The following is a 43,270-nucleotide window of genomic DNA, read 5'->3' as shown; positions in this document are numbered from 1 at the left end:
TCTCCCAGGCGTTCAGCCCTGAGCGTGGAGGCTCAGTTGCCGGTCAGCTTCTCGCGAAGCGCGGCGAGCGCCTCGTCGGAAGCCAGGGTGCCCTCGGCGGGCGCCGGGGCGTTGCGCGGAGCACGCTCGCCACGGTCGGACTCACCGGAGTCGGCCACGTCACCCGTGGCGGACGAGTAGGACGTCGCGGAGCCGGCGTTGGCGGCAGCCTCGGCGTCGGCCTTCGTCGCCGCCTCGACCTGGGCCTTGTGGGCCTCCCAGCGGGCGTGGGCCTCGGCGTACTGACGCTCCCACTTCTCGCGCTGGGCCTCGAAGCCCTCGAGCCACTCGTTCGTCTCCGGGTCGAAGCCCTCGGGGTACTTGTAGTTGCCCTGCTCGTCGTACTCGGCGGCCATGCCGTAGAGGGTCGGGTCGAACTCCGACGCCGCGACGGCCTGGTCGTTGGCCTGCTTGAGCGACAGCGAGATGCGGCGGCGCTCGAGGTCGATGTCGATGACCTTGACGAAGATCTCGTCACCGACGTTGACGACCTGCTCCGGCAGCTCCACGTGGCGCTCGGCCAGCTCGGAGATGTGCACGAGGCCCTCGATGCCGTCCTCGACGCGCACGAACGCACCGAACGGGACGAGCTTGGTGACCTTGCCCGGGACGACCTGGCCGATGGCGTGGGTGCGGGCGAAGTGCTGCCACGGGTCCTCCTGCGTCGCCTTCAGCGACAGGGAGACACGCTCGCGGTCCATGTCGACGTCGAGCACCTCGACGGTGACCTCGTTGCCGACCTCGACGACCTCGGACGGGTGGTCGATGTGCTTCCACGACAGCTCCGAGACGTGCACGAGACCGTCGACGCCGCCGAGGTCCACGAACGCACCGAAGTTGACGATGGAGGACACGACGCCCGAACGGACCTGGCCCTTCTGGAGCTCCTTGAGGAACGTCGTGCGCACCTCGGACTGCGTCTGCTCGAGCCAGGCACGGCGCGACAGGACCACGTTGTTGCGGTTCTTGTCGAGCTCGATGATCTTGGCCTCGATCTCCTTGCCGACGTACGGCTGGAGGTCGCGGACGCGACGCATCTCGACGAGCGAGGCGGGCAGGAAGCCGCGGAGGCCGATGTCGAGGATGAGACCACCCTTGACGACCTCGATGACGGTGCCGGTGACGACGCCGTCCTCCTCCTTGACCTTCTCGATCGTGCCCCAGGCGCGCTCGTACTGCGCACGCTTCTTGGACAGGATCAGACGGCCTTCCTTGTCCTCCTTCTGGAGGACGAGGGCCTCGACCTCGTCACCGACCTTGACGATCTCGCCCGGGTCGACGTCGTGCTTGATGGACAGCTCACGCGAGGGGATGACGCCCTCGGTCTTGTAGCCGATGTCGAGCAGGACCTCGTCCCGGTCGACCTTGACGATGCGACCCTCGACGATGTCGCCGTCGTTGAAGTCCTTGATGGTGGCGTCGATCGCCGCAAGGATGTCTTCCTGAGAGCCGATGTCGTTGATGGCGATCTCAGGCGCGGTCTTCTCGACCGTGTTGGCAGTCATGTAGTAGGAACTCCGATTGTGGACAGTTAGTTTGGGGACCTCGCGGCTGCGGACCTGTCGGCTCGAGCCCCGATGCCTTGTGGACGGGTTCAACGGTGTTCGTGCACACGGATGTGCCCGGCAATCCTATCCGCGCCCTTCGCACCCGGTCAAAAGAGATGACGTATGCCGTGAGCACGCCCAGCGAAGCCACCCGCCGCCCCGCTCCCCCCGCCGAGACGGCCACCGCGAACCGCACCTGGTGGGACGCCGAGGCGAGCTCCTACTACGTCGAGCACGGCCGCTTCCTCGGGGACACCGACTTCCTCTGGGGTCCCGAGCGGCTGCGCGAGGCGGACGCGCAGCTGCTCGGCGACCCGCGTGGCCAGGTCGTCCTCGAGATCGGCGCCGGCTCGGGGCAGTGCTCGCGCTGGCTGGCAGCCCATGGCGCGACCGTGGTCGCCACCGACCTGTCCGCGGGCATGGTCGCCACGGGCGTCGCCGTCAACGGAGCCCTTGACGCGGCGGTGCGGGTCCCGTTCGTCCAGTGCGACGGACGGTCGCTCCCCTTCGCCGACGCGTCCTTCGACACGGTCTTCACGGCATACGGCGTCGTGCCGTTCGTCGCGGACTCCGACGTCGTGCTCACCGAGTCGGCGCGTGTGCTCCGGCCCGGCGGGCGGTTCGTCTTCTCGACGACCCATCCGATGCGCTGGGCCTTCCCCGACGACCCGGGACCGGGCGGCCTCGAGGTCCGCCACTCGTACTTCGACCGCACCCCCTACGTCGAGCAGGACGAGCACGGCCGCGCGACCTACGTGGAGCACCACCGCACGCTGGGCGACCGGGTGCGCGAGATCGCAGCGGCCGGGCTCGTGCTCGTGGACCTCGTGGAGCCGGAGTGGCCCGAGGGCCACGAGGAGCCCTGGGGTGGGTGGTCGCCCCTGCGCGGACGCGTCATCCCCGGCACCGCGATCTTCGTCTGCCACAAGCCCGGCTGATCCACTCGGAGCGAGGCCCGGCCCGGCCCCTGCGCGAGCTCTGGCCCCGGACCCTCCACCAGGACCGACGACGACGGCCACGGACGCTCCGGTCCGTGGCCGTCGTGCTGGCCGTCGTGCTGGCCGTCGGCGACCTCTCAGAGGAAGCGACGCCGCAGCAGGACCGAGCCTCCGGCGAGTCCGAACACGCCGGCGGCGGCTGCGGCACGCCCGAGGTTCGCGGAGCCCTGGCCGTCGACGCCCGCGAGCTCGAAGGAGTATGCCGTCGCGCCCTCCGCTCCCTTGGGCGCCCCGTATGCCATGCCCTCCGCCTTCGCCCGCTGGGCGCCGACCTCGATGAGCGCGTACTTCTCGCCGTAGTCGGCGGCCGTGGCCTTGCCGGCGGCGACGAGCTTCTTCGTGCCGTCGTCGGACAGCTGCTGTGCGCCGTCGCGCAGCTGGGGTGCTCCTGCCGCTGCGTCGGCGAGGCCCGCCGAGATCTGGCTCGCCCCCGAGGCCGCGTCGCCCAGCCCGCCGGCGAGCTGACCCGCGCCGTCCTTCAGCTTGCCGGCGCCGCCGTCGAGCTGGCCCGCCCCGGTCGCCAGCTGGCCGACACCGTCGTCGAGCTTCCCCGCGCCGGTGGCGAGGTCACCCGAGCCCTCGGCGAGCTTCGTGGCGCCCGTGCCGAGCTCCTTGGCGCCCGATGCGACCTGTGAGGTGCCGCTGTGGACCTGGTCCGCGCCGGTCGTGAGCTGGTCGACGGCATCCAGGAGGTCGAGGCCACCGAGCCCGATGAGACCCACACCCGACTGGAGGTCGTTGACCCCGCCGCGAAGGGTCTCGTCCTCGGCGTGGTCGGTCGGCGTGCCGACGCCGTTCTGGACCGTGGTGACGACGCCGTCGACGAGCTGCGTGACGCCACCGTCGACGAGGTCGACGCCCTCGAGCAGGCCGGGGACCTTCGGGTCGCAGATGCCGACGAGGGTGGTGTTGCTCAGCCCGCACTCGACCTTCGCGAGGCCCATGGCGGCACCGCCCAGCTTGCCCTTGAGCAGCCCGAGTCCGCCGGAGACCGTGTCGAGCCCGCCGGACACCTTCGACAGGCCCGAATCGGCATCGGCCAGCCCGCCGAGGACGAGACCGAGGCCGTCCGACGCCGCACCGGTCTTGGTGCGAAGGTCGCCCAGACCGGACTGGACCTGCGCGAGGACCGCCTGGCACACGGGTCCGCAGTCGGCACCCTTCGCCATCGCGACGCCTCCGTCGAGCTGGTCGATCCCACCCTTCGGGGCAAGCGCCGCATCCAGTCCCGATCGGACCGCACTGACGCCGCCCACGAGAGTCTTGGCGTCGGTGGCGCTGCCGATACCCTGGCGAACACTCGCCACGCCGCCCCTGACCTGCGCGACGCCGCCCACGAGCTGGTCGAGACTCGAGTCCTTGTCCGTGGCCGCCTGAAGGGCAGCTCGGACCTGGTCGACACCGTCGATGAGCGTGCCGTCCTGGCCCTTGGCGCCGAGACCCGCGCGCAGCCTCGCGATGCCTGCGTGGAGCGGCTTGGCCTGCTGGGGCAGCCCGCCCACCCCGTCGTAGAGCTCCGTGAGGCCGGCATCGACCTTGTCGAGCCCGTCGGCGACCAGCGCGAGGTTGTCCACGAGCGCAGGAGCCCCGTCATCGAGCTGGTGCAGGCCGCCGGCCACCTGGGCAGCGCCGTCGTCGACCTGCGTGGCTCCGGCACTGAGCTTGCGAGCCCCAGCGTCGAGCTGGCCGGCGCCATCGGCGAGCTGGTCGGCGCCGCCGGCCACCTGGGACGACCCGTCCTTGGCCGCCTCAGCCCCGGACCGGAGCTTCGTCGTGCCGTCCTTGAGCTGACCGGCCCCGCTCGCGAGGTCGCGAGAGCCGGGGAGCGCCTGGGCGCCGAGGCCGGCGTCGAGCTTCTTCGCACCGTCGCGCAGCTGGATCAGGCCGGCGAGCAGGGTGCCCGCCCCGTCGCGGAGCTTGAGCAGGTTGGCGTCGATCTCCGTCGCGCCGACCGTGAGGGTCCCGCCGGTCGTCGCACCGCTCTTGTAGCTGGCGGCGCCGCCCTTGAACGACGGGCTGTCGAGCGGGCTGACCGGCAGTGCCGAGACGGTCGCCTTCGGGACCCTGCCCGCGACGATGTCAGCGGTGTAGCCGAAGGTCGCCGTCGGCGTCCCGATGGGACCGAAGAGCGTCATCGTGAAGGTCAGCTTCGTGCCGCCGTGGCCGTCTCCGGCGACGGCGGCCTCCTTGGAGGCGACGTTCGTGAAGGTGTCGGGCAGCGTGGTCGCCAACGAGCCGACCATGGGGATGACGACGCTCTGGGTGACCGAGGTGCTGTGGCCGGTGCCGTCGTCGAAGGTCACGACCTTCGGGAGCCCCGTGACGTTCTTGACCGTGTAGCGCACCTCGAGGTGGCCGCTGCGGCCGAGCACGTCGTCGGGCGTGATCGGCTTCCCGTCGAGCGTGTAGGTGGCCTCGACCTCGAGGGGCAGCTTCCTGGTGAAGTCGCTGACGCTGCGCAGGCGCTGCTCGCCGTCGACGTCGAAGCGGCCCACCATGGCGCCGTCCTTGACGTCGAAACCGCTGAAGCCGTCGAGGTTGCGCAGGTTCTGCGTCTCCACCGGATTGGCCAGCTCGACGGTCCCCCGCCCCTTCATGGCGACCTGCTCGTAGACCCTGGCGACGTCCACCTTTCCGGTGGCGTCCAGGTAGGCCTGGACGGTCTCGGTGTTCGAGACCTGCACGGACCCGTCGGTGGCCGCGGCTGCTGGCGCGGCCGCGAGCATCAGGAGGGTGGGCATGGCCGCCAGTCCGGCGACGACGGTGGCGAGGGTTCGCTTGCTCACGAGGCTGCTCCGGTCACGAGGTCTTCGATGGTGGTGGAAGGGCGTCCGGTCGCGGCGGACTCGTCAGGCGCCTCGGAAGGCCGGCGCCGACGTGACCCCGATCGTGCCGGAGCACCTTGCGGCGCAAGGAGGTTCACGGCCAGGTAGCCGAGGCCGACGGCCAGGAGCACCGTCGTGGCGGCTGCCGGTGACTCGCTGAGGAACTGCGACGGCGCGTTGGTGTAGACGGACTCGTAGGACCCCACGATCGAGGCAGCACCGACCAGACCGCTCCACAGCGGGAGGCGCCCACCGGTGACCGCCGCGACGACAGCCATGAGGGCGACGACGAGGAAGGCCGCGACGGCGCGTCCGCCGGACGAGTCCGGCAGCCAGGCGGCGCGCATCGCGAAGCCCAGCCAGGCGAGCAGGAACCCCGCGAGGAAGCCGGCCGGCTTCCCCCAGGCCGGACGGTGCGGCACGAGAGCCAGCACCCCACCGAGAGCTGCGCCCAGCAGGGCGACGTGCTCGAGGTCGAGACCGAGAACGTTGCTCAGTCCGATGATGACCGCCGCGAAGACGGCGAGACACAGACCTGTGACCAGGCTTCTGACCATGTCCACCTCACAGTAAAAGCACCCGTCTCCGTCGACGCGTGCAAGTTACCGGTCAGTATGCAGACGAACCGCGGCCATGTCCGACAAACGGCACGAACGCCGCAGCTGTGTCCGAAACGTGACCTGGTGGACACGACGACGGGATAGCGCTGACGCAGGGATGAGGGTCGAGCCCAGATTGTTGCGTGGGATCGTCGAGCCCATCGTCAGTGGGCGGCGTCGTGCCAGGACCGGCCGACGCCGACGTTGATGTCGAGCGGCACGTCCAGCTCGGCGGCGTGGCCCATCTCGTGGCGGACGAGCTTGTCGACGTCGTCGCGCTCCCCGGTCGCCACCTCGAGGACGAGCTCGTCGTGGACCTGGAGCAGGATGCGTGACTTCGCCCCCGCGGCGAGGAGGGCCCGGTCGACCCCGATCATCGCCACCTTCATGATGTCGGCAGCCGACCCCTGGATCGGCGCGTTGAGCGCCATCCGCTCGGCCATCTCGCGGCGCTGGCGGTTGTCGGACGTCAGGTCGGGCAGGTAGCGCCGGCGGCCGAACATCGTCGCGGTGTAGCCGGTGCCGCGCGCCTCGGCGACGACCTCCCGGAGGTAGTCGCTGACACCGCCGAACCGCTCGAAGTAGCCCTCCATCAGGCCCCGTGCCTCCTCGGTGCTGATGGTCAGCTGCTTGGAGAGCCCGAAGGCGGACAGGCCGTAGGCGAGGCCGTAGGACATCGCCTTGACCTTCGAACGCATCGCGGGCGTCACCTGCTCCGGCTCGACGCCGAAGACCTTCGAGCCGACGAAGCTGTGGAGGTCCTCGCCCGTGCGGAACGCCTCGATGAGGCCCTCGTCGCCGGACAGGTGCGCCATGACCCGCATCTCGATCTGGGAGTAGTCGGCCGACATGAGCGCGTCGTAGCCGTCACCGACGACGAAGAGCTCGCGGATGCGGCGCCCCTCCTCCGTGCGGATCGGGACGTTCTGGAGGTTGGGCTCGGTGGAGCTGAGGCGGCCCGTCGCCGCGATGGTCTGCAGGTAGGTCGTGTGGATCCGGCCGTCGTCGGCCACCGACTTCTGCAGCCCCTCGACCGTGACCCGCAGCCGCGCGGCGTCACGGTGACGTAGCAGCGCCTCGAGGAAGGGGTGCTGGGTCTTGGCGAAGAGGTCGCCCAGCGCGTCGGCGTCGGTGGTCCAGCCGGTCTTGGTCTTCTTCGTCTTCGGCATGGCGAGGGTGCCGAAGAGCACCTCCTGGAGCTGCTTGGGGGAGCCGAGGTTGATCTGCTCGCCGCCGATGGCGTCCCAGGCGTCCTGCTGCGCCTCGGCCACCTTGGCCGCGAAGTCACCCTCGAGCGCGTCGAGGCCCTCGACGTCGACGGCGATGCCGGTGCGCTCCATCCGCGCCAGCACGTCGACGAGGGGGATCTCGACCTCGGCGAGCAGCTGGGCGCCGCCGGTGGCCGCCACCTGCTCGTCGAGCACGTCGGCGAGGTCGCGCACCGCGGTGGCCCGCACCATCTCCTTGTGGGCCGCCTGCTCGTCGGCGTCGCCGCCGAAGTCGAGCATCCCCTGGCCGTCGGTCGGGGCGGCGCCGCTCAGCTCGCGCCGCAGGTTGCGCAGCACGAGGTCGTCGAGGTGGTAGGTGCGCTGGTCGGGTTTGACGAGGTAGGCCGCGAGTTGGGTGTCGCTCGTGAGCCCCTGCACCCACCAGCCCCGCGCGCCGAGGGCCTCGACCGGGCCCTTGGCGTCGTGCATCGCCTTCGGACGGGAGGGGTCCTCGAGCCAGCCGCCGACCACGGCCTCACCCTCGGGCGTCAGCGTCTGCAGGTCGATCCACGCGGCGCTGCCGTCGCCCGCTGCGACGGCCAGGGCCGTGGCGTCGCCGGTGCCCCGCGCCCACGTGCCCATGACCGACAGGCCCGCGCGCTGGTCGGACGCGAGGCGCTCGGCCACCCACGAAGGGACCTGCTCGGGCGTCAGGACCGCACCGTCGACGTCGAAGCCCTCCTCGGCCTCGGGCGCGGCCGCCTCGACGGTGGCGAACAGTCGGTCGCGCAGCACCCGGAACTCGAGGCCGTCGAAGACGGTGTGGACCTCCTCGCGGCTCCACTGGCTGCGGCGCAGGTCCTCGATCTCGAACCCGACCGGGCTGTCCTTGACGAGCTGGTTGAGCCGGCGGTTGCGCAGCACCTGGTCGAGGTGGTCGCGCAGGGCCTGGCCGGCCTTGCCGGTGATCTTGTCGATGCTCGCCACGATGCCGTCGAGGTCGCCGTACTGGGTGATCCACTTGGCGGCGGTCTTGGGGCCGACGCCCGGCACGCCGGGTAGGTTGTCGGACGTCTCGCCCACCATGGCGGCGAGGTCGCTGTAGCGGCCCGGGGGGACGCCGTACTTCTCCTGCACCTGCGCCGGACCCATCCGCCAGACCTCGGACACGCCGCGGACCGGGTAGAGGATCATGACCCTGTCGGACACGAGCTGGAACGTGTCCCGGTCGCCCGAGCAGATGAGCGTGTCCACGCCGGCGGCCTCGGCCTGCGTGGCGATCGTCGCGATGATGTCGTCGGCCTCGTAGCCGTCGAGCTCGAGGTGCTTGATGCGCAAGGCGTCGAGGACCTCCTTGACGAGCGGGATCTGCCCCGCGAACTCGTCAGGGGTGCGGGCCCGGCCCGCCTTGTACTCGGAGTACTCCTCGGTGCGGAAGGACTGCCGCGCCTTGTCGAAGGCCACCGCCACGTGCGTGGGCTCCTCGTCGCGCAGCATGTTGATCAGCATCGAGGTGAAGCCGTAGACGGCGTTGGTGTGCTGGCCGGTGCTGGTCGAGAAGTTCTCGGCAGGCAGCGCGAAGAACGCGCGGTAGGCCAGCGAGTGTCCGTCGAGGAGGAGAAGTCGGCTCACACCGGAAGCCTAGTGGCGGGCGCGGACACCGCTTGGCCACACCTCTCGATGGCACCCGAGGTCGCGCGCTGCCGCACGCGGGCACCCGGCCCCGCGGCATACGATCGCGCCCATGACTTCATCGACTGACTCCTCGACCGACTCAGCGACGCAGCCGACCGGGCAGACCCTCGAAAGCATGCGCTCGATGGCGGCCGGCACCCTGCTCGAGCGGATGCACATCGAGCTGACGGAGGTCTCCCCCGAGCGCCTCGTGGCCACGATGCCGGTGGCGGGCAACACCCAGCCCTACGGCCTGCTCCACGGAGGGGCCAGCGTCGTGCTCGCCGAGACGCTCGGCTCCATCGGTGCCCAGCTCCATGCGGGAGTCGGCCGTGTCGCCGTCGGGCTCGACATCAACGCCACGCACCACCGCGCCGCCCGTACGGGCACGGTCACGGGCACGGCGACCCTGCTGAGCGCCGGCCGGACGCTCGTGAGCTACGACGTGGTCATCACCGATGCGGACGGCAGGCGCATCTGCACCTCCCGGATCACCTGCCTGCTGCGCGACGCCGCCCCGGGGGCCTGAGCCGAGCCCACGGCACGGGCCCGGGCGGAGCACTCCTCGGCCCGGGCCTCGGACGAGCCCGTCAGCCGGCGATCTTGGGGTCGTGCCGCGGCGCCCGCGCACGCAGGTCGCGGCGTCGCTGGAGCAGGTCGAGCGACACGCGCTGTGAGCGCGGCTCACCCGCCAGCTTGCGCTGGAGCGTGGCGGCCGACGCGACCCGGCGCACGGTCTCGGGAGCGAAGCCCAGTCGGGCGAAGAAGCGGTTGGCGTCGCGGTCACCTGCGGGAACCGCACTGGCCAGGTGGTCGCAGCCCTGACGGTCGGCGTAGCGGCTGGCGGCCGTCAGCAGGGCGCGCCCGACGCCCTGACGGCGCAGCTCCGAGTGGACGAAGAGCATGTCGATGGAGACGCACGGCGAGTCGACCAGCAGGCTGCGGGTGGAGTCGGCGAGCACGACGTAGCCGGCCGGCCGATCGTCGACGAACGCGATGAACGCGCAGATGTCGTTGCGGGTCAAGGCGTTTCGCAATGTCCCGTCCAGTGCCAGACGCTGTGCCGCCTCAGGTGTGGTGCCACCCTCGACCCGGTGCGCGATCCACAGCTCGATGAACTGCGGGTGCAGGCCCTCGTCGACCCGTTGCACCGAAACCACTGCTCGACCCATCATCCCTCCTGTTCCAGCCCCGAGGTCACCCGGCGAACACTACGACCATAGAGCCTCCGGCGGAAGAGGAAGCAGCAGGTATCCCCAAGCGAGGATGGGGCATCCCGACGTCGTCGGGACACCCCACCTTCGGATTCCGTATCGCCTGTGCGCCGTGCGCGCAGCGCGGCTCCTACACGTCGCCGCCGAGGTAGGCGGCCTTGACGGCCGGGTCGTCGGCGAGCTCCTTGCCGGACCCCTCGCGGACGATCTCGCCCGTCTCGAGGATGTAGGCACGGTGCGAGCGCTTGAGCGCCTGCGCCGCGTTCTGCTCGACGAGCAGCACCGTCGTGCCTTGGCTGTTGATCTCCGTGACGATGTCGAAGATCTGCTGGATGAGCTTGGGCGCGAGCCCCATCGACGGCTCGTCGAGCAGCAGCAGCCTCGGCTTGGCCATGAGCGCGCGACCCATCGCCAGCATCTGCTGCTCGCCACCCGACATGGAGCCCGCCGCCTGGTTGCTGCGCTCCTTGAGCCGCGGGAAGAGCTCGAAGACCCGCTCGAGGTCGTCCTTGACGGCCTTGGTCTTGCGGTCCGGGCGGGCGTAGGTGCCCATCTCGAGGTTCTCCATCACCGTCATGCCGACGAAGCAGCCCCGGCCCTCCGGCGACTGCGAGATGCCGAGGACCGGCCGCTCGTGCGACGGCGTCTGCGTGATGTCCTTGCCGTCGAACTTCACGGTGCCCGCCCGCACCGGACGGAGCCCGGAGACGGTCTTCATCGTGGTGGTCTTGCCTGCCCCGTTGGCGCCGATGAGGGTGACGATCTCGCCCTCCTCGACGGTGAAGGTGATGTCGCGGATGGCCTCGATGCGCCCGTAGTTGACGCAGAGCCCGTTGACCTCAAGAAGCATCTTCGTCAACTCCTAGGTAGGCGGCGACGACCGCCGGGTTGTCGCGGATCTCGGCGGGTGAGCCCTCGGCGATCTTGCGGCCGAACTCGAGCACGACGATCCGGTCGGTCACGCCCATGACGAGCTTCATGTCGTGCTCGATGAGCAGGACCGTGTAGCCCTGGTCGCGGATGGTGCGGATGAGCTCCATCAGCTTGGCCTTCTCCGCCGGGTTGAAGCCGGCGGCCGGCTCGTCGAGGCAGAGCAGCTGGGGGCTGGTGGCCAGGGCCCGCGCGATCTCCAGCCGGCGCTGGTCACCGTAGGGCAGGTTGCGCGCCAGCTCGTCGGCCTTGCGCTCGAGCCCCATGAAGGTCAGCAGCTCCATGGCGCGCTCGTAGCCCTCCGCCTCCTCGCGGCGGTGCTTGGGCAGGCGGAACATCGCCGAGCCGACGCCCGTCGTGTGGTGCGCATCGACACCGACGAGGACGTTCTCCAGCGCCGTCATGTTGGCGAACAACCGGATGTTCTGGAACGTGCGCGCGATGCCGAGCTTGGTGATCTCGAACTTCTTGCGCTTGCCCAGCGGCTCGCCGAGGTAGCGCACCGCGCCGGAGGTGGGCTGGTAGACGCCGGTCATGACGTTGAAGCACGTCGTCTTGCCGGCGCCGTTGGGCCCGATGAGGCCGAGGATCTCGCCCTTGTTGATGTGGAAGCTGACCTCGTTGAGGGCGACCACACCGCCGAAGCGGAGCGTCACCGTGTCGACCTCGAGCAGCCGCTCCCCCTCCGGGACGACCGGCACGCCGATGTCGGCCGGTGCGATGTCGACGTCGGGGTTGATGTCGGTGGCCTCCTCGGCGTGCAGGGGCTCCTGCGCCTGAACCGGCTCAGACATTGGCGTCTCCTTCCTCGAGGACGGCTTCCCTGGCGTCCGCGTGCTTGGCGCGGACCGTGCGCCGCGGCGGCAGCAGGCCCTGCGGCCGGAAGATCGCGAGCAGCATCAGTGCGAGGCCGAAGACCAGCACCCGGAAGTCCGCGAAGTCACGGAAACGCTCCGGGAAGTACCCGACGACGATCGCGCCGACGATGACGCCCCAGCGGTTGCCGGCGCCACCGACGACGACGGCCGCGAGAAAGAGGATCGACAGCAGCAGGATGAAGTTGTCGGGCGAGATGAAGCCCGCCTTCGTGGCGAAGAGCGCCCCGGAGAGACCACCGATCGCGGCACCGAGCGCGAACGCGAGCAGCTTGAACCGGAACGTGGGCACGCCCATCAGCTCCGCGGCGTCCTCGTCCTCACGCGTCGCCTCCCACGCCCGGCCCACTCGGCTGTTCTTGACGAGGATGTCGAAGAGCAGGACGAGGCCGATGACGATGAGGCCGAGCCAGTAGTACGGCACGAAGTCGGTGATCCCGAACTTGAGGAAGGTCGACGTCGTGCCGAGGTCGACCACCGGGGCACCGCTGCTCCAGTCGAGGCTGGGCACCTCGAAGAGCCCGGCGCTCGGCGGCTTCGGGATGTCCGAGATGCCTTGGGCGCCGCCGAGCCACTGCGAGTTGACCAGGCACAGGCGCACGATCTCGCCGAACCCGAGGGTGACGATGGCGAGGTAGTCGCCGCGCACCCGTAGGGTCGGGGCGCCCAGGATGATGCCGGAGACCATGGCCGCCGCGATCGCGATGGGCACGACGACGATCCACGACAGGTTGGCGTGCTGGGAGCTGAGCACGCCGACGGTGTAGGCGCCGATCGCGTAGAAGCCGACGTAGCCGAGGTCGAGCAGGCCGGCATACCCGACGACGATGTTGAGGCCGAGAGCCACGAGGACGTACGTCGAGACGGTGAAGAGCACGCCACCGAAGTCGGACCCCTCCGTGGTGACGAACGGGATGTTCAGCACCGGCAGCAGGAACAGGAAGATCGCGAACAGCACCCAGAGGGCGATCTTGACGCCCTTGGGAAGCGAGTTGACCCGGTTGCGGAAGCTGGGACGTCGGGTGGTGGCGGCCGAGCCGGCCGCAGGAGTGGCGGTACTCATGCGCGCGCCTTTCCGAGGGACTCACCGAGCAGTCCAGTGGGTCGGAAGAGGAGGATGAGCACGAGCAGGACGAACGCGACGACGTCCTTCCACTGCGTGCCCACGAGGGCGGAGCCGTAGTTCTCGGCGAGGCCGAGCACGAAGCCACCGAGCAACGCTCCGCGCAGGTTGCCGATCCCGCCGAGGACCGCGGCAGTGAACGCCTTGACGCCGAGGATGAAGCCGACGTCATAGCGGGTGATGCCGATCTTCAGCATGTAGAAGACGGCCGCGGCGCCGGCCATGACACCGCCCGTGAGGAAGGTGACCTGGATGACCCGGTCACGGTTGACGCCCATCAGGGCGGCCGCCTCCGGGTCCATGGCGACGGCCCGGATGCCGCGGCCCAGGCGCGAGCGCCGCACGAACTGGTCGAGGACCACCATGATCGCGATGGCGCCGACGATGACGAAGATGTCGACGTTGGTGACGGCGTAGTCACCCAGGGTGAACACGGGCTGCGGGTGCATGATCTCCGGCATACCGACGTTGTTGCGCGAGTTGGCGACGTACGGACGCAGAGTGGTGCCGAGCCCGAACCAGCTGACGATCCGCTCACGCAGACCCATCAGCTCGGACAGGACGAAGGACGCGCCGATCGCCGAGATGAGCGCGATCAGCGGCGGGGCGTTGCGCTTGCGCAGCGGGCGGTAGGCAACGCGTTCGAGGAGCACCGCGATGATGCCCGACATCGCCATGGCCGCCACGAACATCATGGCGATCCAGAAGATCACCTGGCCGACGCTGCCGCCCGCGTGGGCGCCGAGGAGCGTGACGATCCACAGCGAGGCGAAGGTGCCGTACATGAACACCTCGGAGTGCGCGAAGTTGATGAGGCGCAGCACGCCGTAGACGAGCGTGTAGCCGAGGGCGACGAGGGCGTAGACCGCGCCGAGGGTGAGCCCGGTGATCGTCAGCGAGAAGAAGTTGTCAAACAGGTACTGCATCCAAGACCTCCTGGGCCGGGTGCGGTGAGCGGGGTCGCATCGTGGTCCGGTCGGACGAGGGGCGGTCGGAGCGCATCGCTCCGACCGCCCCCGACGAGAACGACTGGCCTACTTGATCTCTCCGGCGGACACGAACTTCCCGCCCTGCACCGTGTAGGCGAAGACCTTGATGTCCGACGACTCGCCCTTGGCGTCGAACTTCAGCTGCTTCGTCACACCCTTCTTGTCGTAGGACTTGACGAAGTCGATCATGCTGCTGCGGTCCTTGCCGGCGGCGATGCCGTCGAGCAGGATCGTCGCGGCGTCGTAGCCCTCACCCGAGTAGGTGTTGGGGTCCTGGTTGTACTTCGCCTTGTACGCCTTCGCGAAGTCCGGCGCGATGTCGGCCGGCACGCACGGGCAGGTCACGATCGCACCGTCGGCCGCGGGGCCGGCGTTGTCGATGAAGGACTGGTCCTTGACACCGTCGGCGGCCACGAACGTGCCCTTCCAGCCGGCGTCGCGCAGCTGCTTGACCAGCGGGGCCGCCTCCGGGGCGTAACCACCGTAGAAGAGGGCGTCGGCGCCGGAGGACTTCACCTTCGTGACCGAGGCGCTGAAGTCGGTCTGCTTCTGCTGGACGGTGTCGTTGCCGACGACGGCCGAACCGAGGTCCTGGCGGACGATGTCGGCCAGTCCCTTGCCGTACTCGGAGGCGTCGTCGATGACGAACGGCTTGTTGGCCTTCAGCGTGTCCTTGATGTACTTCGCGGCAGCCGGGCCCTGCGTGGCGTCGTTGCCGAGGACGCGGAAGAAGGTCTTCCACCCGTTGTCGGCGAGCTTGGGGTTGGTGGCCGACGGGGTGATCGTGACCAGACCGGCCTCGTTGAACGCCGGGTCGGCCGCCTTGGACTCGCCCGAGAAGGCGGGACCGACGATGCCGACGACCTTCTTGTCGTCGATGGCCTTCTTGGCGAGGGCCGGCGCCTGGGTCGGGTCGCCCTGGGAGTCGTAGTTCTCGAGGGTGACCTTGCAGTCGGCGTGCTTCTTGTTGTAGTCGTCGAGAGCCAGGTTGACGCCGTTCTGGATGTAGATGCCCAGGTTGGCGTTCGGCCCGGTGAGGGCACCGAACATGCCGATCTTCTGGTCGCAGGCCGCCTTCGCCGAGCCGCCGGCTCCGCCGGCCGAGGTCTCGCCGCCCTTGGTGCCACACGCGCCGAGGGCAAGCGCTGCGACCGCGATCGGCACAGCGAGCTTGAGGGTAGAACGCACGGATGTCCTCCTGAAATCACACGCCCCTCGGTCGAGGGATGTGACGGAGACTAGGCCGTAACCTGCGCCGGGGTCATCAATAAGCCACGATCAGTGACCGTGTCGTGACCTGTGGGCGTCCGTGCTGGCCAACGGGCCTCGGCCTGTCAGTGGTCAGGACGCCGGGAAGCCGTTGATGACGGCCTCGGCGACCTCCTTCATCCCCAGGCGGCGATCCATCGCGGTCTTCTGGATCCACCGGAACGCATCGGACTCGCTGAGCTTGAGCTGGCTCATCAGCACGCCCTTGGCGCGGTCGACCAGCTTGCGGGTCTCGAGGCGCTCACCGAGGTCGGCGATCTCGGCCTCGAGGGCCTTGAGCTCCTGCCAGCGCGAGGTGGCGATGTCGATCGCGGGGCGCAGGTCGTCGGCGGTGAACGGCTTGACGATGTAGGCCATGACGCCGGCGTCGCGGGCCCGCTCGACGAGCTCGGTCTGCGAGAAGGCCGTCAGCATTATGACGGGGCACAGCTTGGCCTCGTGGAGCTGCTCCGCCGCCGAGAGCCCGTCGAGCACCGGCATCTTGACGTCCATGATCACCAGGTCGGGCTTGACCTCCTTGGCGAGCTCGACGGCCTGCTCGCCGTTGCTGGCCTGGCCGACCACGTCGTAACCCTGCTCACCGAGCATCTCGACGAGGTCGAGACGGATCAGCGCCTCGTCCTCGGCGACGAGGATGCGGGTGGCGCCGGGGGCCGGGCCTGTCGCGCCGGCCTGCGGCGTTGTGGCGGCCTGGGGCGCGGCGGCGGCCGCGGTCGCGGGGGTCGGCTTCGGCGTGGTGCTCTCGTCGGTGCTCTCGGTGCTCACGGGCAAAGCCTATCCGGGGGCTCGTTTCCGGCGCGTTTCGGGACGGGAATGCCATGGGCTCCCGCTCCCATCCCATGTCGGCAGGGCTCTTCTGGTGCCGAGGGCGGGACTCGAACCCGCACGACCTTTCGGCCAGAGCATTTTGAGTGCCCCGTGTCTGCCATTCCACCACCCCGGCCGGAGTGCGCGCGCCAGCATACCGGCGCACGCTGGCACGAGAGCGCAGGTATGCCGTCGAGCCACGCGACGGCATACCGGTCCATCGCCCGCGGCGCGTCCTCAGTCGTTCCCGACGCCCCTGCCGGACCCCGCGTGACGAGCCGTCAGCTCGTGACCTCCTCCGGCCGGTAGGCCGGGGCGGCACGGTTCACCGCGTCGCCGACGCGGTGCACGCGCAGCGCGTTCGTCGACCCGGGGATGCCGGGAGGCGAACCGGCGACGATGACGACGCGCTCCCCCTCGACCACCCGCCCCTCGGGGATGAGCTTGAGGTCGACCTGCATGGCGAACTGGTCGGTGTGGTGCATGCGAGGGACCAGGTAGGTCTCGATGCCCCAGACCAGGGCGAGCTGCGAGCGGACCCGGGGCTCGGACGTGAAGGCCAGCATGGGCAGCCGCGGGCGGATGCGCGCCATCCGGGTGGCCGAGCCGCCCGTCTCGGTGAAGGTGATGAGGAACCTGGCCCCGACGACGTCGCCGATCTCCACGGCGGCCTTGGTGACGGCTCCACCGACGGTCTTGGGGTTCGTCGGCATCGGCGCGATCTTGTCGTAGCCGTGCACCTCGGTGGACTCGATGATGCGGGCCATGGTGCGCACGGCGTCGATGGGCCACGCGCCGACGGAGGTCTCGCCGGACAGCATCAGCGCGTCGGCGCCGTCGAGCACCGCGTTGGCGGCGTCGGACGCCTCTGCCCGGGTCGGCCGCGGGTTCTCGATCATCGACTCGAGCACCTGGGTGGCGACGATCACCGGCTTGGCCTCCCGGCGGGAGAGCTCGATGGCGCGCTTCTGCACGAGCGGGACGTCCTCGAGCGGCATCTCCACGCCGAGGTCGCCGCGGGCGACCATGATGCCGTCGAAGGCGGCGACGATCCCCTCGAGGTTCTCGACCGCCTGTGGCTTCTCGACCTTGGCGATGACGGGGATGCGCTCGCCGAACTCGTCCATGATCTCGTGCACGTCGACGATGTCGTCGGCCGAGCGCACGAAGGACAGGGCGATCATGTCGACGCCGAGCCGCATCGCGAACCGCAGGTCGTCGCGGTCCTTGTCGGACAGTGCAGGGACGCTCACGGCCACGCCCGGCAGGTTGATGCCCTTGTTGTTGCTGACCTGCCCGCCGATGACGGTCTCGGTCAGCACGTCCGTGTCGGTCACCTCGACGGCGCGGAGCATGACCTTGCCGTCGTCGATGAGCAGGACGTCACCGGGGCTCACGTCGCCCGGCAGGCCGGCATACGTCGTGCCCACGATGCTGTCGTCGCCCTCGACCTCGCGGGTCGTGATGGTGAAGCGCTGGCCGGGGCTCAGCGTCACCGGGCCGGACGCGAAACGGCCGGTGCGGATCTTCGGGCCCTGCAGGTCGACGAGGATGCCGACCGCGCGCCCGGAGGCGTCACCCGCGGCCCGGATGTCGCGGTAGACCTGCTCGTGAACGGAGTGGTCGCCGTGGGAGAGGTTGAGCCGGGCGACGTCCATCCCGGCGTCGACGAGGGCGCGCAGCTGGGTGGGCGAGGAGGTCTTGGGTCCGATGGTGCAGACGATCTTGGCGCGACGCATGCGTCCACCTTATGGGTGCTGTGACGTGGGTCACCGCGGGGGTTCGCCCGCTGGGACGGGACAGAGCCGTGGGACACGAGTTGCCCTGTCTCCGAAGGTAAATCATGCCCGTATGCCGTGTCGCCCAGGTGACGACACGGCATACGGCGGGTGGCCCTGCGGGTCAGACGGTGAGCGGCCGGTCGGTGGGCGCGATGGGGCGCGGCAGCGAGCTGCTGCCCGTGAGCCACGCGTCCACCCCGGCGGCCGCGGCGCGGCCCTCGGCGATGGCCCAGACGATGAGCGACTGGCCACGCCCTGCGTCGCCCGCCACGAAGACGCCCGGGACCGAGCTCATGAACGTCTTGTCGCGCTCGACGTTGCCGCGCGCGTCCAGGGCGACCCCGAGCTGGTCGACGACACCCGAGCGCTGCGGGCCGAGGAAGCCCATCGCGAAGAGCACCAGCTGGGCCGGGATCTCGCGCTCGGTCCCCTCCTTGGGCGACAGCCTCCCGTCGACCATCTCCACCTCGGTCAGCCGCAGGGCGGCGACGTTGCCGTCGTCGTCTCCGACGAACTCGGTGGTGCTGACCGCATAGATGCGCTCGCCGCCCTCCTCGTGGGCGCTGGCGACGCGGTAGAGCATCGGGTAGGTCGGCCACGGCTGGCTGCCCGGCCGCTCCTCCCCCGGCTGCGGCATGATCTCGAGGCTCGTGACCGAGGCCGCACCCTGGCGGTGGGCGGTGCCGATGCAGTCGGCCCCGGTGTCGCCGCCGCCGATGACGACGACGTGCTTGCCGGTGGCGAGGATCTGGTCCTGCACCTGCTCGCCGAGCGCCGCACGGTTGCCCTGCGGGAGGTAGTCCATCGCCTGGTGGATGCCGCCGAGCCGCCGTCCGGGCACGTCGAGGTCGCGCGGCACCGTGGCGCCGAGCGCGAGGACGACGGCGTCGTAGCGGTCGCGCAGCTGCCGGCCGGTGATGTCGCTGCCGACGTCGACCCCGCTGCGGAAGCGGGTGCCCTCGGCGGTCATCTGCTCGAGCCGGCGGTCGAGGACCGACTTCTCCATCTTGAACTCGGGGATGCCGTAGCGCAGCAGGCCGCCCGGCTTGTCGGCCCGCTCGAAGACGGCGACGGTGTGACCGGCCCGGGTGAGCTGCTGCGCGGCGGCCAGGCCGGCCGGACCGGACCCCACGACGGCGACCGTCTTGCCCGAGAGGCGCTCCGGTGGCAGCGGCGTGACCAGTCCCTCGTCGAAGGCCCGCTCGATCGTCGTCACCTCGACCTGCTTGATCGTGACGGCCGGCTGGTTGATGCCCAGCACGCACGCCGTCTCGCACGGGGCGGGGCACAGGCGCCCGGTGAACTCCGGGAAGTTGTTCGTCGCGTGCAGCCGCTCGATGGCGTCGGACCAGTCGCCGCGCCACGCGAAGTTGTTCCACTCCGGGATGAGGTTGCCGAGGGGGCAGCCCGAGTGGCAGAAGGGGATGCCGCAGTCCATGCAGCGGCCGGCCTGGCGCTGGAGCTGTCCGAGCTGCTGCTCCTCGTAGACCTCCTTCCAGTCCCGGATGCGCACCGGGACGGGTCGTCGGGCCGGGAGCTCGCGCTCGCGGGTGGTGAGAAAGCCCTGGGGGTCAGCCACGGGAAGCCTCCATGATCTGGTTCCACACTTCGGGTCCGTCGAGGTCGAGGCCCTCTTGCTCGGCCTGCGCCCGCACGTCGAGCACTCGCTGGTAGTCGCGGGGCAGCACGAGCGTGAACCGCTCGCGCGCCGCCGCCCACTCGTCGAGCACGCCGCGGGCCACCGGCGACTCGGTCCACCGCGCGTGGGCCTCGAGCAGGCCGCGAAGCCGCTCGTCGTCGTGGTCGCGCAGCGGCAGGAGGTCGACCATCTCCGGGTTGACGAGGCTGGTGTCGAGATCGAGCACGTAGGCCACGCCGCCCGACATCCCGGCGGCGAAGTTGCGCCCGGTCTGGCCGAGGACGACCGCGACCCCGCCCGTCATGTACTCGCAGCCGTGGTCGCCCACCCCCTCGACGACGGCCTCGGCGCCCGAGTTGCGCACGCAGAAGCGCTCGCCGACCACGCCGCGCAGGAAGAGCTGCCCGGCGGTGGCGCCGTAGGCGATGACGTTGCCGCCGATGACGTTGTCCTCGGCCACGAGCGTGGCCTCCCGGTGCGGCCGCACGACGACCCGGCCGCCGGAGAGCCCCTTGCCGACGTAGTCGTTGGCGTCGCCGAAGAGCTGCATCGTCACCCCGGCCGGCAGGAACGCCCCGAAGGACTGGCCGCCGGAGCCGGTCATGGTCAGCTCGATGGTGTTGTCGGCGAGCCCGTGCGGGTGCGCCTTGGTGACGTGGTGGCCGAGCATCGTGCCGACGGTCCGGTTGACGTTGCGGACCGCGATCTGGGTGCGCACCTGCTCACCGGTCTCGATGGCGGGCAGGGCACGGCTCAGCAGCTCGTTGTCGAGCGCCTTGTCGAGGGCGTGGTCCTGCGGTGCCGACTGGTGGAGGGTGCCACCGGTCGGGTTGTCGGCAACGGCGAGGATGGGGCTGAGGTCGAGGCCCGAGGCCTTCCAGTGCGCGATCGCCTTGTCGAGGTCCAGGCTGCTGACCTGTCCGACGGCCTCCTCGATCGAGCGGAAGCCGAGGTAGGCGAGGTGCTCGCGCACCTCCTGGGCGATGTACTCGAAGAAGGTCTCGACGAACTCCGGCTTGCCGGAGAAACGCGCCCGCAGCTCGGGGTTCTGCGTGGCGATGCCGACCGGGCAGGTGTCGAGGTGGCAGACCCGCATCATGATGCAGCCGGAGACGACGAGCGGCGCGGTGGCGAAGCCGAACTCCTCGGCGCCGAGCAGCGCCGCGATGACGACGTCGCGCCCGGTCTTGAGCTGGCCGTCGACCTGGACGACGATGCGGTCGCGCAGGCCGTTGAGCACGAGCGTCTGCTGGGCCTCGGCGAGGCCGAGCTCCCAGGGGGCGCCGGCGTGCTTGAGCGAGGTGAGCGGGCTCGCGCCCGTGCCGCCGTCGTGGCCGGAGACGAGCACGACGTCGGCGTGCGCCTTCGAGACGCCGGCCGCCACCGTGCCGACGCCGATCTCGGAGACGAGCTTGACGTGGATCCGAGCTCCGGGGTTGGCGTTCTTCAGGTCGTGGATCAGCTGCGCCAGGTCCTCGATCGAGTAGATGTCGTGGTGCGGCGGCGGCGAGATGAGCCCGACCCCCGGCGTCGAGTGCCTGGTCTTGGCCACCCAGGGGTAGACCTTGTGGCCGGGCAGCTGGCCGCCCTCGCCGGGCTTGGCGCCCTGGGCCATCTTGATCTGGATGTCGTCGGAGTGCGTCAGGTAGAGGCTCGTCACCCCGAAGCGACCGGACGCCACCTGCTTGACCGCCGAGCGACGCTCGGGGTCGAGGAGGCGGTCGACGTCCTCGCCGCCCTCACCGGTGTTGGAGCGGCCGCCGAGGCGGTTCATCGCGACGGCGAGGGTCTCGTGCGCCTCCTGCGAGATGGACCCGTAGCTCATCGCGCCGGTGTTGAAGCGCTTGACGATCTCGCTGACCGGCTCGACCTCCTCGACCGGCACGGGCAGGCGCCCGGTGACCCCGGTCGGCTTGAAGCCCATCAGGCCGCGCAGCGTCATCAGGCGGGAGCTCTGGTCGTCGATGCGGCCGGTGTACTGCTTGAAGATGTCGTAGCGGCGCTGGCGCGTGGAGTGCTGGAGGCGGAAGACCGTCTCGGGGTCGAACAGGTGCGGCTCGCCCTCGCGGCGCCACTGGTACTCGCCGCCGACGTCGAGGGTGCGGTGCGCCTGGTGGACGCCGTCCGGCGGGTAGGCCCGCGCGTGGCGCTCGGCGGTCTCCCGGGCGATGACGTCGAGACCGACACCACCGAGCTGGCTCACCGTGCCGGTGAAGTAGCGGTCGACGAGCGCCTGCGAGAGGCCGATCGCCTCGAAGACCTGGGCGCCACGGTACGAGGCGACCGTGGAGATGCCCATCTTGGACATGACCTTCAGGACGCCCTTGCCGAGGGCCTTGATGAGGTTGGCGACCGCCTTCTCGGACGTCACCCCCTCGATCTCGCCGGCCCGCACGAGGTCCTCGACGGTCTCCATCGCGAGGTAGGGGTTGACCGCCGCCGCACCGAAGCCGATGAGCAGGGCCACGTGGTGCACCTCGCGCACATCGCCCGCCTCGACGAGCAGACCCACCTGGGTGCGGGTCTTCTCGCGGATGAGGTGGTGGTGCACCGCAGCGGTGAGCAGCAGCGACGGGATGGGCGCGAGGTCCCGGCCCGAGTCGCGGTCCGAGAGCACGACGAAGCGCGCCCCGCGCGTGATGGCCTGCGACACCTCGGCGAAGATCTCCTCGAGCCGGTCGCGCATGGCCGCCGCACCGCCCGTGACGTCGTAGAGCCCACGCACCACGTGGGTGGCATAGCCGGGAAGGTCGCCGTCGGCATTGATGTGCACGATCTTGGCGAGCTCGTCGTTGTCGATGACCGGGAAGTCGAGGACGAGCTGGCGCGCGTGCGACGGCGAGGCCGACAGGGCGTTGCCCTCAGGACCCATGTAGGTCCCGAGCGAGGTGACGAGCTCCTCACGGATCGCGTCGAGCGGCGGGTTGGTCACCTGCGCGAAGAGCTGGGTGAAGTAGTCGAAGAGCAGCCGCGGCCGCGACGACAGCACGGCGATGGGCGTGTCGGTGCCCATCGAGCCGAGGGCCTCGCCGCCGGATCGCGCCATCGGCGTCAGGAGGATCCGCAGCTCCTCGGTGGTGTAGCCGAAGGTCTGCTGGCGCCGGGCCACGGACGCGGCCGTGTGCACGATGTGCTCGCGCTCCGGGAGGTCCTCGAGGTGGATGAGGCCCGCGTGGAGCCACTCGGCGTACGGCTTGGCAGCGGCGAGCTGGCTCTTGATCTCCTCGTCGCCGACGATGCGGCCGTGCTCGGTGTCGACCAGGAACATCTTCCCGGGCTGCAGGCGCCCGCGCTGGACGATGGTCGCAGGGTCGAGGTCGAGCACCCCGGACTCCGATGCCAGCACGACGAGGCCGTCGCTCGTGACGGTGTAGCGGCCCGGCCGCAGGCCGTTGCGGTCGAGGACCGCGCCGACGAGGGTGCCGTCGCTGAAGCAGACGTTGGCCGGGCCGTCCCACGGCTCCATGAACGTCGAGTGGAACTCGTAGAACGCCTTGCGGGCGGGGTCCATCGTGGCGTGGTTCTCCCACGCCTCGGGAATCATCATGAGCACGGCGTGCGGGAGCGACCGGCCGCCGAGGTGGAGCAGCTCGAGCACCTCGTCGAAGCTCGCCGAGTCGGAGGCGTCGGGCGTGCAGACCGGGAAGATCCGCTCGAGGTCGCCGGGGATGATGTCGGAGGTCAGCAGGCTCTCGCGGGCGTGCATCCAGTTGCGGTTGCCCTTGACGGTGTTGATCTCGCCGTTGTGGGCGATGAAGCGGTACGGGTGCGCGAGCGGCCACGACGGGAAGGTGTTGGTCGAGAAGCGCGAGTGCACGAGGGCCAGCTCGCTCGCGAACCGCGGGTCGGACAGGTCGGGGAAGAAGGGCTCGAGCTGCCCGGTGGTGAGCATGCCCTTGTAGACGAGTGTGCGCGAGCTCAGCGAGGCGAAGTAGACGTTCAGCTCGTGCTCGGCCCGCTTGCGCAGGCAGAACGCGAGCCGGTCGAGGCCCAGCGCCACCTGCCGGCCGATCGAGCTGCTGACGAAGAGCTGCTCGAAGTGCGGCATGCACTGCTGCGCGACGGCACCGACGAGCTCGGCCTCGACGGGCACCTCCCGCCAGCCGAGGACCTTGAGGTTCTCGGCGACCGCGAGCTCCTCGATGCGCGCCTTGGCGGCGGCGCACTCGTCCGCGTCGCGAGGCAGGAAGGCGAGGCCGGCGGCATACGCCCCGTTGTTGGGCAGCGTGAAGGGCACGGTCGCACGGAAGAACGCGTCGGGGATCTGCGTGAGGATGCCGGCGCCGTCGCCGACCGACGGGTCGGCTCCGGTGGCGCCCCGGTGGTCGAGGTTGCGCAGTGCGGTCAGGGCGTGGTCGACGATGTCGTGCCCCGCGCTCCCCCGCATCGTCGCGACCATCGCGACGCCACAGGCGTCGTGCTCGTGCTCGCGGCGGTAGAGGCCGGAGTCTTCCGGGTGCGCACTGAAGAGGGCACGTGTGCGGGTGAGCGGCGGCATCTTCACCGTCCTTCTGCTGGGTCCCAGGCGGGCGACCGCGACAGGGCCACACGACATGACTTGGGCATGTGGACGGCACTGGCCACAGGCGTTGCGCTCGACGATATCGGAGAGACCGCTCGTCCTACCTACTGATACGGCGGATTCCGAATGCTGAGACTTCGTGCTCAAACCGGCACAGGCGCTGGGACCGGAGTCACAATCAGGACTGCGCCGGACGCTTCGCCTCAGCCTCCCCCGGCACGGCGTCGTCCGACCCGTCAGGGGCCCGACCCACCGAAGGATCTTCGGTGGTACGGCCCGAGTCGGCCGAGTCGTCCTCGGTCGTGGTGGGCGTCTCGGACGGTTCGTGGTGATCCGGCGCCACGTCGTCGGTCGTGCCGGGTGCCACGGGGACCGCCGGCTGGGCCATGCGGCCGAAGTGGCGCCACAGGTAGAGCCCGAGCAGGAAGACGAGGATCGAGACCCAAGTGTTGACCCGCTGCCCGAGGATGTGGTTTGCGGTGTCGGTGCGCATGTTCTCGATGACGATGCGGCCCACGGGGTAGCCCATGACGTAGGCCGCGAAGACCTGCCCGGACTTGAGCGGTCGGCGCCGGCCCAGCCAGATGAGGAAGGCTGCGAGCAGCAGGCACCAGAGGGCCTCGTAGAGGAACGTGGGGTGGAAGTAGCCCTTGACCACCGGGTTGCCCTGGGCGTCGGTGACGGCGCGGCCGAGCGAGCTGTCCCACTCGTAGATGCGCAGCTTCCACGGCAGGTCGGTGGGCGCGCCGTAGATCTCGTTGTTGAACCAGTTGCCGAAGCGCCCCATGGCCTGGGCGATCGCGAGCCCGGGAGCGGCGGCGTCGACGAAGTCGCGGAAGGCCACGCCGTTCTTGCGGCAGCCGATCCATGCGCCGACGGCACCGAGCGCCACGGCGCCCCAGATGCCGAGACCGCCCTCGTAGATGGCGAACGCCTTCCACGGGTCGCCGCCCTCGCCGAAGTAGGGCTGCGGCGTCGTGATCAGGTGGTAGAGCCGGCCGCCGAGGATGCCGAACGGCACGGCCCAGGCGGAGATGTCGATGGCGACGCCCTTGCGGTGGCCGCGGGCCTCGAGCCGCTTCTGGGTCAGCCAGACGGCCACGACGATGCCGGCGAGGATGCACATGGCATACCCGCGGATCGGCAGGGGGCCGAGGTGCCACACGCCGACGCTCGGCGAGGGGATCTCGGCCGGGAGGGCGGTCCCGAGCGCTGCCGGGAGGGCGCCGGCGAGACTCACGACCGACTCCGGCGTACGCCGTCGGCCAGCTCGCGGGCCAGGGCGCCGAGCGCCTCGAGGCCCTCCTGCTCGGACGCGGCCTCGGTGAGGCAGCGCACCAGCGCCGAGCCGACGATGACACCGTCGGCGAAGCGGCCGACCTCGGCGGCCTGGTCGCCGGTGGACACGCCGAGTCCGACGCACACCGGCAGGTCGGTGTGCTCCCGGGTGCGCGAGACGAGGGCGTCGGCGGCGTCTCCGACGCTGGCGCGGGCACCCGTGACGCCCATGACGGCGGTGGCGTAGACGAAGCCGCGGCAGGCCGACGTCACGGCCTCGAGCCGCTCCGGGGTGGAGCTGGGGGCGACGAGGAACACCTTGTCGAGGTCGTGGGCGTCGGCAGCCGAGATCCACTCGCCGGCCTCGTCGGGGATGAGGTCCGGCGTGATCAGCCCCGCTCCCCCGGCGGCTGCGAGGTCGGCGGCGAAGCGCTCGACGCCGTAGCGCAGGACGGGGTTCCAGTAGGTCATGACCAGCGCGCCGGCACCTGCACCGGAGACCTCACGCGCCGCGGTGAAGACGTCGCGAAGGTGCACGCCTGCGGCCAGGGCCCGCACCGCGGCGTCCTGGATGACGGGTCCGTCCATGACGGGGTCGCTGTAGGGCACGCCGATCTCGACGACGTCGACGCCGGACTCGACGAGGACCTTCATCGCCGAGATGGAGCCCTCGACCGAGGGGAAGCCCACCGGGAGGTAGCCGATCAGGGCTGCCCGACCGTCCGCGCGGCACTTCTCGATGACCTGGGCGACGCTCACTGCTGGACCCCCATGCCCTTGGCGCCGTCGTCGGCGGCGAGGGCGGCGACGTCGGCGACGTCGGCGTCCTCGTGGGCGCCGTCGTCCTCGGGCAGACCCGCGGGCTCGCCGTCGTCGTCGATCATCCCGAACCACGCAGCGGCGGTGTGGACGTCCTTGTCGCCGCGGCCCGAGAGGTTGACGAGCAGCACGGCGTCGGGGCCGAGCTCGCGGCCGACCTTCATCGCGCCGGCGAGGGCGTGGGCGCTCTCGATGGCCGGCAGGATGCCCTCGGTGCGCGAGAGCAGCGAGAGGGCCTCCATGGCCTCGTCGTCGGTGATCGGGCGGTACTCGGCGCGCCCGGACGCGAGCAGGTGGGCGTGCTCGGGGCCGACGCTGGGGTAGTCGAGACCGGCCGACACGCTGTGCGACTCGATGGTCTGGCCGTCCTCGTCCTGCAGGACGTAGGTGAAGGCGCCGTGGAGCACTCCGGGCACACCGGAGGCGAAGCGCGCGGCGTGCTTGCCCGAGGCGATGCCCTCGCCCCCCGCCTCGAAGCCGATGAGGCGCACCGACTCGTCGTCGATGAAGCGGTGGAAGATCCCGATCGCGTTGGAGCCGCCGCCGACGCAGGCGAGGACCGCGTCGGGCAGCCGGCCCACGAGGTCGAGCACCTGCTGGCGCGCCTCGACCCCGATGACGCGGTGGAAGTCACGGACCATCTCGGGGAACGGGTGGGGGCCGGTCACGGTGCCCAGGACGTAGTGGGTCGTCCCGACGTTGGCGACCCAGTCGCGGAAGGCTTCGTTGACGGCGTCCTTGAGCGTCTTGCTGCCGTTGTCGACGGGAACGACCTCGGCGCCGAGCAGGCGCATCCGGGCCACGTTCAGCGCCTGCCGCTCGGTGTCCTTGCGGCCCATGTAGATGACGCAGTCGAGGCCGAGCAGCGCGGCCGCGGTGGCCGTGGCCACGCCGTGCTGGCCGGCGCCGGTCTCGGCGATGACACGGGTCTTGCCCATGCGCTTGGTCAGCAGCGCCTGGCCCAGGACGTTGTTGATCTTGTGCGAGCCGGTGTGGTTGAGGTCCTCGCGCTTGAGGATGACCCGGGCGCCGCCGCAGTGCTCCGCGAAGCGCGGCACCTCGGTGATGATGCTCGGCCGGCCGGTGTAGGTGCGCTGCAGGCGCTCGAGCTCACCGACGAACTCGGGGTCGACGACCGCCTTGCGCCACACCTCCTCGAGCTGCTCGAGGGCGGGGATGAGCGCCTCGGGGACGTAGCGTCCGCCGAAACCGCCGAAGCGGCCGTATGCCGGCACGTTGGATGTCGTGGTCATGCTCACTCTCCTGCCGCGGCGGTGTGGGGGCAGGCCCGCGCCGCGGTCGCGGCGTCGATGAAGGCGCGGATCGCCGACTCGGGTGCGCCGTCCTTGACGAGGGCCTCGCCCACGAGGACGGCCCCGGCACCGGCCCGCACGTAGGCGGCGACGTCGTCGGGACCGCTGACGCCGGACTCCGCCACTCCGACGACCCCGGCGGGGATGCGCGGGAGCAGGTCGGTCACAGTACGAGGGTCGACCTCGAGGGTCTTGAGGTTGCGGGCGTTGACCCCGAGGAGGGCGGGGTCGAGGGCGAGGGCCCGGTCGAGCTCCGCCGCGTCGTGCACCTCGACGAGGGCGGTCATGCCGAGCTCGCGGGCCTGGGCGTGCAGATCGTGCAGCAGGGCGTCGTCGAGGGCGGCGACGATGAGCAGGATGAGGTCGGCGCCGTGGGCGCGAGCCTCGCTCACCTGGTAGGCGTCGACCATGAAGTCCTTGCGCAGCAAGGGAGTCCGCACGGCCGCGCGCACCTCGTCGAGGTCGGCGAGACTGCCCGAGAACCGGCGCTCCTCGGTGAGCACGCTGATGGCGCTCGCTCCCCCGGCGGCATACGACCGGGCCAGCACGCCGGGCTCGGGGATCTCGGCGAGCGCGCCCTTGCTCGGGCTGGACCGCTTGACCTCCGCGATGACGGCGACGCCCTCGGCGGACCGGATGCCGGGCATGGGGTCGATCGCGGTAGCGACGTCGGACAGCCGCGCCTCCAGCTCAGAAAGCGGCAGCGCGGCACGACGACGTCCGAGATCCTCGCGAACGCCGCTGATGATCCCGTCGAGAACCGTGGTCACGGCTCTCAGCTCTTGCCGAGCGTCTGGGCGCCTGCCTCGTCGGGAGCGTCGATGGCACCACCGGCCTGCGCGTGGTGGCCCTGCCCGCCGTAGCCGGCCATCGACAGCACCTTCCCGGCGACGACACCGGCGACGATCACGACCGCACCGACGATGCCGAGCCAGACGCTCGGGATGGCGACGGCGACCGCCGCGATGGCAGCACCGACCAGGATGACCCCGACCCCGGTCCAGGCGGCGGTGCTGTGACCGTGGTCCTCGTGCTGCTCTTCCATGGCGTCCTCTCTCGTCCGTTCGGCTCCACTGCCGTGCGGGCCGACGCGGTCCATTCTGTCAGGTGTCGTCGGAGTGCTTGTCCAGGGTGGGGTCCCGCCCCTCGCTGAGCTCGTCCCAGGCCGTGCGGACCTCCCCGCGCGGCCCGCTGGCGGGTTTCTCGCCGCGCTCGTAGCGGCTGGAGAGCCCGGCCCAGGAGCGGCTCGACAGCGCGGTGAGCACCGAGCCCGCGGCCAGCAGGGCCGCGGCCACCACGGCGAGCCAGGCCCAGACCGTGGTCGCGCCGGTCGCCGCCGGGGCGGTCGTGCGCGCCAGCTCTCGGGCCACGGCGTCGGCCACCGTGGCCACCGGCCGGACGGCGACGAGCACCGTCATGACCAGGGCTCCGAGCGAGGCGAGCACCATCACGGCCGCCGCGACGGCGCGGATCACGCGCCCGCCGGTCATGAGGCCGAGGAGGGCGACGACGCACACGGCCAGCAGACCCACCACCCCCGGGGCGGCGGCGCTCCCGCTCACCTCGGTGACCGCCTGGCTGAGGACGTCGCCCGAGGCCCCGCTGGCCCAGGGGCGCGTGGTGAGGCCGAGCAGCAGGGCTGCGGGGACGAGGACGACGAGGGCGGCGCGCTTCTTGTCGAGCGCGCGGCGCCGGGCGGACGCCTCGGTCGGGGCGGTCACGACCCGTCACCTCGCAGGGGCCGCAGGCCCGCCGCGGCGGCGACGGCGCGCAGGGCCGCGGCGGCCTTGTTGACCGTCTCCTCGTACTCGAGGTGCGGCACGGAGTCGGCCACGATCCCCGCCCCCGCCTGCACGTGCGCGAGGCCGTCCTTGATGAGGGCGGTGCGGATCGCGATGGCCATGTCGAGGTCGCCGGCGAAGTCGAGGTAGCCGACGACCCCGCCGTAGAGCCCGCGACGCAGGCCCTCGTAGCCGTCGATGAGCGCCATGGCGCGCGGCTTCGGGGCCCCGCTCAGGGTGCCGGCCGGGAAGGTTGCGACGAGCGCGTCGTAGGCGCTGGCGTCCTCCCGCAGGTCGCCGACGACCGTGGACTCGATGTGCATGATGTGGCTGTAGCGCCGGACCGACATGAAGTCCACGGTGTCGACGGTCCCTGCCCGGCAGATGCGCTGGAGGTCGTTGCGGGCGAGGTCGACGAGCATCAGGTGCTCGGCGCGCTCCTTCGCGTCGCCGAGCAGCTCCTCGGCGAGGTGCGCGTCGTGGTCGGGCGTCTTGCCGCGGGGACGGGAGCCGGCGATCGGGTGCGTGATGGCCTGCCGGCCGGTGACCTTGATCAGGGCCTCGGGGCTCGAGCCGACGATGTCGTAGGCCGTGCCGTCGGGGTGCGGCAGACGCAGCAGGTACATGTAGGGGCTGGGGTTGCTGACCCGCAGGGCGCGGTAGACGTCGAGGGCGTCGGCCTCGCACGGCACGGTGAAGCGCTGCGAGACGACGATCTGGAAGGCCTCGCCCGCCCGGATGGCCTCCTTCGCCTCCTCGACCATCTCCTCGAACTGTGGCTGCGTGTGGCTGCTCGCGGGCCGGCTGTCGATCGGCTCGATCGTGGCGACCGTGCTCGGCGCGGGGGCGGCGAGCTCCTCCGCCATGCGGTCGAGCCGGCTCACGGCGTCGGCCCACGCGTCCTCGATGCGCTCGTCGGTGGCGTCGTGGTTGACGGCGTTGGCCACGAGCAGCAGCGAGCCGTCGCTGTGGTCGAAGACGGCGAGGTCGGTGGCGAGCATCATCGCCACCTCGGGCAGGTCGAGGTCGTCGCGGCCCCCGTCGGGCACCTTCTCCCAGCGTCGGACGGCGTCGTAGGTGATGGCGCCGACGAGACCCCCGGTGAGCGGCGGGAGGCCCGGGGTGCGCGGTGTCGCGAGGGCCGCCACCGTGTCGCGCACCGCCTTCGTCGGGTCGCCGTCGGTGGGGAGCCCGACGGGCGGCTCGCCGACCCAGTGCGCCCGCCCGTCCTTCTCCGTCAGGGTCGCGGCGCTCTGCGCGCCGACGATCGAGTAGCGCGACCACACGCCGCCGTGCTCGGCGGACTCGAGCAGGAAGGTGCCCGGCGCGTCCTTGGCGAGCTTGCGGTAGACCCCGACCGGGGTCTCGGCGTCGGCCAGCACCCGGCGCACGACCGGGATGACACGGCGGTGCTCCAGCGCGAGCTCGGTGAACAGCTCGAGGCTCGGCCAGGTGCGACCCCACGCGAGGTCGGCGTGAGGCGCGGGCGCGAGCGTGGTGTTCGAGTCGGGCACCGAGCCATTCTGGCCCACGCGTCCGTCTGCCGCGTCCCCGCCTCACCCGTCGAGAGGCCACCTGTGGCCCTTCCCAACCGTCGAGAGGCCACCTGTGGCCCCTCGACGGTTGGGAAGGGCGGGGTCAGGGGGTGGTGTGCTCCGGGTCGGGGGCGCCCACGGTGGCCGGGAGGACGCGGGCGTCGAAGCAGGTCCGGTCGCCGGTGTGGCAGGCGGCACCGACCTGGTCGACGCTGACGAGCAGGGCGTCGCCGTCGCAGTCGAGACGGACGCCCTTGACCCACTGGACGTGACCGCTCGTGTCGCCCTTGCGCCAGTACTCCTGCCGGCTGCGCGACCAGAACGTCACACGGCCCTCCGTGAGGGTGCGGCGCAGGGCCTCGTCGTCCATCCAGCCGACCATGAGCACGTCGCCGGAGTCGTGCTGCTGCACGACCGCGGCCACGAGACCGTGCTCGTCGCGCTTGAGCAGCTCGGCGATGCTCGGGTCGAGGACGTGGGCGTCGAGCACGTCGGGCTCGGAGGAGGCGGGGTCCGGGATCGGGTCGGCGGCGTCAGTCACGCCGCCATTGTGCCGGCGCGCTTCCCCAACGCCGAAAGTCAGCCAGGTCAGACGGCCTGCTGCTGCGCCACCCACGACTCGTGCAACCGGGAGTAGACGCCGCCGCGCCGGACGAGCTCGCTGTGCGGCCCGCGCTCCACGATCCGGCCGGCGTCCACGACGATCACCTCGTCGGCCGCCTGCGCCGTCGAGAGCCGGTGCGCGATGGCGATGGAGGTGCGGCCTCGGGTCAGCGAGTCGAGCGCTCGCTGGAGGCGCACCTCGGTGCTCGGGTCGACCGCGGAAGTGGCCTCGTCGAGGACGAGGAGGTCGGGGTCGGCGAGGTAGGCCCGTGCCAGCGCCACGAGCTGGCGCTCGCCGGCCGAGAGCGACTCGCCCCGCTGGCCGACGTCGGTCGCCAGGCCGAGCGGCAGCGTCGCCACCCAGGCGTCGAGCCCCAGCTCGGTGAGGGTCAGCCGCACGTCCTCCTCGCCGGCCTCGGGCCGGCCGAACCGGATGTTGTCGAGGAGGGTGCCGTCGAAGAGGAACCCCTCCTGAGGGACGAGCACGACCCGCGAGCGCAGCGACGAGAAGCGGATGGTGCGCAGGTCGACGCCGTCGAGCCGGACGGTGCCGCTGCTCGTGTCCATCAGGCGGGTCAGCAGCTTGGCGAGGGTCGACTTGCCCGACCCCGTCTCGCCGACGATCGCGACCCGGCTGCGCGGCGCGATGGTCAGGTCGATGTCGTGCAGGACCGGCCCCCCACCCGGGTAGGCGAACCCGACCCCGTCGAACTGCACCGTGATGGGCCCGCGTGGCAGCGTGACACCGTCGTCGGCCGGGTCGGCGACGTCGGCGCGGGTGTCGATGATGCCGATGACGCGGCGCCAGCCGGCGACGGCGTTCTGCATCTCGTTGAGGATCTCGGTGGCCTGCTGGACCGGCTGGGTGAAGAGGTTGACGAGGAAGAGGAAGGCGAGCAGCTCACCGAGGGTGAGGCTGCCGCGCGCTGCCAGCACCGTGCCGACGACGAGGACGACCGCGGTCGTCAGGCCCGAGACGAGCTGGCCGGACGTGAAGGCCACGACCGAGCGGGCCTGGGCACCGATCGCGGCCTTGCGGTGGGCCTCCACGGCGGCGTCGATCCGCTCGGCGGTGCGGTCCTCGACGGCATACGCCCGGATCGCCTGGGCGCCGACGACAGCCTCGGAGATGGCACCGAGCATGTCGCCGACCCGCTCGCGCACCTTCGTGTAGGCGCGGCCGACGATGCCCTGGAACCGGCGGATGATGACGAAGAGCGGCACGAAGCACAGCCACACGACGAGTCCGAGCAGCGGGCTGTAGACGAACATCAGCACCGTCGCGAGCGAGATCTGGGCGACGTTGATCATCAGCATCAGGCCGCCGAACTGCACGAACATCGAGATCGTGTCGACGTCGCTCGTGACCCGAGAGACGAGCGACCCGCGGCGCTCGGAGTTCTGCGTCAGCATCGCGAGGTCGTGGATGTGGCGGAAAGCCTTGAGCCGCAGAGTCGCCAGGCCGGTCTCGGAGGAGCGGAACAGCCGGATGTTGACGAAGTACGCGGACAGCGCGGTGACGACGACGCCGACCAGGGCGATGGCGATGTAGACGACCACGACACCCGTGTCTGGGCCGCCGGGGGCCAGGATGCCGTCGTCGGTGATGCGCTGGACGACGAACGGCACGAGCACCCGACCGACGGTCGAGAGCACGGCGAGCAGCATCGTGACCCAGATGCCCTTGCGCAGCTCGGGTGAGAGCTGGACGCCACGCCGGAGCGTCTGCCACGTCGTCATCTCGGTGCCGGTCGCGAGCCCGTGGTGCTCGACCAGAGCCTGGGAACGCGTGCTCATCGGGAGACCCCCTCGGGCGCGTCGGCGCCCCGTCTGCCGTCGGTGGACTCCTCCTCGGCGGCGATCGCCTCCCGCTCGGCGGCCTCGCGGGCGTAAGCGGTGACGAGCCGCTCGTAGCCGGCGCACCGGCCGAGCAGCTCCTGGTGCGAGCCGTGGTCGACCACCCGGCCACCCTCGAGGTAGACGACCTCGTCGGCGAGCAGGATGGTGGCCATCCGGTAGGCGACGACGAGGACCGTCGTGCCGGAGCTGGCCTCACGCAGGCCGGCGAGGATGGCCTGCTCGACGCTGGGGTCGACCGCCGACGTGGCGTCGTCGAGGATCAGCAGCTGCGGCTGCCGGATGACGGCGCGCGCCAGGGCGATCCGCTGCCGCTGGCCGCCGGAGAGGCTCGCGCCGCGTTCGCCGACGTGGGTGTCGAGCCGCCGGGGTAGCTTCTCGACGAAGCCGGCGCCCTGCGCGACCTGCAGGGCCCGCCACACGGCCGCGTCGTCGTGGTCGCCGCCGAGCGTGATGTTGCCTCGGACGCTGTCGTCGAACATGAACGTCTGCTGCGCCACGAGGGCGGCAACCTCGCTGACCCCGCCGTGCCGCACCTGGCGCAGGTCGACGCCGTCGACGAGCACCGCGCCGGTGTCGGGGTCGACGAGTCGCATGACGAGGTTGGTCAGGGTCGACTTGCCACTGCCGGTCGGGCCGACGATCGCCACGGTCGAGCCCGGTGCGACGTCGAGGTCGACGTCCACGACAGCCGGGTTGAGGGCGGGCTCGCCGGTCTCGGACTCGATCTCGTAGGCGTAGCCGAGGTGCTCGGCCTGCAGGTGGCTGGCCCCGCCCGAGGGCAGCGACCGGTCGCCGTAGGTCATGCTCCCCTCTGCGTCGAGGACGGCCGAGACGCGGTTCCAGCCCACCACGGCGCGCGGCAGCTCGGCGAGCACCCAGCCCAGTGCCCGCACGGGGAAGGCGAGGATCGAGAAGAGGTAGGCGATCTGCACGACCTCGGCCGCCGTCAACAGGCCGCTGCTGACGCGCAGCGTGCCGACCAGCAGCACGGCAAGCGTGCCGACGGTGGGGATGGCCTCGATGGCGGGGTCGAAGCGCCCGCGGGTGCGCCCCACCTCGATGTTGGCGTCGCGCAGCTCGTGGGTGACGGCACGGAACCGCTCAGCCTCCTGGTCCTCGCGGCCGAGGGACTTGACGATGAGCGCCGCCTCGAAGCTCTCGTGGGCGACCTCCGAGACGTCGGCACGCAGCTGCTGCGCCCGGGTGACGCGGGGGGACATGGCTCGCTGGAAGGCGACGTTGGCCAGGAACAGCATCGGGAAGACGGTCAGGCCGACGACCGCCAGCCACGGGTCGACGACGACCATCTGGACGATGCCGAAGACCAGCATCACGACGACGCCGAGCGCCATCGGGAGCGGCGCGAAGATGTTCCACGTCGCCTCGACGTCGGCGTTGGCGTTGGAGAGCAGCTGCCCCGAGGGGTGCTGGTGGTGCCAGCTGAGCGGCAGCCGGAGGTACTGGCGCGTGACCTTGCGGCGGTACATCGCCCCGAGGTTGTACATCGCGACACCACCGGCGATGCGGCGGCCGATGACCCCGACGATCGTGGTCAGCACGACCGCCGCCATGACTCCCCCGATGAACCACAGCTGCGACGCGGTCACGTGGCGCGCCTCGATGGCCGGCGCGACGGCCCGCTTGACGACGAAGCCGATGGCCGCCGCCGTCAGGCTCGTCATGACGCCGTAGACGACGCTGCCGAGCACCGCGAGGGCGAACCACCGAGGCTGGCCCTTGATGCCCCGGCCGATGACGGCGAGACCCTCCCGAAGGGTCGATCTGGTCGGGACGTTCACGGTGCGCTGCTCCCCTGGGACGTGCTTCTTCGACAGGCTCTCTGGTCGACCCCACAGCCTCTCACGGCCCGCCGACACCGCTCGCACCTGACGGCACCTGTCCGTACACCTGCCACGGGGCCGTCGCGATCCAGTGCCGGAGTATGCCGTCACGCTCGTCCTCGAGCGCCCCTCCGCACGACGCGATGGTCCTCGCGGACGCCACGTTGGCCACGTCGCACGTCACGAGCGCCCGGTCGATGCCACGGGAGCCGGCGAGCCGCAGCCCGAGACCCAGCGCTGCGTGGGCCACGCCCTGGCGGCGGAACCGCGGCGACACGGCATACCCGATGTGGCCGCCCTCGACGAGGAGCGACGGCGTGAGGGAGTGGCGTACCGCGATGGTCCCGACGACGCTGTCGCCCCGCACGACCCAACGGTTCGACGAGGGCACCCGCCCCTCAGGGAGGGCCTCGTCCTCCCGCTCCATCCGCCCGAGCCAGTCGACCCACTCCTCGAAGGCAGCGGGGTCCTGCAGGCTCTCCCGCTGCCCGGGCCGGTAGCTCGAGCCGTGGATCGGCTCGACGCCGAAGTCGTCGACCATCTCCCACCACGACTGCAGCAGGTCGACCGTGGGACGCACGAGCTCGATCACCGTCCGACCCTACGGACGACGGACCTTCCGGAGCCACTGGATTCGAAGGAGACCGCCGTGCTGAGAGGATGAGCCCATGACCCGCCACGCCCAGTCCGAACGCCTCCGGCTCTGTGACGACCTCGACCGGCTCGGCCCCGACGAGCCCACCCTGTGCGAGGGCTGGCGGACCCGCGACCTCGCCGCGCACCTCGTCATCCGCGAGCGCCGGCCCGACCTGGTCGTCGGTGGCTTCGTCCCCTTCCTGGCGGGGCGCGTCGCGCGGGAGCAGGGCGCCATCGCGCACGGGGACTACGCCGCGCTCGTCGACACCGTCCGGCGCGGCGCTCCCGCGTGGAACCCGATGTCGCGCCCCAAGGTCGACGAGCTGGCCAACCTCGTCGAGTTCTTCGTGCACCACGAGGACGTGCGCCGCGCGCAGCCCGACTGGCAGCCGCGCGAGCTGCCGGCCGCCCTGCAGGGCAAGCTGTGGGCGTCGCTCAAGCGCACCGCCCGCCTGACGTTCCGCAAGTCGGCGACCGGCATCGTGCTCATCGGCGAGGGCCACGGCCGGTATGCCGCCAAGCTGCCCGACCACCACGGCACCGTCGTCCTCCGCGGGACGCCGGCCGAGCTCGTGCTCTACGCGTACGGACGCAAGGCGGTGGCACGAGTCGGGCTGGGCGGGGACGCCGACGACATCGCGGCGCTGCAGGAAGCCGACCTCGGGCTCGGCTGAGCGGTCGCGTGGCGCCGTGACCGTGCCGCCCGAGCCGAGCGCGTTCCTGTCGCCGCTGCGCCACGCGCACTGACGGGACCGGCGGCCGCGGTCGCGGCAGCGAGCTGCCCTCAGCGGACGGTGACCCCGGCGGCGCACAGGGCGTCCTTGACCTGGCCGACCGTGAGCTCACCGAAGTGGAAGACGCTTGCCGCCAGCACGGCGTCGGCGCCGGCCTCGACCGCCGGGGCGAAGTGCTCGACGCGACCGGCACCGCCGCTCGCGATCACGGGCACGGAGACGGCCGCGCGGACCCGGCGGATGAGCTCGAGGTCGAAGCCCTCCTTGGTGCCGTCGGCGTCCATGGAGTTGAGCAGGATCTCGCCGGCCCCGAGCTCGGCGGCCCGTGCGCACCACTCGACGGCGTCGAGGTCGACGGGCGTGCGACCGCCGTGGGTGGTCATGACGAAGTCGTCGGTGGACCGGCCGTCGTCGCCGACGCGCCGGCGCACGTCGGCCGACAGGACGAGCACCTGGGCGCCGAACCGGCTCGCGATCTCCGAGATGAGCTCGGGCCGGGCGATGGCGGCCGTGTTGACACCGACCTTGTCGGCGCCGGCTCGCAGCAGCCGGTCGACGTCGTCGACCGTGCGCACGCCCCCACCGACGGTGAGCGGGATGAAGACCTGCTCGGCGGTGCGGCGCACGACGTCGTAGGTCGTCTCGCGGTCGCCGCTGCTCGCCGTGACGTCGAGGAAGGTCAGCTCGTCGACACCTTGGTCGTCGTAGACCTTGGCGAGCTCGACGGGGTCGCCGGCGTCACGCAGGTTCTCGAAGTTGACGCCCTTGACGACGCGACCCGCGTCGACGTCCAGACAGGCGATGACTCTGGTGGCGACCGACATGGCCACAAATCTAGGCCAGCGGGAGGAGTGTCTTGTCCTCGGTAGGGTCGCGCTCATGTGGGACGAGGGAACGCAGCCGCCGTGCGAGGAGCACGTCGCCGCCGTCGTGTCCCTCGCCTTGGCCGCCGAGTCGGCCACCGATTCCGGCGCCGGTCCCGGCGTCGAGTCGGCCGGGGGCCCGGTCGTGGTCGCGCTCGACGGTCCCAGCGGGGCCGGCAAGACGACCCTCGCCCGCGGGGTGGCCAGCGCCCTCGAGGCCTTCGGGACCGTGGCCGTGGTGCACCTGGACCGCATCTGCCCGGGCTGGGACGGACTGGCGCAGGCGCCGGCCCTGCTCGCCACGCAGGTGCTGGAGCCGCTCGCCCGGGGCGAGCACGCGGCATACCGGCTCTGGAGCTGGGTCCGTGACGAGTGGGCCGGCACGCGGGAGGTCGCGCCCAGCCGCTTCCTCGTCGTCGAGGGGTGCGGCGCCAGTGTGGGACCCGCGAGGGCGTATGCCGCCGTGTCCGTCTTCGTCGACGCCGACCCCGCGCTCCGGAGGCGTCGCGGGCTCGAGCGCGACGGTGAGACGTACCGTCCGCACTGGCAGCGCTGGGCCGACCAGGAGACCGCGCTCTTCGCGGAGGATCGGACCAGGGAGCGTGCCGACCTGGTCCTCGACACATCTACGCTCTGATGGTGCCCAACCGCGACCGTGTGATCCGCCCGCTCCCACCCGTCTGGGTCATGGCCGTGGCCCTGGTGGCGGTCGCCGCCAACCTGCGGATCGCGATCACGAGCATCCCGCCGCTGCTCGACGCCATCTCCTCGGACCTCGGTCTCAGCCACGCGGCCGCCGGCGCGCTGACGACCCTGCCGGTGCTGTGCATGGGGCTCTTCGCGCCGGTCGCCAGCCGGATCGCCCACCACCTCGGGGCCGCCGGGGCGGTCCTCGGAGCGGTCCTCGCCATCCTCGTCGGCACGGCGAGCCGCCTCGCGGGCGGCAACGTCGTCGTGCTCTACGTCGGGACGTTCGTCTGTGGCGTCGGCATCGCGGTGGCGGGCACGCTGCTCCCCCGGCTCGTCAAGACCTTCTTCCCGCCCGAGCGGACGGGCCTCGTCACCGGCCTCTACATGCTGGCCATGATGGGCGGCGCCGCCCTCAGCTCCGCCGTGGCGGTCCCGCTCGCCGACCGGCTCGGCAGCTGGCAGGCTTCGCTCGCCTCGTGGTCGGTGGTGGCGCTCGTCGGCACGCTGGCCTGGGCCCCCTTCACGGTGCGCGCCAACCCCCACCACACCCCTGACGAGGAAGGCCCCGGCCGCCTCCCGTGGCGGCACCCGACCGCCTGGCTCGTCGCGGCCTACCTCGCTCTGCAGTCGTGGTGCTTCTACTCCGCCATCACCTGGCTCGCCCCGACCTACGTCGAGCACGGCTGGTCTCGAGGGACGGCCGGCTACCTGGCCGCCGCCTTCAGCGGTGCGCAGCTCGTCTCCGGACTGCTCGGTCCCGTCCTCAGCGACCGAGCCGACGACACCCGCCGGCTGCTGCTGCCGGCCGCGCTCCTCAGTGTCGTCGGCTGCCTCGGCATCTGGCTGTTCCCGCTCGCCGCGCCGTGGCTCTGGGCCGTGGTGGCGGGGCTCGGGCAGGGTGCCGCGTTCTCCCTGGCCCTCGTGCTGCTCGTCCACTACGCGCGGACACCCGAGGCCAGCGGGCGCCTCACCGGCATGGCCTTCCTCATCTCCTACGGCATCGCGTCGGTCGGCCCGCTGGCCATGGGACTGGTGCGCGACCTCAGCGGCGGTCTGACCCCGGTGTGGGCGGTGTTGGCGGCGATCGGCGTCCTGCAGGGCCTGGTGGTCCTGCGCCTGAAGCCGGACCTGCGCCGCGTCGACTGACCCCACCTGCGGTCACCAGGGCCGCACCGCCTGGGCGGGACGTGACGGTGCGAGCGGCATCGGCAGCGGCAGCGGCATCGGCATTGGCATCGGCATCGGCGGCAGCCACCCCGGTGTTACGCAGTACGAGGGTCATGTCCGGCATGTCCGTTGAGTCGCTCTGAGTCGGACCATTTCGGGCAAATTGCGTACAAGAGGTCCTTTGTGTGTGCAAGATGCTCCGCGGACGTGCTGACTGCAAGGAGACGTGACTCATGCTGCCCCGAAGGACCTCGCCGACCGCCCGACACCGGGACCGCCGACCGCGACGCACGGGACGAGGGGTGGCCTCGCTGCTCTCACTGGCGGTTCTCGCCGGCGTCCCCGGTCTCGCCGGAGCAGAGGGCGCCTCCGCCGCGGCGGTTCCCGCGGCCACGGTCACCGTGACGCCGCCGGCAGCGCCGGCCCTGTCGGTCGTGGCCGGACCGACCCGTGGCGGCACCTCGGTCGACCTCTCCGGAACCGGCGTGGGGACGACGACGAAGGTGCTCTTCGGGACGGCGGCCGTCACGAGCATCACCAAGGTCTCCACGACCCGGGTGCGCGTGCTCACTCCCGCGCACGCAGCAGGCATCGTGAACGTCCGGGTCACCACTCCCTCGGGGACGTCGCCGCTCTCCTCGCGCTCGACCTTCGCCTTCGACGCCGTCCCGGCCGTCTCGTCGCTGTCCGCACGCAGCGCCACGACCACCGGCGGAGCGGTGCTCACCGTCACGGGGAGCGGCCTGTCCCGCACCAGCGCGGTCCTCTTCGGGACCACGGGCGGCACCGGGCTGGTGAGGGTCAGCGCCACGCAGGTGCGCGTCACCGTCCCCGCCCATGCCGCGGGCGCCGTGGACGTACGCGTCGTCACCCCGGGCGGCACGTCCCCCGTGACGCCGGTGGCGCGGTTCTCCTACGTCGCACCGCCGGTCGTGCTGCCGCCCACGGTGACCCGACTGTCCGCACCGGCCGGGCCCACCCGCGGCGGCACCGTGCTCACGCTCACCGGGACGGGGTTCTCCGCAACCAGCAAGGTGACCTTCGGCGGTGTCCTCGGGACGCAGCTCGCGGTCCTCTCCAGCACGCAGATGCGCATCACCACCCCCGCGCGCCCGGCCGGCTCCGTCTACGTCCGGGTGACGACTCCTGCAGGCATGTCCCCCGGTAGTGCGGCCAACACGTTCGCCTACGACGGTGTCCCCACGCTGACCCGCGTGTCGCCGGCGTCCGGTGGCACCGGCGGCGGTGCGACGGTCACCCTGACGGGGACCGGGCTGACGAGGGCCTCCGCCGTCCGCTTCGGCACCACCCTGGCGCCCTCGGTCACCCGCGTGTCGGCGACGACGCTGCGTGTGACGACCCCGGCGCACGCCGTCGGAGCCACCGACGTGCGCATCACGACGCCGGGCGGCACCACGGCCGTCACCGCGTCCGACCGGTACACCTACTACGCCCCTCCCAGCGTCACCCGGCTCTCGGTCGCCGCCGGGCCCGTGCGCGGTGGGACGCTCGTCTACCTGACCGGTGCCCAGTTCACCGGCTCGACGCGGGTCGCCTTCGGCGACACGGTCGCCCAGTTCACGATCCTGTCGCCGACGAGCATCCGCGCCGTCGCCCCGGCCCACGCCGCCGGCGCCGTCAGCGTGCGGGTCTCGTCGCCCAACGGCACGTCCGCGTCGAGCTCGGCCACGACCTACTCGTACGAGCCGGTCCCGACGGTGACGGGCCTCAGCCCGCTGACCGGTCCACCTGCCGGAGGGACCGTCGTGACGCTGACCGGCACCGGCTTCGGCCTGGCGAGCTCGGTCGGCTTCGGCACCACCACGACGACGTCCATCGTGCGCGTGTCCTCGACGACGCTGCGCGTCACGGCGCCGGCGCACGCGTCGGGTCCGGTCGACGTCCGCGTCACGACCCCGGGCGGGGTCTCCCCCGTGAGTACGACGGCGCGGTACGTGTACGGCGCACCCCCGGTCGTCAGCGGGCTCTCGGCCTCCGCCGGCCCGCTGACCGGCGGCACCGTGGTGACCCTCACCGGCTCGCACCTGGCGGAGGTCCGCGAGGTCCGCTTCGGCACGACCGTGGCCACCGGCCTCGTGCGGGTGTCGGACACCACGCTGCGCGTCACGGCCCCGCCCCACGCCGAGGGCGTCGTCCCGGTGCGGGCCACGAACGTCAACGGGACGAGTCCGGACAGCACCAGCACCGCCTTCACGTACGTGGGTGTGCCGGGGATCAGCGCCCTGTCCGTCCCGGCCGGTCCGTTGGCGGGCGGCGTCCCCGTGACGATCACGGGCACCCGACTCGGACTGGGCTCGGCCGTCGACTTCGGCGGCGTGCGGGCGACCGGGCTCGTCCGCCTCTCCGCCACCTCGCTTCGCGTCACCGCCCCCGGCCACGTCGCCGGCACGGTCGACGTGCGCGTCACGACCCCCGGCGGCACCTCGCCCGTCGTCGCCGCCGCCCGCTTCACCTACCAGCCGGTCCCGACCGTCGGCTCGGTGGCGCCCACCCTGGCCCCGACCAAGGGCGGCACCGTCGTCACCCTCACCGGCACCGGCTACGACCGTGTCAGCGCCGTGACCTTCGGGGGCGTCCCCGCGACCGTCGTCTCACGGGTCTCCGCGACCCAGCTGCGGGTCACGCTGCCGGCCCACGCGGAGGCAGACGTCGACGTGCGGGTGACCACCCCGGGTGGCACGTCGCCGGTCGTCCCGGCCGGACGCTTCGCCTTCCAGGACGTGCCCGTCATCTCGTCGGTGTCCCCCGCCTCGGGCGCGCTGGCCGGCGGCAACGTCGTGACCCTGCGCGGCACGTCGTTCACCGTCGTCACCGGCGTGTGGATCAACGGTGTCCCGGCCACCTCGGTCACCCGCGTCTCGGCCACGCAGCTGACCGCCGTCGTCCCCGCCCGGATGGCGACCGGACCGGTGCCGGTGCGAGTCACCACCCGCGCCGGCACGGTCACCCGCGCCTCCGCGTACACCTACGTGGCGGGGTCGACGCTCGCGTCCGGGCAGGTGCTCCTCGCCGGCACGGCGCTCCGCTCCCCCAACGGCGTCTACCAGGCCAGCATGCAGACGGACGGCAACCTCGTGATCAGCTCGGGTGGTGTGCGTCGCTGGGCCACCGGCACGACCGGGGCCGGCAACCGCCTCTTCGTCCGGTCGGACGGCCAGCTGGCGATCATGCGCGCCGACAGCACGCTGGCCTGGACGAGCGGGACGAACGGCTGGACCGGGTCGGTCGCCACCCTGACCGACGACGGGCTCCTCCAGCTTCGCCAGGGCGCGACACCGGTCTGGGACCACCGCGGCATCCGTTACGACCGGCTGCTGTCCAACCAGCTGCTGAGTTCCGGCGAGTCGGTCGTCTCGACGGGCAAGGCCTGGTCGCTGACCATGCGCACCGACGGCAACCTCGTGCTCTCCTCGTCCCAGGGCATCCGCAGGTGGGCGTCGTTCACGTCGGGCGCCGGCAGCAGCGCCGCCATGCAGACCGACGGCAACCTCGTGGTCCGCGACGCCCGCGGCGTGGTGCAGTGGTCGACGAACACGACCGGCTCCGGCTCGTTCCTGCGGGTCCTCGACACCGGTAACGCCGCCGTCTACCGGTCCTCGACCCTGACGTGGGCCGTGACCGGCGGTCCGGCGCCCCAGGGCTGGGCGTGCTACTCGCGTGCGACGCAGGACTGCATCAGCCGGTTCGGCTACTACGGCCAGCGGGCCTGGAGCTACCCGGTGGACGCCTGGGGCAACAACTGCACGAACTTCTCGGCCTACCGCCTGTCGGTCAACGGCGTCCCGAACCCCGGCAACCTGGGCAACGCCGAGAGCTGGGACGACAACGCCCGCGCCAAGGGGTTCGCCGTGGACCAGTCGCCCCGGGTCGGTGACATCGCGCAGTGGAACTCCAACCACGTCGCCTACGTCGACTGGGTCAGCTCCGACGGCAACACGGTCGCGATCTCCGAGAGTGGCTACGGCGGCACGGTGCTCGGGAAGACGTACACCTCGATGAGCGGACGTCGGATCCTGACGCGCGGCAGCTACTCCTGGCCGTCGAACTTCATCCACTTCCGCTGACGGCGCCGGCCCGGGCGACCGGGCCG

General features: G+C 71.4%; 32 protein-coding genes and 1 tRNA gene. 6 read left to right on the top strand and 27 right to left on the bottom strand.

Features of this window, described 5'->3' with window-relative positions; genetic code table 11:
* Window positions 1-32: 32 nt before the first annotated feature.
* Window positions 33-1,544 (bottom strand): 30S ribosomal protein S1, encoded by a 1,512-nt coding sequence (gene rpsA / locus ABD194_RS04950; RefSeq protein ID WP_343988545.1) that lies wholly within the window; start codon window positions 1,542-1,544, stop codon window positions 33-35.
* A 170-nt stretch (window positions 1,545-1,714) separates the two neighbouring features.
* On the opposite strand from rpsA, the gene ABD194_RS04945 reads away from it, so the two are divergent.
* On the top strand, window positions 1,715-2,524 hold the full coding sequence (locus tag ABD194_RS04945) for a class I SAM-dependent methyltransferase (RefSeq protein WP_343988542.1): 810 nt from the start codon (window positions 1,715-1,717) through the stop codon (window positions 2,522-2,524).
* A gap of 137 nt (window positions 2,525-2,661) precedes the next feature.
* Here ABD194_RS04945 and ABD194_RS04940 read toward each other — a convergent pair whose 3' ends face one another.
* The 3 genes from ABD194_RS04940 to polA all read right to left on the bottom strand — a co-directional run bounded on the left by ABD194_RS04940 (window position 2,662) and on the right by polA (window position 8,848).
* Window positions 2,662-5,370, bottom strand: a complete 2,709-nt coding sequence (locus ABD194_RS04940; protein WP_343988540.1) for a hypothetical protein — start codon at window positions 5,368-5,370, stop codon at window positions 2,662-2,664.
* On the bottom strand, window positions 5,367-5,966 hold the full coding sequence (locus tag ABD194_RS04935; protein ID WP_343988537.1) for a hypothetical protein: 600 nt from the start codon (window positions 5,964-5,966) through the stop codon (window positions 5,367-5,369). The genes ABD194_RS04940 and ABD194_RS04935 overlap by 4 nt, the downstream gene beginning before the upstream one ends.
* Window positions 5,967-6,172: 206 nt before the next feature.
* A complete protein-coding gene (gene polA, locus ABD194_RS04930) occupies window positions 6,173-8,848 on the bottom strand; it encodes a DNA polymerase I (protein ID WP_343988534.1) in 2,676 nt (891 codons plus the stop codon).
* Between the two features lie 112 nt (window positions 8,849-8,960).
* On the opposite strand from polA, the gene ABD194_RS04925 reads away from it, so the two are divergent.
* Window positions 8,961-9,419, top strand: a complete 459-nt coding sequence (locus tag ABD194_RS04925; protein ID WP_425579950.1) for a PaaI family thioesterase — start codon at window positions 8,961-8,963, stop codon at window positions 9,417-9,419.
* Window positions 9,420-9,480: 61 nt separating this feature from the next.
* Here ABD194_RS04925 and ABD194_RS04920 read toward each other — a convergent pair whose 3' ends face one another.
* The 22 genes from ABD194_RS04920 to ABD194_RS04815 form a co-directional block, all read right to left on the bottom strand.
* Complete coding sequence (locus ABD194_RS04920) at window positions 9,481-10,062, bottom strand: GNAT family N-acetyltransferase (RefSeq protein ID WP_343988531.1); 582 nt, start codon at window positions 10,060-10,062, stop codon at window positions 9,481-9,483.
* A 172-nt stretch (window positions 10,063-10,234) separates the two neighbouring features.
* A complete protein-coding gene (locus ABD194_RS04915) occupies window positions 10,235-10,954 on the bottom strand; it encodes an ABC transporter ATP-binding protein (protein WP_343988528.1) in 720 nt (239 codons plus the stop codon).
* A complete protein-coding gene (locus tag ABD194_RS04910; protein ID WP_343988525.1) occupies window positions 10,944-11,828 on the bottom strand; it encodes an ABC transporter ATP-binding protein in 885 nt (294 codons plus the stop codon). Before ABD194_RS04910 ends, ABD194_RS04915 begins: the two co-directional genes overlap by 11 nt.
* Complete coding sequence (locus tag ABD194_RS04905; RefSeq protein ID WP_343988522.1) at window positions 11,821-12,972, bottom strand: branched-chain amino acid ABC transporter permease; 1,152 nt, start codon at window positions 12,970-12,972, stop codon at window positions 11,821-11,823. The genes ABD194_RS04910 and ABD194_RS04905 overlap by 8 nt, the downstream gene beginning before the upstream one ends.
* Window positions 12,969-13,958 carry a branched-chain amino acid ABC transporter permease gene (locus ABD194_RS04900; protein WP_343988519.1) on the bottom strand — a complete coding sequence of 330 codons (990 nt, stop codon included), beginning with the start codon at window positions 13,956-13,958 and terminating at the stop codon, window positions 12,969-12,971. Before ABD194_RS04900 ends, ABD194_RS04905 begins: the two co-directional genes overlap by 4 nt.
* Before the next feature lie 108 nt (window positions 13,959-14,066).
* A complete protein-coding gene (locus tag ABD194_RS04895) occupies window positions 14,067-15,209 on the bottom strand; it encodes a branched-chain amino acid ABC transporter substrate-binding protein (protein ID WP_343988516.1) in 1,143 nt (380 codons plus the stop codon).
* Between the two features lie 153 nt (window positions 15,210-15,362).
* Entirely contained in the window at window positions 15,363-16,061 is a 699-nt protein-coding gene (locus tag ABD194_RS04890) for an ANTAR domain-containing response regulator (RefSeq protein WP_425579949.1), read from the bottom strand.
* An 86-nt stretch (window positions 16,062-16,147) separates the two neighbouring features.
* Window positions 16,148-16,233 (bottom strand) — tRNA-Leu (locus ABD194_RS04885).
* Window positions 16,234-16,378: 145 nt separating this feature from the next.
* A complete protein-coding gene (pyk, locus tag ABD194_RS04880) occupies window positions 16,379-17,836 on the bottom strand; it encodes a pyruvate kinase (protein WP_343988514.1) in 1,458 nt (485 codons plus the stop codon).
* 163 nt (window positions 17,837-17,999) lie between these two features.
* Entirely contained in the window at window positions 18,000-19,457 is a 1,458-nt protein-coding gene (locus ABD194_RS04875; RefSeq protein ID WP_343988511.1) for a glutamate synthase subunit beta, read from the bottom strand.
* Window positions 19,450-24,015 carry a glutamate synthase large subunit gene (gltB, locus tag ABD194_RS04870; protein ID WP_343988508.1) on the bottom strand — a complete coding sequence of 1,522 codons (4,566 nt, stop codon included), beginning with the start codon at window positions 24,013-24,015 and terminating at the stop codon, window positions 19,450-19,452. Before gltB ends, ABD194_RS04875 begins: the two co-directional genes overlap by 8 nt.
* A gap of 202 nt (window positions 24,016-24,217) precedes the next feature.
* Window positions 24,218-25,279 carry a prolipoprotein diacylglyceryl transferase gene (gene lgt, locus ABD194_RS04865; RefSeq protein WP_343988504.1) on the bottom strand — a complete coding sequence of 354 codons (1,062 nt, stop codon included), beginning with the start codon at window positions 25,277-25,279 and terminating at the stop codon, window positions 24,218-24,220.
* Window positions 25,276-26,076: a tryptophan synthase subunit alpha gene (gene trpA, locus ABD194_RS04860; protein WP_343988501.1), complete on the bottom strand. Its 801-nt coding sequence runs from the start codon at window positions 26,074-26,076 to the stop codon at window positions 25,276-25,278. The genes lgt and trpA overlap by 4 nt, the downstream gene beginning before the upstream one ends.
* Complete coding sequence (gene trpB, locus ABD194_RS04855; RefSeq protein ID WP_343988498.1) at window positions 26,073-27,389, bottom strand: tryptophan synthase subunit beta; 1,317 nt, start codon at window positions 27,387-27,389, stop codon at window positions 26,073-26,075. Before trpB ends, trpA begins: the two co-directional genes overlap by 4 nt.
* A gap of 2 nt (window positions 27,390-27,391) precedes the next feature.
* Entirely contained in the window at window positions 27,392-28,219 is an 828-nt protein-coding gene (trpC, locus tag ABD194_RS04850; RefSeq protein ID WP_343988495.1) for an indole-3-glycerol phosphate synthase TrpC, read from the bottom strand.
* Between the two features lie 5 nt (window positions 28,220-28,224).
* The gene (locus tag ABD194_RS04845) at window positions 28,225-28,494 is read right to left on the bottom strand and encodes an HGxxPAAW family protein (RefSeq protein WP_343988492.1); all 270 of its coding nucleotides are present in this window, start codon (window positions 28,492-28,494) and stop codon (window positions 28,225-28,227) included.
* Window positions 28,495-28,552: 58 nt separating this feature from the next.
* Complete coding sequence (locus ABD194_RS04840; RefSeq protein WP_343988489.1) at window positions 28,553-29,170, bottom strand: Trp biosynthesis-associated membrane protein; 618 nt, start codon at window positions 29,168-29,170, stop codon at window positions 28,553-28,555.
* Window positions 29,167-30,744 carry an anthranilate synthase component I gene (locus tag ABD194_RS04835; protein WP_343988486.1) on the bottom strand — a complete coding sequence of 526 codons (1,578 nt, stop codon included), beginning with the start codon at window positions 30,742-30,744 and terminating at the stop codon, window positions 29,167-29,169. The genes ABD194_RS04840 and ABD194_RS04835 overlap by 4 nt, the downstream gene beginning before the upstream one ends.
* A 124-nt stretch (window positions 30,745-30,868) precedes the next feature.
* Window positions 30,869-31,255: a phosphoribosyl-AMP cyclohydrolase gene (hisI, locus tag ABD194_RS04830; protein ID WP_343988811.1), complete on the bottom strand. Its 387-nt coding sequence runs from the start codon at window positions 31,253-31,255 to the stop codon at window positions 30,869-30,871.
* Window positions 31,256-31,353: 98 nt separating this feature from the next.
* The gene (locus ABD194_RS04825) at window positions 31,354-33,165 is read right to left on the bottom strand and encodes an ABC transporter ATP-binding protein (protein ID WP_343988483.1); all 1,812 of its coding nucleotides are present in this window, start codon (window positions 33,163-33,165) and stop codon (window positions 31,354-31,356) included.
* Window positions 33,162-35,027 carry an ABC transporter ATP-binding protein gene (locus ABD194_RS04820; RefSeq protein WP_343988480.1) on the bottom strand — a complete coding sequence of 622 codons (1,866 nt, stop codon included), beginning with the start codon at window positions 35,025-35,027 and terminating at the stop codon, window positions 33,162-33,164. Before ABD194_RS04820 ends, ABD194_RS04825 begins: the two co-directional genes overlap by 4 nt.
* Before the next feature lie 61 nt (window positions 35,028-35,088).
* Window positions 35,089-35,661 (bottom strand): GNAT family N-acetyltransferase, encoded by a 573-nt coding sequence (locus ABD194_RS04815; protein WP_343988477.1) that lies wholly within the window; start codon window positions 35,659-35,661, stop codon window positions 35,089-35,091.
* 76 nt (window positions 35,662-35,737) lie between these two features.
* On the opposite strand from ABD194_RS04815, the gene ABD194_RS04810 reads away from it, so the two are divergent.
* Complete coding sequence (locus tag ABD194_RS04810; protein ID WP_343988474.1) at window positions 35,738-36,379, top strand: TIGR03085 family metal-binding protein; 642 nt, start codon at window positions 35,738-35,740, stop codon at window positions 36,377-36,379.
* A gap of 110 nt (window positions 36,380-36,489) precedes the next feature.
* Here ABD194_RS04810 and hisF read toward each other — a convergent pair whose 3' ends face one another.
* Complete coding sequence (hisF, locus tag ABD194_RS04805) at window positions 36,490-37,263, bottom strand: imidazole glycerol phosphate synthase subunit HisF (protein WP_343988471.1); 774 nt, start codon at window positions 37,261-37,263, stop codon at window positions 36,490-36,492.
* 55 nt (window positions 37,264-37,318) lie between these two features.
* Between hisF and ABD194_RS04800 the strand changes: the two genes are divergently transcribed.
* The 3 genes from ABD194_RS04800 (at window position 37,319) to ABD194_RS04790 (ending at window position 43,244) form a co-directional block, all read left to right on the top strand.
* Window positions 37,319-37,939 carry a uridine kinase family protein gene (locus ABD194_RS04800; RefSeq protein WP_343988468.1) on the top strand — a complete coding sequence of 207 codons (621 nt, stop codon included), beginning with the start codon at window positions 37,319-37,321 and terminating at the stop codon, window positions 37,937-37,939.
* Window positions 37,940-37,941: 2 nt separating this feature from the next.
* Window positions 37,942-39,138 (top strand): MFS transporter, encoded by a 1,197-nt coding sequence (locus tag ABD194_RS04795; RefSeq protein WP_343988465.1) that lies wholly within the window; start codon window positions 37,942-37,944, stop codon window positions 39,136-39,138.
* Between the two features lie 254 nt (window positions 39,139-39,392).
* Complete coding sequence (locus ABD194_RS04790) at window positions 39,393-43,244, top strand: IPT/TIG domain-containing protein (RefSeq protein ID WP_343988462.1); 3,852 nt, start codon at window positions 39,393-39,395, stop codon at window positions 43,242-43,244.
* Window positions 43,245-43,270 lie beyond the last annotated feature (26 nt).

Source organism: Terrabacter terrae, from assembly GCF_039529575.1.
Taxonomy (GTDB): domain Bacteria; phylum Actinomycetota; class Actinomycetes; order Actinomycetales; family Dermatophilaceae; genus Terrabacter; species Terrabacter terrae.
This window is presented reverse-complemented; position numbering and strand designations above follow the sequence as displayed.

What these genes read in the sequence shown, in the direction of transcription:
- rpsA (WP_343988545.1), bottom strand. Translation starts at nt 1,544, where the DNA reads ATGACTGCCAACACGGTCGAGAAGACCGCGCCTGAGATCGCCATCAAC.
- ABD194_RS04915 (WP_343988528.1), bottom strand. Translation starts at nt 10,954, where the DNA reads ATGCTTCTTGAGGTCAACGGGCTCTGCGTCAACTACGGGCGCATCGAG.
- ABD194_RS04800 (WP_343988468.1), top strand. Translation starts at nt 37,319, where the DNA reads ATGTGGGACGAGGGAACGCAGCCGCCGTGCGAGGAGCACGTCGCCGCC.
- gltB (WP_343988508.1), bottom strand. Translation starts at nt 24,015, where the DNA reads ATGCCGCCGCTCACCCGCACACGTGCCCTCTTCAGTGCGCACCCGGAA.
- ABD194_RS04910 (WP_343988525.1), bottom strand. Translation starts at nt 11,828, where the DNA reads ATGTCTGAGCCGGTTCAGGCGCAGGAGCCCCTGCACGCCGAGGAGGCC.
- trpB (WP_343988498.1), bottom strand. Translation starts at nt 27,389, where the DNA reads ATGACCACGACATCCAACGTGCCGGCATACGGCCGCTTCGGCGGTTTC.
- ABD194_RS04925 (WP_425579950.1), top strand. Translation starts at nt 8,961, where the DNA reads ATGACTTCATCGACTGACTCCTCGACCGACTCAGCGACGCAGCCGACC.
- ABD194_RS04905 (WP_343988522.1), bottom strand. Translation starts at nt 12,972, where the DNA reads ATGAGTACCGCCACTCCTGCGGCCGGCTCGGCCGCCACCACCCGACGT.
- ABD194_RS04900 (WP_343988519.1), bottom strand. Translation starts at nt 13,958, where the DNA reads ATGCAGTACCTGTTTGACAACTTCTTCTCGCTGACGATCACCGGGCTC.
- ABD194_RS04810 (WP_343988474.1), top strand. Translation starts at nt 35,738, where the DNA reads ATGACCCGCCACGCCCAGTCCGAACGCCTCCGGCTCTGTGACGACCTC.
- ABD194_RS04845 (WP_343988492.1), bottom strand. Translation starts at nt 28,494, where the DNA reads ATGGAAGAGCAGCACGAGGACCACGGTCACAGCACCGCCGCCTGGACC.
- pyk (WP_343988514.1), bottom strand. Translation starts at nt 17,836, where the DNA reads ATGCGTCGCGCCAAGATCGTCTGCACCATCGGACCCAAGACCTCCTCG.
- ABD194_RS04825 (WP_343988483.1), bottom strand. Translation starts at nt 33,165, where the DNA reads ATGAGCACGCGTTCCCAGGCTCTGGTCGAGCACCACGGGCTCGCGACC.
- ABD194_RS04790 (WP_343988462.1), top strand. Translation starts at nt 39,393, where the DNA reads ATGCTGCCCCGAAGGACCTCGCCGACCGCCCGACACCGGGACCGCCGA.
- ABD194_RS04920 (WP_343988531.1), bottom strand. Translation starts at nt 10,062, where the DNA reads ATGGGTCGAGCAGTGGTTTCGGTGCAACGGGTCGACGAGGGCCTGCAC.
- hisF (WP_343988471.1), bottom strand. Translation starts at nt 37,263, where the DNA reads ATGTCGGTCGCCACCAGAGTCATCGCCTGTCTGGACGTCGACGCGGGT.
- ABD194_RS04935 (WP_343988537.1), bottom strand. Translation starts at nt 5,966, where the DNA reads ATGGTCAGAAGCCTGGTCACAGGTCTGTGTCTCGCCGTCTTCGCGGCG.